General features: G+C 64.4%; 42 protein-coding genes, 2 other RNA genes, 2 pseudogenes and 1 riboswitch (2 of these 47 cut by a window edge). Of the genes and pseudogenes, 14 read left to right on the plus strand and 32 right to left on the minus strand.

Going from position 1 to position 57671, the window contains the following annotated elements:
- A protein-coding gene (locus tag ABQZ00_RS16075; protein WP_323538783.1) for a metal-dependent hydrolase crosses the window boundary here: on the minus strand, positions 1–427 show its beginning. 674 nt of this gene lie to the left of the window's left edge; 427 of the gene's 1101 nt are visible here — the first part of the coding sequence; the start codon lies at positions 425–427; its stop codon lies off the left edge, out of view.
- A 500-nt stretch (positions 428–927) separates the two neighbouring features.
- Between ABQZ00_RS16075 and ABQZ00_RS16080 the strand changes: the two genes are divergently transcribed.
- Positions 928–1413, plus strand: a complete 486-nt coding sequence (locus ABQZ00_RS16080) for an OsmC family protein (RefSeq protein WP_323538782.1) — start codon at positions 928–930, stop codon at positions 1411–1413.
- Between the two features lie 357 nt (positions 1414–1770).
- Positions 1771–2982 carry a methionine adenosyltransferase gene (gene metK / locus ABQZ00_RS16085; RefSeq protein WP_055851016.1) on the plus strand — a complete coding sequence of 404 codons (1212 nt, stop codon included), beginning with the start codon at positions 1771–1773 and terminating at the stop codon, positions 2980–2982.
- A gap of 792 nt (positions 2983–3774) precedes the next feature.
- Here the strand turns inward: metK and ABQZ00_RS16090 are convergent.
- The 8 genes from ABQZ00_RS16090 to ABQZ00_RS16125 form a co-directional block, all read right to left on the minus strand.
- Positions 3775–5313, minus strand: coding sequence for a histidine-type phosphatase (locus tag ABQZ00_RS16090; RefSeq protein WP_323538781.1), 1539 nt, complete (start codon positions 5311–5313; stop codon positions 3775–3777).
- Positions 5303–8077 (minus strand): TonB-dependent receptor, encoded by a 2775-nt coding sequence (locus ABQZ00_RS16095; RefSeq protein ID WP_323538780.1) that lies wholly within the window; start codon positions 8075–8077, stop codon positions 5303–5305. Before ABQZ00_RS16095 ends, ABQZ00_RS16090 begins: the two co-directional genes overlap by 11 nt.
- Positions 8078–8644: 567 nt before the next feature.
- The gene (locus ABQZ00_RS16100) at positions 8645–9841 is read right to left on the minus strand and encodes an OmpA family protein (protein WP_503064286.1); all 1197 of its coding nucleotides are present in this window, start codon (positions 9839–9841) and stop codon (positions 8645–8647) included.
- Positions 9842–10239: 398 nt separating this feature from the next.
- Positions 10240–12270, minus strand: a complete 2031-nt coding sequence (locus ABQZ00_RS16105; protein ID WP_323538778.1) for an esterase/lipase family protein — start codon at positions 12268–12270, stop codon at positions 10240–10242.
- Positions 12270–13307, minus strand: coding sequence for an Lnb N-terminal periplasmic domain-containing protein (locus tag ABQZ00_RS16110; RefSeq protein WP_323538777.1), 1038 nt, complete (start codon positions 13305–13307; stop codon positions 12270–12272). The genes ABQZ00_RS16105 and ABQZ00_RS16110 overlap by 1 nt, the downstream gene beginning before the upstream one ends.
- Positions 13304–13876 carry a TetR/AcrR family transcriptional regulator gene (locus ABQZ00_RS16115; protein WP_115512493.1) on the minus strand — a complete coding sequence of 191 codons (573 nt, stop codon included), beginning with the start codon at positions 13874–13876 and terminating at the stop codon, positions 13304–13306. Before ABQZ00_RS16115 ends, ABQZ00_RS16110 begins: the two co-directional genes overlap by 4 nt.
- Positions 13877–13969: 93 nt before the next feature.
- Positions 13970–16684 carry a phosphoenolpyruvate carboxylase gene (gene ppc, locus ABQZ00_RS16120; protein WP_323538776.1) on the minus strand — a complete coding sequence of 905 codons (2715 nt, stop codon included), beginning with the start codon at positions 16682–16684 and terminating at the stop codon, positions 13970–13972.
- 577 nt (positions 16685–17261) lie between these two features.
- The gene (locus tag ABQZ00_RS16125) at positions 17262–19820 is read right to left on the minus strand and encodes a S9 family peptidase (protein ID WP_503064287.1); all 2559 of its coding nucleotides are present in this window, start codon (positions 19818–19820) and stop codon (positions 17262–17264) included.
- A 180-nt stretch (positions 19821–20000) separates the two neighbouring features.
- Positions 20001–20115, plus strand: a riboswitch (S-adenosyl-L-homocysteine riboswitch).
- A 31-nt stretch (positions 20116–20146) separates the two neighbouring features.
- Between ABQZ00_RS16125 and ahcY the strand changes: the two genes are divergently transcribed.
- Complete coding sequence (ahcY, locus tag ABQZ00_RS16130) at positions 20147–21589, plus strand: adenosylhomocysteinase (protein ID WP_055850993.1); 1443 nt, start codon at positions 20147–20149, stop codon at positions 21587–21589.
- A 262-nt stretch (positions 21590–21851) separates the two neighbouring features.
- On the plus strand, positions 21852–22160 hold the full coding sequence (locus ABQZ00_RS16135) for a hypothetical protein (protein WP_323538775.1): 309 nt from the start codon (positions 21852–21854) through the stop codon (positions 22158–22160).
- 4 nt (positions 22161–22164) lie between these two features.
- Here the strand turns inward: ABQZ00_RS16135 and ABQZ00_RS16140 are convergent.
- From ABQZ00_RS16140 to ABQZ00_RS16155, 4 genes and pseudogenes are all read right to left on the minus strand, one after another.
- Positions 22165–22241, minus strand: a non-coding RNA gene (locus tag ABQZ00_RS16140) — sX9 sRNA.
- 667 nt (positions 22242–22908) lie between these two features.
- Complete coding sequence (locus ABQZ00_RS16145) at positions 22909–23799, minus strand: hypothetical protein (RefSeq protein WP_323538774.1); 891 nt, start codon at positions 23797–23799, stop codon at positions 22909–22911.
- A 300-nt stretch (positions 23800–24099) separates the two neighbouring features.
- Positions 24100–24901, minus strand: a pseudogene (locus ABQZ00_RS16150) (IS5 family transposase).
- Between the two features lie 152 nt (positions 24902–25053).
- A pseudogene (locus ABQZ00_RS16155) lies at positions 25054–25272 on the minus strand (DUF3228 family protein); the annotation flags it as partial.
- A gap of 446 nt (positions 25273–25718) precedes the next feature.
- On the opposite strand from ABQZ00_RS16155, the gene ABQZ00_RS16160 reads away from it, so the two are divergent.
- The 3 genes from ABQZ00_RS16160 to ABQZ00_RS16170 are packed head-to-tail and all read left to right on the plus strand — an operon-like array spanning position 25719 to position 28721.
- Positions 25719–27113: a cytochrome P450 gene (locus tag ABQZ00_RS16160; protein ID WP_323538773.1), complete on the plus strand. Its 1395-nt coding sequence runs from the start codon at positions 25719–25721 to the stop codon at positions 27111–27113.
- On the plus strand, positions 27106–28020 hold the full coding sequence (locus ABQZ00_RS16165) for a sulfotransferase domain-containing protein (RefSeq protein ID WP_323538772.1): 915 nt from the start codon (positions 27106–27108) through the stop codon (positions 28018–28020). The genes ABQZ00_RS16160 and ABQZ00_RS16165 overlap by 8 nt, the downstream gene beginning before the upstream one ends.
- Entirely contained in the window at positions 28017–28721 is a 705-nt protein-coding gene (locus ABQZ00_RS16170; protein ID WP_323538771.1) for a sulfotransferase family protein, read from the plus strand. Before ABQZ00_RS16165 ends, ABQZ00_RS16170 begins: the two co-directional genes overlap by 4 nt.
- Before the next feature lie 294 nt (positions 28722–29015).
- Here ABQZ00_RS16170 and ABQZ00_RS16175 read toward each other — a convergent pair whose 3' ends face one another.
- On the minus strand, positions 29016–29573 hold the full coding sequence (locus ABQZ00_RS16175) for a DUF3228 family protein (protein WP_323515517.1): 558 nt from the start codon (positions 29571–29573) through the stop codon (positions 29016–29018).
- Between the two features lie 58 nt (positions 29574–29631).
- Positions 29632–30177, minus strand: coding sequence for a DUF2058 domain-containing protein (locus ABQZ00_RS16180; protein ID WP_115528202.1), 546 nt, complete (start codon positions 30175–30177; stop codon positions 29632–29634).
- A 172-nt stretch (positions 30178–30349) separates the two neighbouring features.
- On the opposite strand from ABQZ00_RS16180, the gene ABQZ00_RS16185 reads away from it, so the two are divergent.
- Positions 30350–30988, plus strand: a complete 639-nt coding sequence (locus ABQZ00_RS16185; protein ID WP_323538770.1) for a hypothetical protein — start codon at positions 30350–30352, stop codon at positions 30986–30988.
- 592 nt (positions 30989–31580) lie between these two features.
- A complete protein-coding gene (locus ABQZ00_RS16190) occupies positions 31581–32951 on the plus strand; it encodes an alpha-amylase family protein (RefSeq protein ID WP_323538870.1) in 1371 nt (456 codons plus the stop codon).
- A gap of 58 nt (positions 32952–33009) precedes the next feature.
- Here the strand turns inward: ABQZ00_RS16190 and ABQZ00_RS16195 are convergent.
- Positions 33010–33085, minus strand: a non-coding RNA gene (locus ABQZ00_RS16195) — sX9 sRNA.
- 638 nt (positions 33086–33723) lie between these two features.
- Here ABQZ00_RS16195 and ABQZ00_RS16200 point away from each other — a divergent pair.
- Positions 33724–35394 carry a histidine phosphatase family protein gene (locus ABQZ00_RS16200; protein ID WP_323538769.1) on the plus strand — a complete coding sequence of 557 codons (1671 nt, stop codon included), beginning with the start codon at positions 33724–33726 and terminating at the stop codon, positions 35392–35394.
- Between the two features lie 145 nt (positions 35395–35539).
- Here ABQZ00_RS16200 and ABQZ00_RS16205 read toward each other — a convergent pair whose 3' ends face one another.
- Positions 35540–36475 (minus strand): Gfo/Idh/MocA family protein, encoded by a 936-nt coding sequence (locus ABQZ00_RS16205; protein WP_323538768.1) that lies wholly within the window; start codon positions 36473–36475, stop codon positions 35540–35542.
- 371 nt (positions 36476–36846) lie between these two features.
- On the opposite strand from ABQZ00_RS16205, the gene ABQZ00_RS16210 reads away from it, so the two are divergent.
- Entirely contained in the window at positions 36847–37245 is a 399-nt protein-coding gene (locus ABQZ00_RS16210) for a VOC family protein (protein WP_323538767.1), read from the plus strand.
- 91 nt (positions 37246–37336) lie between these two features.
- On the opposite strand, the gene ABQZ00_RS16215 is transcribed toward ABQZ00_RS16210, so the two are convergent.
- Both ABQZ00_RS16215 and ABQZ00_RS16220 read right to left on the minus strand, forming a co-directional pair.
- On the minus strand, positions 37337–38314 hold the full coding sequence (locus tag ABQZ00_RS16215) for an NAD(P)H-quinone oxidoreductase (RefSeq protein WP_323538766.1): 978 nt from the start codon (positions 38312–38314) through the stop codon (positions 37337–37339).
- A gap of 131 nt (positions 38315–38445) precedes the next feature.
- The gene (locus tag ABQZ00_RS16220) at positions 38446–38574 is read right to left on the minus strand and encodes a hypothetical protein (RefSeq protein WP_323538765.1); all 129 of its coding nucleotides are present in this window, start codon (positions 38572–38574) and stop codon (positions 38446–38448) included.
- Positions 38575–39174: 600 nt separating this feature from the next.
- Here ABQZ00_RS16220 and metF point away from each other — a divergent pair.
- Both metF and ABQZ00_RS16230 read left to right on the plus strand, forming a co-directional pair.
- Positions 39175–40002, plus strand: coding sequence for a methylenetetrahydrofolate reductase [NAD(P)H] (metF, locus tag ABQZ00_RS16225; RefSeq protein ID WP_055850966.1), 828 nt, complete (start codon positions 39175–39177; stop codon positions 40000–40002).
- Positions 40003–40148: 146 nt separating this feature from the next.
- A complete protein-coding gene (locus ABQZ00_RS16230) occupies positions 40149–40736 on the plus strand; it encodes a hypothetical protein (RefSeq protein ID WP_323538764.1) in 588 nt (195 codons plus the stop codon).
- A 377-nt stretch (positions 40737–41113) separates the two neighbouring features.
- On the opposite strand, the gene ABQZ00_RS16235 is transcribed toward ABQZ00_RS16230, so the two are convergent.
- The 5 genes from ABQZ00_RS16235 to ABQZ00_RS16255 all read right to left on the minus strand — a co-directional run bounded on the left by ABQZ00_RS16235 (position 41114) and on the right by ABQZ00_RS16255 (position 47517).
- Complete coding sequence (locus tag ABQZ00_RS16235; RefSeq protein ID WP_323538763.1) at positions 41114–41656, minus strand: P-loop nucleotide/nucleoside kinase family protein; 543 nt, start codon at positions 41654–41656, stop codon at positions 41114–41116.
- Positions 41644–42591, minus strand: coding sequence for a Nudix family hydrolase (locus tag ABQZ00_RS16240; RefSeq protein WP_323538762.1), 948 nt, complete (start codon positions 42589–42591; stop codon positions 41644–41646). Before ABQZ00_RS16240 ends, ABQZ00_RS16235 begins: the two co-directional genes overlap by 13 nt.
- Before the next feature lie 140 nt (positions 42592–42731).
- Positions 42732–43097, minus strand: coding sequence for a VOC family protein (locus tag ABQZ00_RS16245; protein ID WP_055850954.1), 366 nt, complete (start codon positions 43095–43097; stop codon positions 42732–42734).
- 570 nt (positions 43098–43667) lie between these two features.
- The gene (secA, locus tag ABQZ00_RS16250) at positions 43668–46406 is read right to left on the minus strand and encodes a preprotein translocase subunit SecA (protein ID WP_323538761.1); all 2739 of its coding nucleotides are present in this window, start codon (positions 46404–46406) and stop codon (positions 43668–43670) included.
- Positions 46407–46572: 166 nt separating this feature from the next.
- Positions 46573–47517, minus strand: coding sequence for a M23 family metallopeptidase (locus ABQZ00_RS16255; RefSeq protein WP_055850947.1), 945 nt, complete (start codon positions 47515–47517; stop codon positions 46573–46575).
- Between ABQZ00_RS16255 and ABQZ00_RS16260 the strand changes: the two genes are divergently transcribed.
- Positions 47518–47964: a DciA family protein gene (locus tag ABQZ00_RS16260; protein WP_082473545.1), complete on the plus strand. Its 447-nt coding sequence runs from the start codon at positions 47518–47520 to the stop codon at positions 47962–47964.
- Positions 47965–48288: 324 nt separating this feature from the next.
- Here ABQZ00_RS16260 and lpxC read toward each other — a convergent pair whose 3' ends face one another.
- The 8 genes from lpxC to ftsW form a co-directional block, all read right to left on the minus strand.
- The gene (gene lpxC / locus ABQZ00_RS16265) at positions 48289–49200 is read right to left on the minus strand and encodes a UDP-3-O-acyl-N-acetylglucosamine deacetylase (protein WP_055850944.1); all 912 of its coding nucleotides are present in this window, start codon (positions 49198–49200) and stop codon (positions 48289–48291) included.
- Positions 49201–49430: 230 nt separating this feature from the next.
- Positions 49431–50666, minus strand: coding sequence for a cell division protein FtsZ (gene ftsZ / locus ABQZ00_RS16270; RefSeq protein WP_055850941.1), 1236 nt, complete (start codon positions 50664–50666; stop codon positions 49431–49433).
- 291 nt (positions 50667–50957) lie between these two features.
- A complete protein-coding gene (gene ftsA / locus ABQZ00_RS16275; protein WP_003485272.1) occupies positions 50958–52193 on the minus strand; it encodes a cell division protein FtsA in 1236 nt (411 codons plus the stop codon).
- Entirely contained in the window at positions 52190–53047 is an 858-nt protein-coding gene (locus ABQZ00_RS16280) for a cell division protein FtsQ/DivIB (RefSeq protein WP_323538760.1), read from the minus strand. Before ABQZ00_RS16280 ends, ftsA begins: the two co-directional genes overlap by 4 nt.
- Before the next feature lie 106 nt (positions 53048–53153).
- Positions 53154–54110, minus strand: a complete 957-nt coding sequence (locus ABQZ00_RS16285) for a D-alanine--D-alanine ligase (RefSeq protein WP_323538759.1) — start codon at positions 54108–54110, stop codon at positions 53154–53156.
- The gene (murC, locus tag ABQZ00_RS16290) at positions 54107–55540 is read right to left on the minus strand and encodes a UDP-N-acetylmuramate--L-alanine ligase (protein WP_055850935.1); all 1434 of its coding nucleotides are present in this window, start codon (positions 55538–55540) and stop codon (positions 54107–54109) included. The genes ABQZ00_RS16285 and murC overlap by 4 nt, the downstream gene beginning before the upstream one ends.
- Positions 55537–56817, minus strand: coding sequence for an undecaprenyldiphospho-muramoylpentapeptide beta-N-acetylglucosaminyltransferase (gene murG / locus ABQZ00_RS16295; RefSeq protein ID WP_323538758.1), 1281 nt, complete (start codon positions 56815–56817; stop codon positions 55537–55539). Before murG ends, murC begins: the two co-directional genes overlap by 4 nt.
- A protein-coding gene (gene ftsW, locus ABQZ00_RS16300; protein ID WP_115527106.1) for a putative lipid II flippase FtsW crosses the window boundary here: on the minus strand, positions 56814–57671 show its 3' portion. The gene runs 522 nt beyond the window's last position; 858 of the gene's 1380 nt are visible here — the last part of the coding sequence; its start codon lies beyond the right edge, outside the window — the gene reads right to left on this strand; it ends in the stop codon at positions 56814–56816. The genes murG and ftsW overlap by 4 nt, the downstream gene beginning before the upstream one ends.

Here is a 57671-nt window from a genome sequence, read left to right on the forward strand (position 1 = left end):
GCCATAGCGTGTAGGCCGGGTCGATGATGAAGACGCTCGACCACATGGTCGGATGCGGCTGCAGCGGCCACCACAGCTGCGTGCCGTACACGGTGAAGGCGTCCAGCAGCGGATGGGTGATCAAGGCCAGCTGGATCGCCCAGAACCAGCGCGTGGGTGCGCTGGCCACGCGCCCGTTGCCGTAGCGCCGGAACAGCCACCAGATCAGCCAGCCGACCAGCGGCAGCACGAACAGCGAATGGCTCACGCTGCGATGCACGGTCATCAGGGTGACCGGGTCGTCGGTCAGCGTCAGCAGCGCCAGCGCATCGAGGTCGGGCAAGGTGCCCAGGGCCGCGCCGGCCAACAACGCGGCACGCCGCTGTCCGGGCGGCGCAATGGCAGCGGCGATTGCGCCACCAAGAACGATCTGGGTCAGGGAATCCATCGGCCGATGCTAGCAGGCCCGACATGCACGGATAGGCATCGACCCACGCGCTTTCGATCGGCACACACCTGCGCCTGCGCAGGCGTGTCTTGAAGAGACACACCGGGGCGACCGGCATCGCATCGCAGCAGCCGGCACGCTGCGCTGCTGCAGTGGATAGGCATACGCAAGCGCGGCCTGGACGAGCGGCAGCCGTTCGTAGGGAACGCTATGCGCCTATCGCGGCAGATGCGCAGGAAAGCCCTCGACCTGCTACATGGCGACCCCGCGTCATTGATCCTCTGCTAGCTGGAGCAGACAGAGAAAGAGATGTATCGGTGTAACGGCCAACGCGACAGCGGGACAGCGCGACAGCGCGACAGCAGCCTGCACAACAACGACCTGGCGCGGATGGTCCACCGTTGGGAAGTACCGCCCCCGGTAGAGACCGGAGCGGTCGAGTACCCTGGCTGTCAGGGTTGAAGGGCGCACCCTGTGCGACGCAGACAAGGAGTGCGGTAATGCCAGACAAACGGCACCAGTACAGCGTGAAGGTCACCTGGACCGGCAACCAGGGCAGCGGCACCTCGGGGTATCGCGCCTACAGTCGCGACCACCGTATCGAGGCCGAGGGCAAGGCCAGTGCGATCGACGGCTCGTCAGATCCGGGCTTTCGCGGCGACCCGGCACTCTGGAACCCCGAAGACCTGCTGGTCGCCTCGCTGTCGGCGTGCCACAAGCTCTGGTATCTGGGGTTGTGCGCCGATGCCGGCATCATCGTGCAGGCCTACGAGGACAACGCCGAAGGCGCGATGCTGGAGCAGGCCGATGGCGCCGGGCAGTTCACCTCGGTGGTGCTGCGCCCGCTGGTGACCCTGGCACCGGGCAGCGACCTCGCGCAAGCCAGGGCGCTGCACCACACCGCGCATGAAAAATGCTTCATCGCCCGCTCGATGAATTTCCCGGTCAGCCACGAGCCCCAGCTGCAATTGGCCGAATCGGCCTGAGCGGTGGGTTGCTCAAGGCTGTAGCGGTTGCTGTCGGGGATAGCTGCCCACCGCCGACCGCAGCGTTTGCAGCGCGACACCGGTGCCGGCCAGATGTTCGAGCAACTCGTGCAGTGACAGACGCCCCCATTGCACGCCGTGCTGTCGCAGGGACGGCACTGGCCGGTGGGGATCGGCATGCCTCGCTCGCGCATTGCCGCCTTTGCGTGATGTAGACACCTCACTGCCCGCTGCCGGGGCGTTTTGTCGGTTGTGCTTAACCCCACGGCATCGCGTTCAGGCGCACAATGCAACGGACACACGGGGCGTGTATCATCCGCAGCCATCTTTTCATCCGAATTAAGGGATATAAGCCTGATGTCCAGCTACCTGTTCACCTCCGAATCGGTCTCCGAAGGCCATCCGGACAAGATCGCCGACCAGATCTCCGATGCCGTGCTCGACGCCATCCTGGCCCAGGACAAGCGTGCCCGCGTGGCCTGCGAGACCATGGTCAAGACCGGTGTTGCGATCGTTGCCGGCGAAGTGACCACCAGCGCCTGGATCGACCTGGAAGCGCTGACCCGCAAGGTGATCCTGGACATCGGCTACAACAGCTCCGACGTCGGCTTCGACGGCGAGACCTGTGGCGTGCTCAACCTGATCGGCAAGCAGTCGCCGGACATCAACCAGGGCGTGGACCGCAAGAACCCCGAACAGCAGGGTGCCGGCGACCAGGGCCTGATGTTTGGCTATGCCACCAACGAAACCGACAGCTACATGCCGGCCGCGATCCACCTGGCGCACCGCCTGGTCGAGCAGCAGGCCAAGATCCGCAAGAAGAAGAACTCGGCGCTGTCCTGGCTGCGTCCGGATGCCAAGTCGCAGGTCACCCTGCGCTATGAAGACGGCGTTGCGACCGCGATCGACGCGGTGGTGCTGTCGACCCAGCACGACCCGGGCATCAAGCAGAAAGACCTGATCGAAGCGGTGCGCGAAGAGATCCTCAAGCCGGTGCTGCCGGCCAAGTGGCTGCACAAGGGCACCAAGTTCCACATCAACCCGACCGGCAAGTTCGTGATCGGCGGCCCGGTGGGCGATTGCGGCCTGACCGGTCGCAAGATCATCGTCGACACCTACGGCGGCTGGGCCCGTCACGGTGGCGGCGCGTTCTCGGGCAAGGATCCGTCCAAGGTCGACCGCTCGGCCGCCTATGCCGCACGCTATGTGGCCAAGAACGTCGTGGCCGCCGGCCTGGCCGACCGTTGCGAAGTGCAGGTCTCCTACGCCATCGGTGTGGCCGAGCCGACCTCGATCTCGGTCACCACGTTCGGCACCGGCAAGATCGCCGACGAGCAGATCGAAAAGCTGATCCGCAAGCATTTCGACCTGCGTCCGTTCGGCATCATCCAGATGCTCGACCTGATCCACCCGATGTACCAGCAGACCGCGTCTTACGGTCACTTCGGCCGCAAGCCGAAGGACTTCACCTACACCGACGCCACCGGCGCGCAGCACAGCGCGACCGCGTTCTCGTGGGAAAAGACCGACCGCGCAGACGCCCTGCGCGCCGATGCGAAGCTGAAGTAAGCCACGCGCTCTTTGGAGCGTGGGTGTGTCGCAATGGGCCGCTAACGCGGCCCATTGCGTTTTAAGGCCTAGCGCCAGCATTCGTCCATGCGGGGGCCTTCTCCCGGCGGGAGAGGGGATCAAAGACCTTCTCCCTGCGGGAGATCGGTTGGGGTTAGGGTGCGGAGCGAAGCCGCGCTGCATGGCACGTCCATTAGGCTGCGCGCGTACCCTCATCCGCCCCTGCGGGGCACCTTCTCCCGAGGGGAGAAGCGATCAAAGCCCCGCTCCCTGCGGGAGAGGGGTTGGGGTGAGGGTGCGGAGCGGAGCCGCGCTGCACGGCACGTCCATGAGGCTGCGCTCGTACCCTCATCCGCCCCTGCGGGGCACCTTCTCCCGAGGGGAGAAGGGATCGAAGCCCCTCTCCCTGCGGGAGAGGGGTTGGGGTGAGGGTGCGGAGCCAAGCTGCGCTGCACGGAAGGTTCATTAGGCTGCGCGCGTACCCTCATCCACCCCTGCGGGGCACCTTCTCCCGCCGGGAGAAGGGATCAAAACCCCTCTCCCTGCGGGAGAGGGGGTTGGGGTGAGGGTGCGGGGCGAAGCCGCGCTGCATGGCACTTCCATTAGGCTGCGCGCGTACCCTCATCCGCCCCTGCGGGGCACCTTCTCCCGCCGGGAGAAGGGATCAAAGCATCTCTCCCTGCGGGAGAGAGGTTGGGGTGAGGGTGCGGGGCGGAGCCGCGCTGCACGGCACGTCCATTCGGTTGCCTCAGGCAGGAAGACGCGCTTCAACCTGACATCGCACTACCGCACCTACGGATCCAGCTTCAGCTGCTGCTCCAGCGCCTGCGCAAACGCGGGCAATGGGCACGCCATGCGCTGTTCGGGCGCGCAGACATCCAGGGCCAGTTCCTGTTGCAGCGGCGGGTGTGCTAGGTCCAGCGGTGCCAGGGTGCGCAGTTGATCCAGCGATTGCGCCAGGTAGCGGGCACGCACCACGCGCGTTCCGTCAGGTTGCCGCCACAGGCCGAGCAGCAACGCACCGCCTGGTGGTGGATCGTCGGCGCCGTAGCCGGGCAGATGGAAGTGCACGCCGAGCAGACTGCTTAATGCGGCAATATGCGTGTCGCTGCCGACGAACACCGACAACCTGGGCGACTGCGCGTCGCCAAACCGTTGCAGCACCTCGCGTGCCAGCGGCGCGCCGGAACGCTGCGCCATGTAGTGCGGGCGCGCGTAGATATCGAACAACAGCGCATGCAGGCGCGAGACCTGCGCCAGGCGTTCTGGGGTGGTGCGACCCCAGCCGACCTGCGACAGCGGCAGACCGTCGGCGTACTGCAGCAACAGCACCTCGCCGGTGCCGGAGGTCAGGTCGATCGGCCCGCCCAAGGCCAGTCCACGCCCATTGGCCGATGGCGCCAGCGTGGACGGCATGTGCGCAAAGTCGCAGGGCGTGCGTGTGCAGCCCAGGATCTGCTGCATCGCCTGCAACTCGGCCGCATGGCCCTGCAGCACTGCGGCAGGGCCGCCGGTCTGCTGCTGGATCGATGCCACTGCCGCAGCCGCATCGAACGGCACCGCGCCTGCCTCGATCGGCCGGAACAACGGGTCGTTACTGCCCGCCTCGCGGTGCCCGGCGACGATGCCGCAGCCCGGCGCCAATGCGTCGGCCAGCAAGGCACCGCTGTCGATGGTGCGCTGATCGGTATTGGCCCAGACCGACACACTCCCCGCCGCCGGGCATCCCGTGTGCGGCAGCAGCGTCTGCTGCGTCAACCATTGACGCAGATACGCGCCGCTCAATCGCACCGCCTTGCGCCCGCGCGGAGTGAGCAGGCTGGCCGGGGTGGACCACTGCGGCCAGGGTTGGTCGGCGTACTGCGCGGCGGCCGCTTCACCCTGCAGCGGCGCACGCACGCCATGGCGGAACACCACCACCACGCGTTCCAACTGCTCGGTCTGCCCCGGCTGCCGATCCGCGACGGCAGCGGCACCGCGGGAGTCAGCGGGCAATCGATCACTCGCACGACCTGCCGATGTGCTGCGCGTCGGCGATGCACAGCCACCCAACACCGCTGCAAGCGTCAGCAGCAGGCAGACACCGGTGATCGCAAGCGCGCCACCACCACGCCGCCCCGGCGCTGCGCGTAGCGAAGGTGACGCGATCCCCATCGCGTCACGCCCACCCGCCCCACATCGCGCGGACCACAGCGGCTCCCCATCGCCAGCCAACGTCCCGCAATGCGATGCGCCCTGCTCCGCGCTGTCGACGCTTCCCGCAGCGGGCTTGTCGTGCTGCTGCACCTGCGCTGAGATGCCCCACCCTGCCCGATCAGACTCAGAACACATATTTGGCGGTCACCAAGCTGGTCATGCCCGAATCGACGATGTCGGAAATCGCCGTGGTGTCGTGCCCCACATGCGCCCAATAGCTGTGCTGTTTGGTGAGGTTGGCAACCGACAGGTCCACGCGCAGATGCTCGCTCGGCGCATAGCCCAGATGCAGGTCCACGCGGGTGATCGGCTTGATCCACAGGTTGTCCCAGCGCGCGCCCTGATTGAGATAGTCGTACACCGACACGTATTCGCCAGAGTAGTGGTAGCTCAGATTGATAGACCACGGTCCCTTTTCGTAGAACAGCTCCGCGTTGGCGAGCAGGTTCGGGGCGTTCTGGATGCGTTCGTGCGCAAAGCCTGCTACGCCCAGATCCACGCGCGTGCTGTGTCGGGTGACATTGGCGCCGATGCCGAAGCCATCCAGTGGTGCGGGCAGGCCCTGGAAGGTCTGCCGCACGGCAGCTTCCATGCCCAGCACGCGGCCGTCGCCGCCGTTTTGCGGACGTACGAAGCGCGTACTGGCAGTGCCGCTTTCGCCGGCATTGGCCGCATTGGAACCGCTCTCGTAGATGTAGTCGGTCAGGCGCTTGTAATAGCCGGCCAGCATCGCGTGACCGCCGGTGTCGTTCTGCCATTCGCCGGACAGATCCACGTTGAGCGACTTGATCGGTTTCAGATCCGGGTTGCCTTCGGTGATGATGGTCTGGCCGTCGCTGGAAATATTCGTGGAGCGGCCACCGCCCAGCTGCACGAACGCTGGACGGGTGTAACTGGTCCACACCGAGCCGCGATACACCGCGCTGTCGCCCGCGGGCCGGTAGTTCACGAACACGCTCGGCAAGACCACGTCGTAACGCGTGTGGTTGTTGGCGAATGCGCCGACCTGCTCGGCCCCGTTGACGGCCGCCGGCTGCGCCCAGAACGTATTGGTGATGGCGGTATGTTCGAAGCGCACACCCGGCAGGATTTCCCAATCGCCGGTACGCAGTGTCGCCATCGCATAGGCAGCACTGACTGCTTCGGTGGCGCGCATGGTGTTGCAGTTGAGGTTGTTGACCGCCAGCTGCCCGCAACTATCGAAGCTGGCCGGCGTCAGCGTGCGTGCGATCAGGTCGTTGAGCGCGGCGTTGCTCAAGCGCACCGTGGGCAGTGCGTATTGCCCCGGATACACCGCGTCGTAGCGCTGCGCGATCAACCCGGTGTCGCGCAACAAGGTGCCGTCGGTGTACTTGGCATTGGTCCAGTCGCGATCGGTGAAGCTGCGCGAGCTGTCGACATACTTCACGCCGAAGGCGATGCGGCTGAGCAGGCCGTCATCGAAATCGTAGCCCACATCGAACTTGCCGCCACCCTTGTCCTGGCCGCTGTACTGTTTGGAAAGTTGACCGGTGCGGCGCGCGAACAGGCTGCCCACATCGGACGCCTGCGCCTGCATCGCCGGGGTCAGTAACGGGATTGGGAAGCCGTCGCCGTCGTAACTGATGAAGCGGTTGGCGCCGTAGGCGAAGTTGGTCGAAGTGTATTGATCGTTGCGTGCGGAAATTTCCACGTGATCCGGGCGATCGTTGTTGCCGGTGCCGTAGAAGATGTTCGGCGCGAACGTCCAATGCCCCAGCTGTTTTTCCGCACCCAGCTGGATGGTGGCAAGGTCTGCTTCTTCCGGGTTGGTTTCGTACCAGTAGCGCACTGCCACGCGATTGATCTGCGGCTGATACACACCACTGGTGCCGATCTGGGTGAAGCTGACATTGGCCGGCACGAACTGGGTGTAACCGGTGTTCTGCTCGGTCTTGGCGAAGGCGTAGGTCATGCGCGCATACAGATGCAGGCTGGGGTCCACACGCCAATCGAAGGCGGCATTGCCACCGTAGCGGCGAGTGTCGCCCTGCGAGTATCCGATGTTGATGCCCGTGCTCTGCAGCACCTGTTGCGGGTCGCTCCCGGCGGCCAGATTGCCGCTGGCATCGGCACGCGCGAATTCCCAGGACCCATCGTTACGCGCCGCCGACGCGCCGGCCACTTCGCTGTTGACGAAATGACGCTCGTCGTAATACGCGCTGACCGCTACACCGAACTGCCCGGCATTGCCAAAACGTGCATGCCAATCGCCGGCTGCGCCGCTTCCCAGTCCGGAATCGCCGTAGTCGCGTGCGCGGCTTTCCATGCGTCCGCTCAAGGTCACGCTGCCGCCCTGGCGATCGGACGAGTCGAAAGCGCTGGGCGTGCGGTAGTCGATGGTGCCGCCAATCGCATCACCGTCCATGTCGGCGGTGGAGGTCTTGTTCAACACGATGGTCTGCAGCCCCGATGGCGGCAACAGACTCAATTGCACGCCACGGCTGTACGGCATGCCCTGTGCCACGTTGATGCCATTGATCAGGTTGACGTTGTATTCGGCATTGAGACCGCGCACCGACGAAAACATGCCTTCGCCACGCGCCGCGCCATCGATGCCGCCGAAATACGACTGCCCGGTGTTGATCACATTGACGCCCGGCATCAGGCCCAATGCTTCGGCCACGTTGTGTACCGCAGTGGTCTTGAGATCGTCGGCCGACAACACGTTGACGGTGTTGGTTGCAGCCATCTGCATGTCGGTCGCGTTGTAACGGGTGGCGGCGACGGTGACCTTGTCCAACGTGGCCATTTCGCCTTGCGCAGGGGTTGCGGCAGCCTGTGCGGATTGCGCGGCAGCATGGCCGCAAAAAATCGACAACGACACGCATAAGGCCTGCGACAAGCGCGAAGGACGCAGCAACGAACAACGAGCGATCATGATCAAATCCGATGGGTGCAGCAACGCCCCATGGACTCAAGCCACGGCGGCGCCACCACGATGTGTGAGAGAGCGACGTGGCCTTTGACAGCGGACCTGCGTCACACCTGCAAGCAGGCGCCGCGCATGGTGGTGACGGCATATTTCAAAACCATGACGTACGCTACAGACATGACAAATGCGCGCGGCAAGCGCGCAAGTCGGCATAGTCGCTGGCGTATGGAAGCGTGGATCGCTGCCGGCATGCGCATACGGTTACTGGCGCGGGCGCACAGGAGTCTTCGCAAAACGCGACATGACAACGCATGCTGCCGAGGCGGCATGAACTGTCAGCGATGCCTCTCGCAGCAAGGCGTCTGCCGTGTTTGCAGACAGCACTCTAAATGCGGTTGAAGGTGTCTGTAGGCACAAGCGATTACGTCACGTGCGGCGTCGCGGCCGACACCACGATGACGTTACGACCCCCCTGCGCGGCAGTGCGCGAAACCAGCATCGAGTGGCCGATGCCGGCGCCGGTGCAACGCGCACGCCCACCCGATACCGCTTACCTGATGCTGCAAGCCTCATTCACGAGCGCAAGAAGATCTCGACCCGCCGATTGAGCTGACGCCCCCCCGGATTGTCCTGCCCGTTGACGGTGTTGGGCGCCACCGGTTGCGATTCGCCATAGCCCTTTGCGCCGGCGCCCTGTGCGGCGCCGCGCGTGCGCAACGCGGCCAGTACCGCATTGGCCCGGCGCTCGGACAGCGACTGGTTGTAGGCGTCATCGCCCTTGGCATCGGTATGTCCGCGCACTTCCATCTCTTGGGTTGTCACCTTGCCGAGCGCGGCGGCCAGCGTGTCGAGCACGCGCGCGGCATCGGGGCGGATGTCGGACTTGTCGAAGTCGAACAGGATGCGGTCGTTCAAGGTGATCAGATAGCCGCACGCTGCACCGGGCGGGGCGAACTTTTGCAGAGGCGGGAAGCGGCCGGCCGGCGGTACTTTCGGCAGCGGAGGCATGCGCACTTCGCGCGGCGGGGTGCCGACCGTGCCGGTGCCATCGCCGCGGTTCTGCACCAGACCCTCCGGTCCGTTCCAGGTGCCGGAGCCATCGGCGTTGATGGTGACCAGGCCGCGCGGCCCATTCCAGGTGCCGCTACCATCGCCGTGATTATCGATCAGGCCGCTCTTGTCGCTGTTCCAGGTGCCTGCGCCCTTGCCATTCAAACTGATCAGGCCGGCCGGGCCGTTGTAGGTGCCGCCGCCGTTGGACTGCACGTCGATGAGGGCGTCGTCGCCACCCTGCCCGGACGCGTTGATGGTGCCGCTGCCATCGGCATTGACGTTGACCAGGCCGCCATCGAAGTTGGCGGTACCGCTGCCGTCGGCCTTGAGGTTGAACAGGCCGCCGTCGCCGTTGCGCAGCAGGTTGCCGTTGGCATCCATGCTGGTAATGCCGGCATCGTTGATCAAGGTGCCGCCATCGCCGCAGCGCGCAGGTGCGACGCTGACGCCTTCGATCGGGTCGAGGATGTCCTGCAGCGAGGCCTCCAGTGCGCGTTGCGCCGGGGTCACGCCGACGATCTCGGGGATGACGATGGTGGGGATGGCTGGAAATTCCGGCACGCTGTCATGCGCTGCTGCCGGCGCATCCGGGGGGCGCGCAGCCTCGCTCGCCGCAGGTGAGGCAGCAGCAGCACCGGCTGCATCCTTCGGGCCTTCGCCACGGCCGCAACCAACCAGCAACAGGGGCACCCACAGCACTGCCGACAGCTTGCGCATCGTCTCTGCCTTGTTCGAGTCTGTACGAGACGTGCCTGATAGCACGAGCGCGGTAAACAAGGTGCTAAGGCCAGTGCGGATGCGTGTCGAGGGCACTGGCAGCGCTATCGGCAACTGCCTGCGCACTATTGCTGCGCGACCGGAGACCGACCGTGCAGTGGCACGGCAAGCGACAAGCGACAAGCGACAAGCGACAAGCGACAAGCGACAAGCGACAACACAAGGATGTTGTCAGAGGGCTATCTGCTGGATGCAAGGCGGGCCGCAACCATCAGGCGTCCGTCGCGTACATCGCACGCGTCACCAGGTGCAGTAGACCTCGCGCGCACCTGCATTGCTGCTTCACTGCGTTTGTCGGCAACTGCCCGCAGCGTCCACCGATCGCGCGTGGCGCCCCCTTACAACATCGCAGGCGTCGCAGCGGGCACGGGCGCGGGCGACTGACCCTGCGCAGGTGCCTCGCCGGCTTCGGACTGCAGCTGCGCATGCAGGATGCGGCGAATCTCCAGAATCGCCTGCGGAGTTTCCTGCACGCTGTGCCAGGAGGTCACCACCAGTTCGGACGCAGCGCCGTCCAGATGCGCGCTGCGATACGGCACCAGTCCATCGTCGGACTCGGCCAGCGGCACCTGCGGTTTTTCGCGGCCGATAATGGTGTGGTACTGCACCTGTGGCGAGATCGGCAGATCCATCGTGGCGCGGACGAACGGGTCGGTATCGCGCAGGTTGTCGATACTGGTGGGCGGCAGCAGGCGGCCCTTGCGCTGGTATTGGCCGCCGTGCCCCTCACGCTCGCTGTTGGCCAGGTCCTGCAGCACATCGCCGAAGTGATCCAGCACGGCAATCGGCAGCCGCACCAGACGTCCGACGAAGCGCCCCAGTCCACCTTCGGCCAATGGCGTGCCGCGGTGCGGTGCGGCGATGAAGATGGCGCGGTCGATCTGCGGCATTGGCGAAAAATGCAGCAATGGCGACAATTTCGCGCGCACCCGTGCGCCGCGCTCGCCTTCCAGTCGATAGTCTTGCAGCAGCGAATTCCACAGCTGTTCGCCGGATGCAGACACCAGCAAACGCCCGATCACCCCGCCCATGCTGTGGCCGATCAACACCATGTCTTGCGAAGCGATCGCGGTGCCGGACGGATCGAAGTGGCGCAGGCTGCGCTCCACCAATGCCTGAATCTCCGCACGATTGACCGCAATCGGCGCGTTGGTCGGGTAATACACCTGCCAGATCTGATACTGCTGACGCAGGGTTTCATCGCCCATCACTTCATTGGCCACGTTGACCCATGCTTCCGGGCTGCTGGCCAGCCCGTGCAGCATCAGCAGTACGCGGCGGTTAGGGTCGTAGGGCTGCATCAGATACAGATGCGGGCGATCGATGCCGCGCGCGCTGCCCAGCATCGAGCGCAGCGATTGCGCGGCAAAGCCCGACTTGGCCAGCCACAGCCCATAGGCAGCGGTGAAGTTGGCCGCCAGCGGCACATGCTGACCATGCAGCACCACCTCGTTCTGGCGATACGGGTCGTACGGCACCACGGTCACCGCATCGGTCCGCAACACCGCATCCAGGGTGTCGCCATCGAAGCGCAACAGCAGCGTTGCCGGTGCGTACGGCATCTCGCTGAAGGTCGGCAGCGGGCGTTCGGGCGAGGTACTTGCGGGGACGGCTTGCTGCAAGGCGAGCCCGGCCGGGTCGCCGACCACCTGGGGGTCCACTTCGGCCACCAGTTCGGCACCGAAGCCATCCCGGCTGTAAGTGCTGCGTAATCCATTGAAGCGCAACGCCGAAGCCGCAAAGATCGCACGCGGCGTGTTGCCGCCACCGGGCAGCCGATACGCGGACATGTCGACGGCCACCTGCCAACGGCCCACCTGCGTCGGTGTGGGCACGGTGTCGCCAGCCTGCTGGGCGCGCGCAAACAAACGCTCGACCACCTGTTGCACGGCGTAGTTGTAGTAGTCGCGCACCTGCGTCTGGCGGTTTTCGAATGCGCGCGCGCTCGGCGCACGCGCGGTAAAGAACAGATAGGCGTAGGCATGCCGCGCGGCTTCCAGCCAAGCCTGCACCGCTGCGTCGCTCATCTGCGCCGGGTGGCGACCGCTCAGGTCGATCGCGTGCGCGGTCCACAATTCGGCTTGCGTGGCGAGGCGGCGCTCATCGCCGATACCCGCCACATTCGTGAGCTGCTGCACGCAAGGCAGCGGTTGCTTGCGGCACGTCTTGGGTTGCAGCCCGGCCACCTGCAAGGTCTCGCTGCCGGCCTGACTGAGCGCACCGGTGCTGAGCACATCGCCACGCGTTTGCGCGATGTAGTCGCCGCTGTTGCGCGCCTGCACTGTGACCATCGCGCAGCCGCTCAACCACATGCACGTCAGTACCGCCGCCAACCCCATGGCGGTGCGACGCAGACGCCTGTGCAGCATCACCGCGCTGCACTCGTCGACGCGCCAGGCGCTGGCGCCTGCGGCATGCCGGCGCGGATGCGTTTGGAAAAGTCCGCCGCGGTGTCGGCGGCGATGGCACGCGCGGTGAAATGTCCACGCTGCTTCAACGTCGCAAAGTCATAGCCCGGCATCAGCCCGTGATGGTCGTACGCATATTCATCGGCGTAGCCGGACAGCAGCAAGCGGTGATCCAGCGGCAAGGTGGGCTGCAGCTGGCGCACCAGGGCGAACACGATCGTGGTGCAATTGCTGGTCAGCGTGTTGTAGAAGGCCGGCTTGCGATTCAAATCGTTAGCCAGCCCCACGTAGCCCATGAACATGCGGCGCAGGCCGGCCTTGGGAATGGCCAGGCGATACAGATACATGTCTTCGCCACGCGCATTGGTGCGCACGCGCAGGATGTCGCGCTCGTCGGCGGCCACCAGGGTTTCTTCGAAGCTGCGAAAGAACCCGCCCACTGCAGAAAACGACTCGCCACGTTCCTTGCGGATTTCCAGCGAAAACACCACGTGCGAGCCGTCGTCGAACCCGAACGAGATCAACGTGTGCGCAATCGCCGGACCCATCCAGTACGACAACGCAAGGTCGGCGCTGACCAGGCGATCCAGATCGTACTGGCGGGTTTCCCAACGCGGGACGTAGTTGGTTTCGCTATGCCAATCGAAATTGCGCACGTTGTGCAGGGTGACGATGTTGCCGTGCACCTCCGGTTGCAGACGCTGGGCGACATCGTCGGCCCAGTCGCGGTCCTGGCTGGGCTGCATGAACCCCCACGACACCGCCAGCACCACGAACGCGGCACCGAAGATGCCCACCAGGGCCCAGTTTTCGCGGCCACGGCGCAAGCCCCACAACGCGGCCAGCGCCATCGCGCACCACGATGCCACCCAGCCGCCACGCACCAAGGCGTTGCCGGTGAGCGCGAAATAGATCGCCAGGCCGCCCCACAGCGCCGCCAGCACCAGCAGCGCGCGCAGCGCCCAGCGACCGATCACCGCGCGGGTGGCCGGTGTCATCGAGTGCCGCCTTCCGGCACGTGCATGCCCAGCGCGTGCATCAGCAGGTCTGCCGAGCGATGCGCCAGACGTTTGCGTTCCGCTTCGTCGTGACCGCGCAGGCAGCTGCCCAGCATGTCGATCACCAGCAGCAGTTGCTCGTCGTCGACATCGGCCCGGCACAGGCCGGCGTCGCGGGCGCGGTGCACGAACGGCAGGAAGATTGCCACCGCGCGCCGGTCGGCCGCTTCCACCGCCGGGTTTGCGCGCTCCATCGAGCGCCAGAAATCCACCAGCGGCGCAGACTGGGCGATGTGCTCGGCCACGTCGTGCAGCAGCACGGCCAACCCATCCGGTCGGTCGGCCAGATCGGCAGCCAGCCGCTCCAGGCCATCCAGCCCGCGCGCCATCAAGGCGGTCATCAGTGCCTCGCGGTCCGGGAAATTGCGGTAAAGGGTGGCGCGGCCAAGGCCGGCACGCTCCACCACCAGTTCCAACGGGGCATTGACGCCGTGTTCGCTGAACACTTCGTCGGCTGCATCGAGAATCTGCCGGCGGCGAAGCGCGGCATCAGGGCGGGGAGTCGTCATCCCGGCATTATCGGACAGATTTGTCCGTTAATGCCAGAGTCCGCTTGACGATTCCGCCCCTTCTCCGACCAACGGTCGGATCAGCCGGTCGGATCAGCCGGTGTTCTGCACGCCTTGCGAGACGCCGTTGACGCAGGCGACCAGCGCGCGCAGCAAGTCGTCGTCTTCGCCATCGGTGGCACGCCAGCGTTGCAGCAGGTCGACCTGCAACACGCTGATCGGGTCGATATAGGGGTTGCGCAGGCGGATCGACAACGCCAGCCGCGGGTCGTGCTGCAGCAACGATTGCTGTTGCAGCAGCGCCTTGACCCAGCGCTTGGTCAGCGCCAGTTCGTCGCGAATCTGCGGGAAAAACCGCGTGTGCAGGTCGCCCGACAAGCGCGAGAACAGTTCGGCGATATTGAGGTCGCCCTTGGACAGCACCATCGCGATGTCGTCCAGGAAGGTGCGGAAGAACGGCCAGTCCTGCGCCATCTCGCGCAAGCTGTCTTCATGCCCGGCATCCACCGCCGCCTGCAAGCCGCTGCCCACGCCGTACCAACCCGGAATCACCGCACGCGCCTGGCTCCAGGCAAACACCCACGGAATCGCGCGCAGATTTGACAGCGCCGCGTCCTGGCCCAAGCGACGCGATGGACGCGAGCCCAGCGTCATGCGTTCGATCACATCGATCGGCGTGGCCAGGCGGAAGTACTGCATGAAATCCGGCGCACCGACGAAGGCGCGATACGCCACAGTGCTGCGTTCGGCAACCAGATCCATCACCGGCCGCCAGTTGTCTTCGCGCGGCTCGGGTGCGCGCGGACGCAGGCTGGACAGCAACACCGCGCCGGTCATCTGCTCCAGCGAGCGCAATGCCAGCGCGCGAATGCCGTACTTGCGATGGATCACCTCGCCCTGCTCGGTGACGCGCAAACGACCATCGACGCTGCCGCGCGGCGCGGCATCCAGCGCACGGCTGGTCTTGCCGCCGCCACGGGCGATCGAGCCGCCGCGGCCATGGAAAAATGTGAGCCGCACGCCGAGCTCGGCGGCTGCTTCCAGCAGCTCGACCTGCGCGCGCTGCAGACCCCAGCGCGAGGCCGCGATGCCGCCGTCCTTGCCGCTGTCCGAATACCCCAGCATCACCATCTGGGTGTCGCCACGCGCGGCCAAATGCTGGCGATACACCGGGTCGGCCAGCAGGTCCTGCACGGTGCCGGTGCCGCCACGCAGATCGTCCACGGTTTCGAACAGCGGCACGATATCCAGCGGCACCGAACCGGCGTCATCGACCAGGCCACCACGCCGCGCCAGGGCGAGCACGGTGAGCACATCGGCGCGGTTATGCGCCATCGAGATGATGTAACTGCCCAGCGCATCGGCGCCGTGGCGCGTGCGTGCATCGGCGAGTGCGGCGAACACCGCATCCAGCCGCGCATTGCCTTCATCGTCCACTTGCGGCAATGCCTGTTCGCCGGACGCGTATGGGCCCAGCAGCGCGGCGCGTTGTGTGGCGTCCTGCGCGTCCCAGTCGTCCTGGCCCAAGGCATCGGCCACCGCGCGCGCATGCACGCTCGATTCCTGACGCACATCCAGCCGCGCCAGATGGAACCCGAAGCTGCGCACGCGCCACAACAGCCGGCGCACCGCAAACCACCCGGCGTGCAGACCCTTGTTGGCCTGCAGGCTGTCCAGGATCAGTTGCAGATCGTGTTCCAGCTCCGATGGTGCGCTGTAGGCGCCATCGGCATCGTCCAGCGTGGCCTGCAGACGCGCGCGCATCAGGTCGTTGAGCAGCCGGTACGGCATGTCGCCGTGGCGCGGGCGCGAGCGTGCGGCAGCATCCGGCAGCAGGGCGCGGTAACGCTCCAGTTGCGCGTTCAACGCCGGACTCACCGCCACCAGCGTGGTCGACTGGCTGAGCAGGCTGGCCAGTTGCCAGAGTTCTTTCTGATAGCGGTCCAGCACCGCGCGGCGCTGCGCATCCAGCGTGCCGGCGATGGTGGTGGCATCCACATTGGGATTGCCGTCCATATCGCCGCCCACCCAGGTGCCGAAGCGCAGCAGGCGCGGCAGGGTCGGCACGCTGCCGTAGGTTTCTTCGATGGCGTGTTCGAGGGTTTCGTACATCACCGGGATGACGCGATAGAGCACCTGGGTGAGATAGAACCCAACGTGCTCGCGTTCGTCGTCCACGGTGGGACGCACCGGCGAGGAGTCGGCGGTCTGCCACGAAGCGGTCAGAGCCATCCGGAAGCGCGCCGCATCGCTGGCGCGCTCGTTGGGCGTGCGCATGCCGTCGAGGTTGTCGACCAGGCTGGCGACCATCAGCTGTTCTTTTTCCAGAAGCGCGCGGCGTACCGCTTCGGTGGGATGCGCGGTGAAGACCGGCTCCACGTCGATGCGCGGGAGCCATTCGCTGAGTTCTTCCAGCGTCACGCCCTGCGCTTTGAGCCGGCGCAGGGCATCGTGCAGGCCATCGGGCTGCGGCGTATCGATGCCGCTACGCTGGTACTCGCGGCGGCGGCGGATGCGATGCACGCGCTCGGCGATGTTGACCACCTGAAAATACGTACTGAAAGCACGCACCAGCGACTCGGCATCGCGCGGCTCACGCCCGGTCAGCTGCTCGCTCAGCGTGGAGGGCGGCGCATCGCTCTCGCGCCGCGCAATGGCGGTGGTACGGACGTGTTCGATTTCATCGAGGAATTCCGCAGACACCTGCTCGGCGAGCAGATCGCCAACCAGTGCACCCAGGCGACGCACATCGTCGCGCAAGGGAAGATCGGGGGTAGCGAACACAAGACTGCTGCGGTACTCGTTCATCGGAAACGCACACCCTCATCAAAGCGCAAAGTCGTCGAAGACTAACCCAAAAGGATTAGAGGGTTGCGACAACCGGGACGGTTTCAGCACGAACCATCGCACCCAAGCACGACGACTTCCGTAGCAGCGCACCCGGCCGCGACGAGGCGTGACCGACGCACTCTCCGATCACGCACGCCAACGCACGCGTGCAGCGCACTTCCGCAATGCGCCACACGCATCCTGCGACCACATAGGCACCGCCCTCGTAGGAGCGCACCCGGGCGCGACGAGGCGTGATCGACTCACTCTCCGATCACGCACGCCAACGCAAGCCTGCAGCGCACCTCCGCACTCCACGTCACACGCTTCCTCCGACCACATAGGCAACCCCACTCGTAGGAGCGCACCAGGGCGCGACGAGGCTTGACCGACGCACTCTACGATCGCGCACGCCAACGCACGCGTGCAGCGCCCCTCCGCACTGCGCGCCACGCGCATCGTGCGAACACATAGGCAACCGCCCTAGTAGGAGCGCACCAGGGCGCGACGAGGCTTGATCGGTAACACCTCATCGCCCGCGGCTCCGCACCCTCGATCAACGCGTGCGCGGAGCGCCCTTCTCCTTCACCGGCTCGCCCAGATTGCTCTGCAGCCACTGCTCGCTCTCGGCCAACATCTGCAGGATCGATTGCCGCGCGCGATACGCATGCGATTCGTTGGGCAGCATCACCAGCTTCGCGGTGCCGCCCAGGCCCTTGATCGCGGCGAACATGCGCTCGCTCTGGATCGGGAAGGTGCCGGTGTTGTTGTCGTCCTGGCCGTGGATCAGCAGCAGCGGGTCCTTGATCTTGTCGGCGTAGTTGAACGGCGACATCGCCTGATACACCGATTGCGCCTGCCAGTAGTTGCGTTCTTCGGCCTGAAAACCGAATGGCGTGAGCGTGCGGTTGTACGCGCCGCTGCGTGCGATACCGGCCTTGAACAGGCGCGTGTGCGCGAGCAGATTCGCGGTCATGAAGGCGCCATACGAATGCCCGCCGATGGCGATGTGCTCGCGGTCGGTAACCCCGCGTCGCACCACTTCATCCACCGCCGCCTGCGCATCGGCGATCAGCTGCGGCACATAGGTGTCGTTGGGTTCGGCATCGCCTTCACCGACGATCGGCATGGTCGGATTGTTGAGCACCACATAGCCGATCGCCAGAAATGCCTGCGGGCCCCAGTAGCTGATCGCATTGAAACGGTACGGCGAGTCGGTGACCTGGCTGGCGGTGTCGGCGCTTTTGAACTCGCCCGGGTAGGCCCACATCAGCAGCGGCCGCGGGCCGTCGCGTTTGGGGTCGTAACCGGGCGGCAGCAACAGCGTGGCGGTGAGGTCCACGCCATCGGCACGCTTGTAGCGGATCTGCTCCTTCTGCACGCCACGCAACTGCGGCAATGGATGCGCGAACTGCGTCAACGCACGGGGTGCAGGCGCCGCATCGCCCAGTGTCTGCACGACGTAGTTGGCAGGTTCTTCAGGCGATTCGCGGCTGAGCAGCAGCTGCGTGCCTTGCGCATCCAGCAGCGCCAGGGGCGCGGAATAGGTGGGCGCCTGCGAATGGAACAACCGCGTGGCGCGCTTGCTCTGCAGATCGAAGCGATCCACAAATGGGCGGTCGCCTTCCGGCGAGGCGCCCTTGCCGAGCAGAAACAGGCTATTGCCATCGGCGCTGGTCTGCAGCAGCGGATGGCCCTTGCCGTCGGCCACCGTCGCCGGGGTTCCCGGGTCGTTGTAGCGGTCCTGCGAGGAGCGGTCCCACAGCAGTTCGGGCGCTTGCTTGGGCTGATCGGGAGCGATGCGCCATTGTTTGATGCGGCGGGTCTTCCACCAGCTTTCGCTCAGGATCGCCAGATCGCCACGGCCCCACTGGATGCCTTCGAATCGGCTTCCCAGTTGCGCCAGCGTCACCGGCGCACGCGTGAACGGCGCGGCCTGCATCCGCACCGCATCGCGGATCTTGCTCTCGCGTGCCGGGTCGCCGCCGTCCTGTGCCTCGGCCCACACCAGCGTGGCCGGCGCATCGGCGCGCCAGGCGATATCGCGCACGCCGGTGGGCACCGCGTCGTTGCCGGTCGGCAGGCCTTCCACCAGTGGCAACTGGGCGATCTGGCGCACCAGCTTGCCCTGCAGATCCAACACCTCGATACGTCGGGCGAAGTTGTCCACCGGCACCAGGTACGAGAACGGCCGCTCGCTGCGTTCGCTCAGGATGTAACGGCCGTCCGGCGATACCGAGAGGTTGAGGTAGATACCGGGCGCGGCAATCGGGCGCACCTGCCCGCTCACCGTGACGATGATCGGCTGACCGGTGGCGTAGTACTCGAACACGCGCGCATCGGCCTCGTTGCGCAGCAGGTCCTGATAGGTCGGCAGCGAGCGCACTCCGGCCGCGGCGCTGGTCTGCTGGATCGCCGGGCCGTCCGGTGTCGCATCGCGCGCGGGCGGTGCACCCTGCCCGTCCACTTGCCGTTGCAGCAGCAACCCGCTGCCATCGGGCAACCAGCGCAGCTCGTCGTTGACGCTGGTGTTCAAGCCGGCCACCAGGCGCCGCGCCTGCCCGGCGGCCACGTCCACCAGCCACAGCTCGTTGGCGCCGCTGGCGGCATCTTCGCGACGGAACGCCAGATAGCGCTGATCCGGCGACCAGCTCTGGTCCGCCAGCGACAACGGCGACGGCAGTCCGGCAATCTGGCGCTCGCTCCCGTCCGCCACCGCCAGCAGCCACAGCTTGCTGGCGAAGGAGAAGCGGCTGGCCGCATGGGTCTTGGGGTGGATGCGCACGCCCGCCAGCTTGAGCTCGGGCTGGGCCACTTCGGCGATATCCGGCAGTGCCGGCAATTGCAGCATCGCGGCCAGGTCGCGTTTGGGCGACAACTGCAGAAGCGGCGCGCGCGGCGCATCCACTACCGCTTGCAAGGCCTTGGAGGGCAGCCGATAACCGCTGCTTGCCGCTGCCGCTGGCGGTGATGCCGGCACGCCGGCCGCCGAGGCCAGCAGCGGCGCACCCAGGACCGTCAGCAACAGCGCACGCACCAGTGCCCGGCCGGTCACCACACCATCGAGCGGATGGCCGCCGGGCCTGGCGAGCGGCGACGCATCGAGCGCCGGCATGCCGCGCCCTTCATCACCGTGCCGGTACCCGTGGTGCGCTTTCCGTTTGGCCTGCATGTCCGTTCCCCGCTCTGGATCGACCCCGGACCATAGCAGCCGTCCGTCGGCCGCTCCCCCTGCCGTTGGTTGGGGTGTGCGGCAATTCATGCCGGACGGGGGTGCTGCCGATATAATCAGACCCTCGTCGAGGGGCGCTGCGACCGCTATGGCAGATCGATCTGCCAACTGCACCAACCGTGCAGATACATACGGCCAGGCTCGACAGGGATTTCTCGTTCAACGGCGCCCGGAATTGCAGACATTCGTCTGCCTACCGGAGCAATTGCATGAACGCTGTCGCAAAAACCGCTGCAAACGACGACTTCAAGGTCGCCGACCTCTCCCTGGCCGATTGGGGCCGCAAGGAGCTGGACATCGCCGAGCACGAGATGCCGGGCCTGATGTCGATCCGCCGCAAGCACGCCACCAGCAAGCCGCTGAAGGACGTGCGCATCACCGGCTCGCTGCACATGACCATCCAGACCGCGGTGCTGATCGAAACGCTCAAGGACATCGGCGCCAACGTGCGCTGGGCCTCGTGCAACATTTTCTCGACACAGGATCACGCTGCCGCCGCCATTGCGGTGAGCGGCACGCCGGTGTTCGCCTGGAAGGGCGAGACGCTGGAAGAGTATTGGGACTGCACCCTGGATGCGCTGACCTTCACCCTGCCCGACGGCACCCAGACCGGCCCGGAGCTGGTGGTGGACGACGGCGGCGACGTCACCCTGCTGATCCACAAGGGCTATGAGCTCGAAAACGGCAGCACCTGGGTTGACGAGCCGGCGTCTTCGCACGAAGAAGGCGTGATCAAGGCGCTGCTCAAGCGCGTGGCCGTCGAGCGCCCGGGTTACTGGGCCCGCGTGGTAAAGGACTGGAAGGGCGTCTCCGAAGAGACCACCACCGGCGTGCACCGCCTGTACCAGATCGCCGAAGCCGGCAAGCTGCTGATCCCGGCCATCAACGTCAACGACTCGGTCACCAAGAGCAAGTTCGACAATCTCTACGGCTGCCGCGAGTCGCTGGCCGATGGCCTGAAGCGCGCGATGGACGTGATGCTGGCCGGCAAGGTCGCTGTGGTCTGCGGCTACGGTGACGTGGGCAAGGGCAGCGCCGCGTCGCTGCGTAACTATGGCGCCCGCGTCATCGTGACCGAGATCGACCCAATCTGCGCCCTGCAGGCGTCGATGGAAGGTTACGAGGTCAACACCATCGAATCCACCCTGGGCCGCGGCGACATCTATGTCACCACCACCGGCAACAAGGACATCATCACCGTCGAGCACCTGCAGGCGATGAAGGACCAGGCCATCGTGTGCAACATCGGCCACTTCGACAACGAGATCCAGGTCGATGCGCTGAATGCACTCAAGGGCGTGGAGAAGATCAACATCAAGCCGCAGGTCGACAAGTACGTGTTCGGCAACGGCAACGCGATCTTCCTGCTGGCCGATGGCCGCCTGGTGAACCTGGGCTGCGCCACCGGCCACCCGAGCTTCGTGATGTCCAACTCGTTCGCCAACCAGACCCTGGCGCAGATCGACCTGTGGGAAAAGCGCGACACCTACGAGAAGAAGGTCTACATCCTGCCCAAGCACCTGGACGAGGAAGTGGCCCGCCTGCACCTGGAAAAGATCGGCGTCAAGCTGACCACCCTGACCAAGGACCAGGCCGATTATCTCGGCGTGGACGTGGCCGGCCCGTACAAGCCGGATCATTACCGCTACTGAGTGATCGGGCGAGTGATCGCCCTTGCAACGATTTGAAACAGACGGGCGCCGCGAGGCGCCCGTTTTTTTATGAGATCAGCAGACCAAACGCGCAATGAATTGTGCCGCCACTGGCGCTGCCTCATGCGCTGAGGGAATATCGGTCACAAGGTATCTGTCGGACGATAGCGCGACTTTGCGGCCGAATCTACGGACGCACGAGGAGCCGAATACACCCAGCACCTTGCCCGGACCCTTAGCGAGCTGTAAGCGAAGGTTGCACATGATGGTTCATGTCGGCGTGGTACTGGATCACCAGATCGTCGTGTGTACGGCCGGCGCCGCGTATCAGCAGTTGCTGATGCTTGGCACCGCAACGAATGACGGAATTGTGCTGGACTTCTGTGGACCACACCAGCAGGCCACGAAATTAAGCGTGCTGCAGTCGCTGCGACTTCCGTTTGCCGATGCACACGTAGGATGGCCACCCGCCGCGGTCTTCGAGCAGCTCAGAGAGCAAGGGTTGGTGCATAGCTGCGTCGTCACCGCAATCTGGACGGCGTCTGACATGGCTGTGCTTGGCGCTGACTAAAAGGGGCCAACAAAACGTGGTGAGCAGTAGTGAGGTGGGTGCGGACGGCGCACTCAGAACCGGAATGTACGAGTGGCACATGCTGATGCCGAGCACCGGCCGCGCCCACCTGACGGTGGGCGCAGTAGTTTTGCTAGCTGCTCTGATATTGCATCAGAGCAAAAAGTACGCCTTCAGTCGCTGATTTTGCGTTTCTGGGTAACCGATCAACGTGGCGTCGGACAGGCGACCTACCGGCATGTAACCTCTGAAATCTCGAGAAGATGGCCGCGCCGGGGCAACTATTATTGAAAAACGTGGGAATACCTAAGAATTGACTTCCAAACTAACGTACTACTCAAAATTGGGGAGGCGTCGTTTTATAGTAACGCATCATCTCTGCAAAAAAATAAGCGGCTAGCAACACGAAGATGCAAAATAAAGCCTCTGGGGTTAAGCCAGAGGCTTTTCTTTATTAGCAGAAGTAGCTCAGAAATCACCGCGTCATTTCACTATCTTTCGCGCTCCGCCATTATGCAAGATATTATACAACCATCTCCATGCCGAGAAGACTGTAAATAGGCACACGAGTCCTGAAACAATGCTCATGACCACCATCCATGGTCTCAAAGTCGTTGTTACCGGCGCGAAATCCGCATGCTGCGGAGCTATGAAACCAGAGAATATACAAACCAAAAAAGATACTGCGAAAAGTAGCGCAATACTCCCCCTAGGACGACTGGCGCTATGCATACCTTTGCCTCTTATTTTAATCATACTTGTAGTTGCAGGTGGACTCAGGCTGTCCATTTACGGTGCCAACAACGCAGACTACTCCGGTCACCTTGCGTACAGGCGCTCCCTGCTCCATGTTGACACCAATAATAAATAATTGATTCACGAATGCAGCAACATCTGCAGTGCTAGACCCAGCAAAGTTATAGACAGTAGCTACGCCCGGGTTCCTCCCCATTTGGTCTTTATTTTGAGGTATGAAGTTTCCCGCATTATCTCTATAAGATCCTGGAATAGGTTTAAAGGTTTGACTAGCTCTGTCCCAAGCATAACGCGCGACCCCTCCATCGGCGTAACGAACGATAATCGGTATTTGAACGTCGCGCGCGAGCACCGGATTCACTCCGTTTACAACTAGCTGAAGATAACCATAGAACGGATGCCCTAAAAGCCAGTTGTGAATAACAACTTGTCTACCGGGATTGTACATATCGTCATACGGGGTGGTAGGAAAACCCGGAGCAGCAATTACTTCTGGTTCTGCTGCTGCCGTTCGCATTGCAGACATATAAGTCGATAAGCCCGACTCGACGGGCAAGGTCGAACTTAATATAACTGGCAAACATTCTGGACGAGGCCGGGGACTTGGTGCACAAGCAGCACCACCCTCCCAAGTTCTCTGCATCCGCCATCTCAAAGTTATGTCGTTACTTGCATTGACAACATAAATATCGGTTATAGATGGAAGAGGACGTGTCTGAGCGTAACGACGAGCAGCAATTTGCATCGCCGTAGTACCGCAACCCTCGCATGTTACGGCCGCCTCATTGGATTGAGCTGACGCATCGGAAGCATACAAAAAAGAACACGCAACTATAGCGGGAAGAAATATCGCACTTAACTTAACAGTCCAATTGCTTAACATTTGTCACTCCGTGATTTTGTTAGGGCTTGATGTAGACCTCCCCGTGCTGCCTACACGCACCTTTTACCATGCTATGGTCCGGTCCGCTACAAATTCATCAGACAAGTGTTAGTAATCGGTCCATTTAGCCATGCTTCCTACCTAGCTGGGCCGGCTGCACGCCTTGACAGCAAGTGACACAAAACCGCGGGTGACGCACCTTGAGAGCAGTTGCTGGAATGGATAGAAATTATTTATAACCATTGTTAATGGAGCTTAGTTTTTACTGACAAAATGTAGCTGCAAACAGGCTAAGAGCCGCTAGCAAAACCGAGGAAGAAGCCGTAAGCAGATGATGGAGCATGCAAGCGAGAGCAACGCCAGGTGGAGATCGATGCGGCGTTCGAAGCGGATGCACAGCTTACCCATGCCTGCGAACCAGGCATGGGTGCGTTCGACGACCAATCGATGGTGGCCCAACCGGTCGTTGCGCTCGACACCCTTGCGTGCAATCCGCGCACTGATGCAGCGCTGTTTGAGGAAGGTGCGACATCGTTGGATGTCCTAGGCCTTGTTGGCATGCGGTTTGCCGGACCAGCGGCGCGGGCGCCCTGGTTTTCCGGAAATTTGAGGCAAGGCGTCGATCAAGTCCTCAAACACCACCGAGCCGTGCCGATTGGCGCCGGTGACGCACAACGCCAAGGGCACCCGTCCCGATCAACGATCAGATGCCGTTTGCTGCCGAGTATGCCGCGATTGGTCGGGTTCAGGCATGTGTAGCCCCCCGGGGGGGGCCACGCTGGCCGGGTCCAGACGTGCTCGGTCAGATCCAGCCGCTCGGCGCGACATCGCTCGGCTAGCAACACCTGATGAAGACGATGCCACACACCAGCGGCTTTCCAAGCGCGCAACCGGCACCAGCAGGTCATGCCGCTGCCATAGCCGAGTTAGATATGGGTAGGTCTTCCCACGCAATGCCTGTACGCAAGACATAGACGATGCCGTTGAGGGCTTGCTTATCACCGATACGCGGCCGTCCACCTTTGTGCGAACGCTTCACTTGCTGAATCAGTGGCTCGATGCGCTTCCACGGCACAATGGGGATCTCTTTGCAACGCGTCATGCCCGTAATGTCGCCATCGGCGAGACAAGATTCAAGAAATTTTGTTAGCCGCTTTCATTTAGTACGTGTAAAACTAAATTGCAAACATCGTGTACGAGCGACGCATTCCGCCATTGATGCCGGACTGCTAACCGAGTTGACCGTCGCGCCTGCTACGGCCGCCAGTTCGCGTTAGCGTCCCAAAATGCCACGCTGCGCCGATACGCGTCGCGGTCCAGCGGCACGCCCGAGCCGCCCTCTTCCACGCCTAGCGCATTGCGCAACATGGTGATCGGCGTCATCGGGATTTCGTCCGGCTCGGCGGTGTAAAGACAACCGACCACGCCCCAGTCCGCATCGATAGGTGCGCCTTTCTTGGCCAGCTGATCGCGGCGATCCCATCCCGCGCGTGACAGGCGTCAAGAATCGGCACATGACGCATCCGCAGTTGAGCACGCTTTAGTCTTTCGCTTTAGTCTTTCGCTTGCGTGGCCCGCCCCGGGCGGGGATGTTTTTCTCGTGGCTGCCTCGCCGATGCAGCGGCGATCACCGCAACAGGCTCTCCTCTTCAATCAGGAATATCGCCATGAAAGTATTTTTTAGATCGCTCTCGCGTTGGGTCCAGAGCTTCGGCGCCCGCAAGCTGGGCTACATCTACACCTATTGATCCGTCCGCCACCGTCGCGTGGCATCCGCGTGAGAGGAGGCGATCCGCCTCCTCGCGCGCCCCTCGCGTCGAGACCTTGGAGCGCAGCATGCACGCGTTCGCCGGCTGCCATCGCGACCGACATGCGGCAATCGGCATGATGCAGTGGCGTGTGCCCGCATGGTGCTGCGCGTGACCGAGGCAGGACGGCTTCCGCCCGGGCCTCGGGGACACTGGGCGTTCGGCAATCGACAGGCATTCACCGCGGATCCGCTGGGCTTCCTGCAAGCCAGTGCACACACTTACGGCGATGTGGTGCGGATCGCCGAGCGCACCTATCTCCTCGCAGCACCGGCGACCATCGCCCAGGTCCTCGGCGACGATGGGGCTCTTTATGCCAAGACCGATCCGGACCCGCGCGCGCGTCGCGCCGCATTTCCCGCGTCGGTCATGAACAGCGACGGTACCGAGTGGCGACACAAGCGACGCACGCTGCAACCCGCCTTCCGCGCCAGCTTGGTGCGCGCCTACGCCATACAGGCGTCCGCTGCGACGCAGGCCTTGCTGCGAACGCATGACGACACCGACCCTGCGCAGGATCTGCGCCCGACCATGACCGCGCTGTGCGCGCAGCTCGGCGCCGGCTTCTTGCTCGGCGATGCGACGCAGGCTCCGGCGCTGCTGCGGATGCTGCCGATGGTCGATGCGATCCTGCAACAGACGCGGACGCCGTCCGCAGCGCCGGCCTGGTGGCCGAGCGTCGGCAAGCGCCGGCTGACTGCCGCACGCGGAGCGCTGGACCTGGCACTGACGCAGATTCTCGATACGTCGCGTCCTGCCGGCACCGACTCGATGCTCGAACTGCTCCGCCGCGACGATCCGCATGGCCGCAGCGACTGGCGGCGCGACGAGGCTGCGGCGATGCTGATGTCTGCGCTGGAACCGATGGCGGCCGGGCTGACCTGGACCTTGTTGCTGCTGGCACAGCATCCATCGCTCGCGCAGGCAGTCGCAGAGGAAGCCGACGCGGCCACCGACCTCGACGCCGCATCCGATGACGCCTGCGGCGATGCCCTCATCGAGCGCCTGCCGCTGGCCCGCGCCTGCGTGAAGGAAGCCATGCGCCTGTATCCGCCGGCATGGATGACCGCGCGCATCGCGCAGCGCGAGACCACCCTGGACGGCTTCGCGGTCCCGCGCGGCACCCAGCTGATCGTCAGTCAATGGGTGGTGCAGCGCGATCCGCGTCACTTTGCCGAACCGGAGCGCTTCGTGCCTGCACGCTGGTTGCAGACGGCCGCACATGCACCAGCGCGCTACACCTACTTCCCGTTCGGCGGCGGCCCGCGCAGTTGCATCGGCAGCATGCTGGCGCAGGTGCAGATGACCGTTGTCGTCGCCAGCCTGTTGCGTCTGCGCACGCTGCACCTGGCGGCGGATGCGCGGCCCACGCCGTTTCCGGCGCTGGTGCTGCGCCCGCTCGACGTCCGCATCGCCCTGCGGCCGCGTACGGCCAGTGTGGCCCTTACCTCGCACGCTGCCATAGCCGCGTCCCTCTCCTACCCTCCAGAACCTCCGCATGGCTGACTCCACCGCATTCGCCAAGACCCGCGAATATCCCAACCGCTTTTTCGATTCCGCAGCGTGGAACGAGCTGGCGTTCCGGCACGGCGACATCATCATCGCCAGTTATGCCAAGGCCGGCACCACCTGGCTGCAACAGATCGTCGCCCAACTGATCTTCGAAGGTGCCGCAGACGTCGATGTTTCGCGTCTCTCACCGTGGCTGGACAGCGTGCATCCGAACCGCGCCAGCAAACTCGCGCTGCTGCAGGCGCAGACCCATCGGCGTTTTATCAAGACCCACCTGCCGGCCGATGCGCTGGTGATCAGTGCGCGCGCCAAATACCTGTATATCGGCCGCGACGGCCGCGACATCGCGCTGAGCCTGTACGACCACCAGTGCGCGGTGAGCCAGGACGCGCAAGCGCGCCTGGACGCTGGCGCGGGAGAGCCCGGCAAGCTGCGCGTGGTGCCGCCGCCGAGCCTGCCGGTGGACGAGTACGTGGCGCACTGGCTGGCGCACGACGGCGCACCGTTCTGGCCATTCTGGGAGGGCGTGCGCAGCTGGTGGCAGCAGCGCACACAGCCGAACGTGCTGCTGGTGCACTACGCCGACCTCCTGCACGACCTGCCGGGACAGATACGCCGCATCGCAGCGTTCCTGGAGATTCCTGTGCGCGACGCGGCCTGGAAGGCGATCCTGCACCACTGCCGCTTCGACTACATGCGCCAGCACGCGGCACGCTACGTGCCGCAGGGTGCCGGATTGTGGCGCGAAGGCGGCAAGGCTTTCTTCAACCAGGGCCGTGCGGGGCGCTGGCGCTCCCTGTTGCCGGCGTCTGTCGTCGCCGCCTACGCGACACGCGCACAGGCGGAACTGTGCAGCGAAGCCGCACAGTGGCTGGCGCACGCCACGGAGCCGGCCACGTGAGCCTGCGCATCATCGGCGCAGGCCTCGGCCGCACCGGCACCTTGTCGCTGAAGCTGGCGCTGGAGCATCTGGGATTGGGCCGCTGCTACCACGCCATGGAACTGGCCGCGCAGCTGCGCCAGGCCTTGCCGTTGTGGGAGCACGCAATCGACGGGCAACCGGACTGGGACGCGATTTTCGCCGGCTATACAGCAACCACCGACTATCCGGGCTGCTGCTTCTGGCCACAACTGGTCGCACACTTCCCGCACGCCAAGGTGATCCTGACCGTACGCGACCCAGACGCGTGGTTCGATTCGGTGCATGCCACGATCTTTTCCGGCGACGGCAGCGTGCCGTCGCTGTTCGGCAACCAGGGCCAGCGGCTGAGCCGGTTCCTGCGCCGCGAGCTGGGCGAGCGGATCGGCGAGCGCGCCTTCATGACCGACTATTTCCGCCGCTGGAACCAGACCGTGATCGAGCGCGTGCCGGCGCAGCGCCTGCTGGTGCTCGATGCCGACACGGAAACGGGATGGGAACGGTTGTGCGCCTTCCTGGAAGTGGCCGTGCCCGCATCGCCCTATCCGCGCGTGCACGCGCGTGGCGCGGGCAACGCACCCGCACGCCCCCTGCCCACCGAGCCGGCGCTGATCGAAACGCGCATGCGCGCCTATCTTGACCGCCTCGCCGAAGAGGCGTTCGCGGCGCCACCCGGCCAATGAGTAGCGCCGTGCGGGCCATGAAGCATCGAGGAACGCATCCCGATCGGATTGAACACTCGGGCAGCGTCGGATCTCACGCAAAGCGCACAGACGACAGCCGAGATGCTCCGTGCTCGCTGCGCTCGACGATCTGCAGCCGCGTCGAGAAGGACGCAATGGGGATGTGCAGCGGCTTGCTGCATCGATTTCGATCCGCTCGACAGCGGTATGCCAAAGGCAAGGTTCTGCGGGGGCGGGTCACGCCCAGCACCGATGCCACCGAAATGATCCCGACCGGCGCCGCCTCGGGCGACCTTAGGGCCGCCAGTTCGCGTTGGCCTCCCAAAATGCCACGCTGCGCCGGTACGCGTCGCGGTCCAGCGGCACGCCCGAGCCGCCCTCTTCCACGCCTAGCGCATTGCGCAACATGGTGATCGGCGTCATCGGGATTTCGTCCGGCTCAGCGGTGTAAAGACAGCCGACCACGCCCCAGTCCGCATCGATGGGTGCGCCTTCCTTGGCCAGCTGATCGCGGCTGTACAGGATCGGCAGCATGTACTGCGCGACCGGCGGCTCGACGCCTTCGAACCAGCGAACCAACACCGGCAATTCCTGCGTGTTGCGCGCTTCGTAACCGGAGCGCAGCAGGTGACGGTTTTCTGCGCTGATCGGTACCGTCAGGCAGCGGGTGCTGGTCCAGTTGTGGTGCACATGCAGCTGGCAGAACGCCGCGTAACCTTCGATCACGCGCAGCGGTGGCGCATCGTTGAGATGCTGAATGAACTGCTCGGCGGTACAGTCCTGGATCGCATTGCGACGGCCATCGCGCGGAAACAAACGGGGGCGGGCAAACGGCGTGAGAACGATCGACATGGCAACGGGGTCGGGGGCAAAGAACGCCAGGGTAACGCGCAGTACTGCGCGCGACCACTTACCAGATCAGATCGTCAGGCACCTTGAACTGGCTGTAGTAATCATCGTCGCTATCGCTCGATGGCGGTGCGGGGTTGCGGGCGTGGTCCAGCACCACAGTGCCTGGATCGCGGCTGTAGACCTTGTCGGCAGCCACGCGCGGAATCAGCTCGACACCGTCGCCATGTCGCACGATCACCAATGCGCCACTGGCCAATTGGCTGCGCAACGCAGGATTGACCAGCACGCTGCGGATGACGCTGCCATCGTTGAAGCGGTAGTCGATCTCGCCTTCGCGCTTGACCTTGCTGGTCTCCACGATCTGGCGCACTTGCGCCAGCACTTCCTGCTTGCGCAGCTGCGCGTTGCGTTCTTCGGCCAGCGCACGATCGCGCTCGGCACGCTCGGCCTGCAACCGCGCCGCATCCACCTTGTCGGTATCGGCAGGCGTGACCGCCCCGCCCTTGGCGTGCCGTTGCTTGACCTGCTCACGCGCAACCTTGTCCACCTGGGCTTTTTTGACCAGGCCAGCCTTGAGCAGCTGTTCTTGCAGTGGATTACGCATGGGCGACATCGGCAGTGGACTAGCCGCTAGTTTAACGCGGCCGGCGCCAGGCACCTGCGTCGCCAGTCCGGGCCAGCGTGTGCCACCCGGAGCCGCTAGGCAGCCGGGCAGGTGCGAAAACAGCCGATCAGCGTTTATCATGCGCCACTTCCATATAGTTCAAGGACGAATGATGATCATCTGGGGATCGGGCGGCGACGCCATCGCACTCGGAGCCGCCGACGGCGCGCATTGCGACCAATGCGCGCAACAGCGCAGTTTTCGCAATGTCCTGCATTACCGCTACGCGCACCTCTGGTACATCTTCAGCTGGGTCACCAAGAAGCAGTACCTGCGTGTGTGCGACGGCTGCAACCACAGCACTGCGCTGGACACCAAAACCTTCGAAGCAGCTAAGGGCAAGCCACCGATTCCTGCCTATCGCCGGTTTGGCGGGCTGGTCCTGCTCGGGCTGATTGCGATCCTGGTGGTGTTTGGCGCCTACAGCGCCTCGCAGACATCGAAGCAGGACAACGCACTGCTGGCGCAGCCTGCGGCAGGCGACTTGTACACCGTGGACCTGCAGACGGTGGCGCCTGGCGCCTACGATGGACACGCCTACGGTGTGGTGCGGGTGCAAAGCGTCAGTGGCGAAACCATCACCTTGGCACTGCCGCAAAAGGGCTTCAACAAGTGGAAAGGTGCCGAGCGCGATGCGGGCGGCAGCACTGCGAAGCAACCGACCTATTACACCGACGAACACATCGAGCTACCGCTGACCAAGCTGCAGGAATTGCATACGCGCGATGAGCTCCGCCACGTCTATCGTTAAGCACGCCTAGCCAGCCGGTGCGGCCTACGCTGCACCGGCTGCACTGCACTGCACTGCACGGCAACGCATGCTGCCCGCGATGTCTTGCCGCCCCGTTTTGCCGTATCGCTCGCTCGAGGCAGCGCCCACCGTGTTGCAACGTCGAGCGCACTCACGTCGTCCAGCAGCACACGCACAGACAGCGCATTGCCTGCTGCGCGTCACGCCTGCAGTGGCCGTCGTCGATAGCGGCGCACACCAGACCAAACGCGTTAGCCGCTGAAAACACACTGGCCCGATGCCCAGTGTTCCAGCAGTAGGGGATCGCGCGCATTTGTGCGACCGACCGCCCTGTTGCCACCGAACTCCACACGCAGTTTCGCGGTTGGCGGCATTGAATACGTATGCACAGCACCGATGTTGCGGCGCGATGCGCGCTTAGCATCACCGCGCGCTGCACGCCGTGCGCGCGCTTTCCGGAACAGGGGCCGGAGGCCTTGATGTGGGCATCGCAGACTGCGCGCGTGCTCGCTCTTACCGACTGGAGAACCATCCGATGCGCAACACGCTAGCTCATGCTCCACCCTCGCTCATGCAGCGTTGCGGCCGCCTGCTGCTGACAGCGCTGGTCTTGCTGCTGACCACCGCCAATGTGCAGGCCGATGTCATCCTGCATGCCTTCAACTGGCCCTACGCCACTGTGGAAGCACGCGCCAAAGAGATCGCCGATGCCGGCTATCGCAAGGTGCTGGTGGCTCCCGCCTATCGTTCGCAAGGCAGTGCATGGTGGGCGCGTTATCAACCGCAGGACCTGCGCGTGATCGACGGCCCGCTGGGCGACACCGCTGCGTTCTCACGCATGGTGCAGGCGCTGGCCAACAATGGCGTTGAAACCTATGCCGACGTGGTGCTCAACCATATGGCCAACGAAGCGGCGACGCGCTCGGACCTCAACTACCCCGGCAGCGCGGTGTTGTCGCAGTACGCAGCCAACCCGGGACGTTACGATTCGCTGCGCCTGTTCGGCACGTTGCAGTCGAACTTTCTGAGCGCCAGCGACTTTGGCCCGGCGCAGTGCATCACCAACTACAACGACGCCTTCCAGGTGCGCAATTACCGCATCTGCGGCGGCGGCAGCGACCCGGGCTTGCCGGATCTGGTCGGTAACGACTGGGTGGTGCAACAGCAGCGCGCCTATCTGCAGGCACTCAAGGGCCTGGGCGTGACCGGCTTCCGCGTGGATGCGGCCAAGCACATGACCTTCGATCATCTCAATCGCGTCTTCGATGCCGGCATCCGCTCCGGTGTCTATGTGTTCGGCGAAGTGATCACCGGCGGCGGCAGCGGCAATGGCGATTACGATCAGTTTCTGGCGCCATATCTGCAATCCACGCCGCATGCGGCCTACGACTTTCCGTTGTTCAACGCAGTGCGCAATGCGTTTGCGGTCGGTGCCAGCATGCAGCAGCTGGTGGACCCGGCGAGCGGAGGGCAGGCATTGCCGGGCAATCGCGCAGTGACTTTCGCCATCACTCACGACATCCCCAACAACGCTGGCTTCCGTTACGCCATTCTCGACCCGGTCGACGAAACCCTGGCCTATGCGTATCTCATCGGCCGAAACGGCGGCATGCCGATGGTCTACACCGACAACAACGAGAGCGGCGACAACCGTTGGGTCAACGCCTACCAGCGCGACGACCTGCGCCGCATGATCGGCTTCCACAATGGCGTGCAGGGCACCGACATGCAGGTGTTGTCGTCCAGTTCCTGCCACATCCTGTTCCGTCGCGGCAGCATGGGCATCGTCGGCATCAACAAATGCGGCAACCCGGTCACCACCACCGTCGGCATGAACAACAGCGTGTTGTACTGGAATGCAGACTACGTGGACGCGCTGGGGTCGGGCAACGTGGTGCGCATTACCAGCGGCTCCTACACGTTTACCCTGCCGGCGCGTGGCACACGGATGTGGCGGCGCTGATCCCCACCGCAGCCATGTGCCCACCGGTGTTGCCTGCATGTGCAGGTGATGGAAGAACGGCTGACAGCACGTAGCGAGCAGTCGTCAGGTGGGCGTGGATGGCGCGGAGGAACCGGCGTGTACGCGCGGTACATGCCGCACCGAACAACGTCCGCGTCCGCCTGGCGGTGAGCACGGTCGTTGTGTCAGCTGCTCGAAATCGCACCTGCACACCTGGCAGTAACCAGATCTCGCAAGCAGGCTACCGAGAAGACAACTGCGTGATCGTCAACCTGTTCACCGCATCAGCCAACGCCTGTGCCGCATTTCGCGTACACAGGCGTTGTGCGTCTGCGGGCAACATGATCGCTTCGTATCGCGCAACGACACTGCGCGCATGCCGTCGCACTCGATGACACGCGCACACCAAGCAAACGGGTGCGATCGACACATTCTTGGTCAGCAGATGAATCGATCGATAAAAACAGCGTTCGCGTCGCAACGAAACGCTCGGCTCGCCGGACCTACTGGCAATCGGATGCATGCTGCCCCACCTGCTCACATGGCGTGCAACCGGTTGACCGCGAGCCGATGGCCTTGCCGCATGAGCAATGATCGACACAACGTCGCAAGCAACCGTCATATGGGCTGACGGCGCGAGGCACCGACGGATACGCGGCCTATGCCGCATCCATCAGCGGTCGCCTGGCAGCTATGCAGGCGCCGCGTCGGCAACTCGTGTTGCAACGCTACCGGACTCACCGATCAGTGGTGCATTACCGGAGCCCAGCCCATGCCTTTGTACTTCGTCCGTCATGGCGAGTCGCTCGCAAACGAACAGAACTATTTTGCAGGCGCGCAGAACTCGCCACTCACCCCGCTGGGCCGTCGTCAGGCGCGCCAGGCAGCCGATTACGTTCGTCAACGCGGGCTGCACTTCGACCAAGTCCACGTGTCCACGCTCGAACGCGCGCAGGTAACCGCGGCCATCATCCTGGAAGGCGTCACCGGGACCCCGCAGGTGATCTCCAGCGCTGCATTGGTGGAGCGCGATTTCGGCATCTTCGCCGGCAAGAACAAAACGCTGATCAAGAAGTCGATCGGCCACCGCCTCTACGATGCCTGCTTCCACGATGCCGACGGCGCGCCGCCCGATGGCGAACACTGGATGGACATGTATGCCCGCTGCAAGCATTACTACGACACCGTGCTTGCGCCATTGGACCGGCAAGGCAAGCAGGTGCTGGTGGTGGCACACAAATACATCGTCGAGGTGTTTGCGCTGATCGCCTCCGGCCTGCCACCTGCCGACTATATCGATTTCCGGCTGCCCAATTCCCGGCCGCTGTCGTGGGACGAGCTCAAGCAGATGACTGCGCGCAGCTCCTCGCGCATGAACTATCTGGGCGAGCAAACCGAAATCCATCTCCTGCAATGGATGTTGCTCGCCGCGCTAGGCGGCTTCGCGCTGTCGTGCGCAGGCGTCCATGTGCCGCATATTGCCAGCACCACAGCCATCGTCGTCTTGCTGGCAGCCAATGCGTTCTTCCTGTCGGTACGCATCGAGGCCGGCGCCTTACGGCTGACCCAGGGGCCGGAAAACATTGCGCTGTGCGTGATCAGCGTGGCACGCGCGCTCTGCGCCATGCTGTTGCTCACACAGTTCCAGAACGAATGGATCCATGTGATTGGTTTGTTGTTGATCGTGCCGCCGGCGTTGTCGGTGCCGACCTTCTCGCTGGCACGCGGCGGCGATTACTTTTTTGCAGCACGCTACACGCTGGTGTTGTCGGTGCTGCTGCCGCTGCTCTTGCTGGTGTTGGTTGTGGATCACCGTGAGCTGCTGGGCAACGCGCATGCGCTGGAGCAGTTCTTCGTGGTGCTGCTGCTTGCCTTGGCACTGCCCTCGCTGGCCGCACAGGGATGGCGGCGGGCGCGGCCGATCGCAGCCGGCAAGCTCGCGACCAACTGGGGCTGGGTAGGCGCATTGACGATGGTACCGATGGCCTTGCTGGTCGGGCTACGCACCGAAGGAACCGCACTCGTACACGCATTGATGGATGGCGGTTGGCACGCCTGGGGCGCATTGCTGCTGCCGTTTACGCTATTGCTGGCGTGCCGCGTGGGCAGCGCCTTGTACTTACGCGCGCACCAGCGCGTGACCGGCAAGCGGATCGACGCCGGCATTGCGGCAGACATTCACCTGCTGCAGACCTCGCCCAATATCTTCCTGTGGCTCAGTCTCTTGTTGCCTGGCACGTTTACGCATGCGCCCACGCTGGTCGCGGGCACCTTGCTGGGTTTCTTCGCGTTTGCGTTGCTCGATGAGACGTGGGTGGTCAGGCGCTTCCGCGCGCAGATCACCCCAGCGCTGCGCAAGCCGGCGAGTACACCCCTCTCGGTGGCGGATGTCCGCAATACCGAAAACGTCGGGCAAGACGACGTGGCACTGGAAAGCCGTTGATCGGCACCGGCAGCAGCGACGCTGCCCCTGCGCATGTGGCGCGATGGCATTGCAGTCATCGTGCAAATACGCGATCAAGGCGAAACAACACCGACCAGTGGTCGGTGTTGTTCTTCAGCAAGGTCACCGCGATAGCGCGACCGACTTACCAGGCAAACGGCGCGGTGACCGTGCGTGCCCCGAGCAAAAACGCATCGGCCACATGCACGAACGGAGCGACATCCACCTCCGATTCGCCGGCACGCACCAACTGCACAAACCGTCGATACAGGCCGTCGTATTCGCTGGACGCGGGCACGGTCTGCGCCTGCCCGTCGATGTGCAGTTTGGCACCACCTTCGCTGAGCATCAGCACACCCTGGGTGGTTTCCACTTCGATATCCCAGCGTTGGTGGCCGGTCTGCAGGAAGTCGAACTCCGCCGTCACGGGCACGCCAACGGTATCGACAAACGCAAGCCTGGCGTACAGCGGCGCCTGACGGTTTTGCGGCGTATGCAGCTCGGCCTCGCGCAATGCGAAGCTACGCGGCAACAGGTGGGTGACGATGGACAACGCATTGATGCCGGGATCGAACACGCCCATACCGCCGGGTTCGAGGATCCAGTCCTGCCCGGGATGCCAGTGGCGGATGTCTTCCTTCCAGGTGATGTGCGCGCGCACGATCTGCTTATCGGCCAACCACGCGCGTGCAGGCTCCACGCCAGCCGCGCAACGCGAATGCCAACTGGTGAACAGGCTTCGCTGCGCGTGCTGCGCCACCTTGCGCAGGTCGTCGATCTCGGCAAGCGTGGCGGCCGGCGGCTTTTCCAGAAACACATGCCGGCCAGCGCTCAACGCCGCCTGCGCCAAGGCATGCCGCCCGACCGGTGGTGTGCATAAGGCGACGGCTTCAAGCTCCGGATGCGCGGCGAACGCTTCATCCAGGGTGTGATACGCCGGGACGCCATCGACCGTGCCATGCCGGCTCACCGTGGCCACCAACTGCACGTCCGGGCGCGCGGCGATGGTCGGCACGTGCTGGTCGCGGGCGATCTTGCCGATCCCGACAAGGGCAATGCGCAATGCGTCTGGATGCTTCATCGAAACCTTCGTGCTGATAGGGGAGTCGTGCTGGTTGCTTTGCACTGCCTGCTGCGACGGCATCGGGCCGACGCAACCTGTGGTGCGACCTCCGGCCACACGTGTGCGACGGCGCAGTGTACGGTCAGGCCATGGCCCGCTGCGAGACATCGCTCCTGCTTGTTTTGCTATACCTGCATGGGTGCCATGCGGCGGCTTCGTCAGCATTCTGCGGCGCGGCGCCTGGCTGACAGATGCGATGCAGGCCACTGCATCGATTTCTGCAAGCGCCTTGACGGGCTGCAATCACTGCAGGCGATTGACCCAAGGCATCCGCACAGACCAGGATCGCCAGCCGGCACACGCGCGCCACTCATCACAGGACTGCATCGATGCTGCATCACGTATCCATTGGCGTTGGCAACATCGAAACCTCAGCCGCGTTTTACGACGCCGTGCTCGGCGCACTGGGCTATGTGCGGGTGTGGTCGGACCTGGAACCCGGCACGCTCGATCAGGCGGTCGGCTATGGCCGCCCCGGCGGCGAGGATTGTCTGGCGTTGAAACAGCAACAGGCAACGCACTGCGCGCCGGGCAGCGGATTCCATCTTGCATTCGCAGCCAGCACCGCCGCTGCGGTAGACGCCTTTCATCTGGCCGCACTTGAGCACGGCGGTCGCAGCAACGGCGTGCCCGGTTTGCGACCCGACTACGGCGATGCGTATTACGCCGCGTTCGCCATCGACCCCGATGGCCACCACATCGAAGCGGTGGTCGATCGCAGCGCATAAGCGCCTGCCAGCGGTATCGGCTCGCATCGTCGTATTGCTGCGTTTCGGTCGTCCGTTGTCTGCGGAAGTCGCAGCGACGACCGAGTGCGGACTACATCTCCAGCACCACTTTGCCCAGATGGCTGCCTTGCTCCAGATAGCGATGCGCCGCAGCCGCCTCACCGAGCGGGAAGCGCTTGTCGATCAGCACGCGGATCTTGCCTTGTTCGATCCACGGCCACACCACGCGCTCGACCTCCGCGGCAAGGCGCGCCTTTTCGTCGGCATTGCGCGGACGCAGGGTCGAGCCGGTGAGGATGGCCTGCTTGCGCATCAGCTGCGGAATCGGCACTTCGATGGTCGAACCGGCCTGCGAGGCGATGTAGACGATGCGCCCGCGCGGGTTGAGCGCTTCCAGCGTATCGGCAAAGACCGCAGCGCCCACCATGTCGAGCGCCACGTCCACACCGCCATGCGCCTTGGCCACGGTCACAAACGATTCGCTGGTGGAATCGATCGCCACATCGGCGCCCAGCTCGCGCGCCTGCGCCGCCTTGCCGGCCGAGCGCGCAGTGGCCAACACGTGCGCACCGGCGGCCTTGGCCATCTGGATGGCGGTGACGCCAATCCCTGAAGTCGCACCATGCAGCAACAGCCATTCGCCGGCCGCCAAGCGGCCATGCTCGAACAGGTTGGTATAGGCAGTGAAGATGGTTTCCGGCAACGCGGCCGCCTGCACCAGATCCATGCCCGCAGGAATCGGCAGCACATGCCGCGCATCTACCGCCACATGTTGGGCATAGCCACCGCCGCCCAGCAGCGCGCACACGCGGTCGCCGACCTTCCAGCGACCGGCCGGCTCCACGATCTCGCCGGCCACTTCCAGACCCAGCGTTTCCGGCGCGCCCGGCGGCGGCGGATAGTGCCCGGCACGCTGCAGCAGATCGGGGCGATTGATGCCCGCCGCATGCACGCGGATCAACACCTGCCCCGGCGCCGGACGCGGGCGCGCCTGCTCGCTGGCATACAGCGCGTCGGCGTCGCCCTTGCCATCGCGGATGGCGATGGCGGTCATCGTGGTGTCGGACATGAAGGCGCTCCGTTAAAGGGGCACCCAGTGTAGGCAGGCAGATGTCAATGCATGGCGTAGAGCGTGCGACGCCGCTGCACACCAGGCCTGCATCGCGCGCGCCTGCGTGCAGCAGACGCGCGTGGCAATGCTCACTCCTGGTCGGGAGCGACGCCCTGGTCGATGTACTGGCGGATCGCTTCGAACACCTTGGACGTGTCGTCGTCCTGGCCCGACGGCAGACGCGCGGCAAAGTCGCTCAGCAACTTGCTGCCATCCACGCCAGGCTGTTAGAGCGTGTTATGCACTTTGAGATGAGATGCGTTGGCTGTCAGCGGTGCGGTGCGGAGCGGGTGCTGCGTGGCGCCGGCTTGGCTGGCGCCAAGGCAAGCCGCGCGGCGCCCGCTCCGTGCCGCTGACGGCCAACCCTCCGGGAAGCGCCCTGTGGCGCGCCGATACCGCATTGCGCGCCTTGCCCAGGCGGCCAAGCCTGGGCCGCAGCGCACGCCTTGTCTCGACGCGCCACAGGACGCTTCGCACTCACCTCAAAGTACATAACACGCTCTAGGCCAAGGCGAGCGCCAGATCGCCGACGCTGCGCGCCAACGCCACCCAGATGCGGCCCAGCGATTCGGCGATAACGTCCATTTCCTGCTCTTGCATGTCGCGCTCCGATCAAGTGGCGTGGGGTACCTGAGCTTACCGCGCGCGCCGCGCCGCGCCGCGCGACAAGTGCACGCAAGCAGACCCGACCATGCCACCGCTGCGTTGCGCAACTGCACGCTGGAGTTGCCGCCAGGCAATCGGGACACTCGCAACCAAATATGCATTCATCGCGATGAAGCGATATTATTCGAGCACGATCCGCCGGACCCGCCGCGATGACGCATCTCAGTTTCGAATTTTACCCGCCCAAGACCGACGACCAGCGCGCGCAGCTGGACCGCACCGCGACCAAGTTGAAGGGTTATGCGCCCGAGTATGTGTCGTGCACCTTCGGCGCCGGCGGCTCCACGCTCAGCTACACCTCCGAGACGGTGCGCCACCTCAAGCAGAAACATGGCTTCGAATCGGCGCCGCATCTGTCCTGCGTGGGCGGTAACCGCCAGGAGATTCGCGAACTGCTCAAGCTGTATCGCGCCATCGGCTGTACCCGCATCGTCGCGCTGCGCGGCGACCTGCCCTCGGGCATGGGGCATCCGGGCGACCTGCGCTATGCCTCGGACCTGATCGCCTTTATCCGCGCCGAGCACGGCGATGCCTTCCGGATCGAAGTCGGCGCGTATCCGGAAACCCATCCGCAAGCGGTCGATGCGTTGAGCGATCTGCGCTACTTCAAGGCCAAGGTCGATGCCGGCGCCGATGCCGCGATCACCCAGTATTTCTACAACGCCGATGCCTACTTCCATTTTCGCGACGCGGTGCAGCGTATGGGCGTGGAGGTGCCGATCGTTCCCGGCATCATGCCGATCTCCAATTTTTCGCAGCTGCGGCGTTTTTCCGAGCAATGCGGTGCCGAGATCCCGCGCTGGATCGGCAAGAAGATGCAGTCCTACGGCGACGACGCCGATGCGGTGCGCGCCTTCGGTGCCGAAGTGGTGGCCAGTTTGTGCGAGCGCCTGATTGCCGGCGGCGCACCGGCGCTGCACTTCTACACGCTCAACCTGGCCAAGCCCACCACGCAAGTACTGCAACTGCTGGGGCGCTGAGCGCAGCCACGCGCTCGGCCCACTTGCAGCAATTCACCGGTACAAACGATTCAACTCCGGCGGGTGCGGCCAGCTACGTCACGCGAGCCGGCGCGTGCTCTTTCGCGCTTCTCGCCAGCTCACGCGCGCCCGGCTACGCTGCGCGGATGCCTCGCCTCCTGCCAGTGATGTTGCTGCTGCTTTGCCTGCCTGCCACCAATCGCGTGCAGGCACAGGAGATCCGCCGCTGCGTCACGCCGGACGGGCAAACCATGTTCACCGACCGCCGTTGCGAAGACGTGGGCGCTGCAATGCGCGCGCCACCGACCCCGCGCACACAGGGCAATACCGGGCTGCACCGCTATGGCTGCCCACGCCGGTTGAGCGAGCTGGTGTCGCTCCTGCAAAGCGCCGTGGACAGCCGTGACGTCAATCGACTGTCCAGCCTTTACCTGTGGAGCGGGCAATCCGACGCGGCGGCCAACCAAGTGCTGAGCCGGCTGGAAGCCATCGTGCAACGCCCGCTGCTGGACATCGCACCGATGTATCCGCAGACCGATACACCGACCTGGGAGGCAGACACCGCCGCAACAGCCCCGTCGCTGGATGGCAGCGCGATCGATGCGCCATTGCCCACGCCCACACGCCCGCGCCCATGGGGCCTGCGCCTGGAACAGAACCTCGCCAGCGGCACGCCTGCGCGCAGCGTGTTGCGCTTGCGGCGGCAGTACAACTGCTTCTGGGTGACGTTTTAAGTCCGCTTGCAATAAAGACTGCACGCAGCGCAGCGCGGTCGCCGCCGATGCCCGGAATCTGCATGCAACACCTGGGTTTATGAGCACGCCGCCTGAGCCGCGCGACGACGACTCGTTCCGTCTTGTCAGCCGGCCTCACGATGGCAGCGAGATTGCATATCGCATCCTTGGGCGATGGCGGCGATGACCACCGCTGTTCCGAACAACCCGCCGACCTAAAGGCAGCCAGCACGCAGGGACTAAGCGCGGCTGACACAAGGTAGCGAGCAGTTGTCAGGTGGGTGCGGAGGAACCGGAGTGTACGAATGGGTAGAGGCCGCACCGAGCACCGGCCGCGCGCGCCTGGTGGCTGCACAGTCGTTTGGTAGCTGCTTGCGCTAAGCGCTTGAAGGCTGCGCGGCAAGCCGGTGCATGACCTCTGCGACCGCCTGCTGCGGGCTCAGCATGGCACTGTCGATCACCCAATGCGGCTCGGTCCATGCCACATAGTCGTGCGCCAGGACAGAAGACCACTCCGGCACGCGTAGTCCGGGGATCTCGCTACGCCGCGATTCAACGCGCTGCCGGTGCACCGCGCGATCGCTGCAGACCACTTCGATCTCCAGCAAGTGGCTCTGCGTACGCAGCGCCACCGCGCGCCAGGATGCACGGGTGACCGGCAACGGATTCACGCAGTCGGCGACCACCACATGGCCTTGGCGTAGATTGGCCTGCGCAAGTGCGTAAGCGATCAGGTAGCCGGCCGGCCCGACCTCGGTGGCGAGTTCACCGCTCTCGCGCAGTGCCTGCTCGATCGTATCGATGCGCAGATAAAACGCGGGCCACTGCGTCAGCAACGCCTGTGCAATAGCGCTCTTGCCCACGCCCGGCAATCCACCGAACACCACCAGCGTCGGTCGCCGTTCGCTTACTGCGGCCACAGCGAGCGAATGGCCGCAATACCTTGCGCGCCATGCGAGCGTGCTTCGCGCAGGTCAGCCGCCTGCATGCCGCCGAGCGCGTAGATCGGCAGCGATACCTGCTCGCGTAGGGTTTCGAATCCGTCCCATCCCAGCGGTGTCGCACCCGGGTGCGATGCGGTGGTCTGCACCGGCCCAAGCACCGCAAAATCGCAGCCCAGCCGCTGCGCATGACGCAAATCTTCCAGTCCATGGCACGAGGCAGCAACCAGTTGTTCTGTGGGCAGCGGGCGCTCCCGCAAACCGGCCAACTGCTCCGATCCCAGATGCACGCCGATACCAAGTTCCGCAGCCAGCGCGATATCGCGATTGAGCAGCAACTGCGCGCGCGCGCGGCCGCGCAGGCTCATCACCTGCTGCAACAACGCCTGCCAACGCGCAGGCGCAACCTGCCGCCCACGCAACTGGATGCGGGTCACGCCGTCCTGCAGCGCGCGTTCCAGACCTTCTAGCCAGCGCGCGTCGTCCTCGGGCTCGGGCGTGATCAAATAGCGGTCGGGCTGACGCAGTACGCCCACTACCGGCACGTCGGCCGGCGGCATCGAATAGCGAGCCAGCTTGTCGGCCGCCACCCAGGTCATCGCCTGGCCTTCGCGGCCGCGCGGGCTGCCTTTCCAGGAAGCGATGTGGCGCACTTCCAGGCGCAGGCGCTTGTCCGGATACAGCTGCGGCACATCCATGACCCACTCGCCGACCTGGGCCTCGATGCCGAGCTCTTCATTGAGCTCGCGCACCAGCGCCTGCTCGGAGGTTTCGCCGGGCTCGCGCTTGCCGCCGGGGAATTCCCACAGGCCGGGCATGTCGCGGGTTTCGGTACGCCGCGTCAGCAGGATGCGGCCGCGCGGGTCGGTGATCACGCCAGCGACGACGTGAATGGATCTTAGGGAATCGGGCATGCAATAAGAGTGCCGCGAGTGAGCGGTTCAACGCAATCACTCGGACCGCAGCCGAATGGGAATGCGAGGCTAGAGATACGCCAAGGCAAACCTGGCGCACGCTTCGACCACTCCGAATCTCAAATCACAAATCCCCGGCCCTACAACGGATGCCCGATGCGCCAGAGCACCCCGCTGGGATCGTGCAAGGTGAAGTCGCGCGCACCCCATGGCCGGTCTTCCGGCGCACTGCAGCTCACCCCGAACTGCTCGTCCAGACCGGTGTCGTGCACGTGCTGCCACCAGCCATCCGCGTCGTCCACCCACAGGTGCAGCATCAGGTTCTCGGCCAGCTCACGCAGATAAAAATCCTGCAGCAAAAACGCGCAATGGGTGCCATGCCGGAAACAGGTCACGTTGCCCACCTCGTCCTCCTGGACGAAGCCCAGTGCGCGATAAAAGCGCTGCGACAACGCGTAGTCGCGCGCAGGCACGAACACCTTCAGTTGCTGGCTGGACAACGACATGACCGCACTCCACGCAGGACGTGGGCCTGAGCATACGCCCGCAGTCGCGCAGGCGGAAAAGCATGTCTACGGCAGGAACAATGAGCACCGCAAGAGATGCGGGAGCGTAGAGCGGACCTCGCCGTGCTGACACTCACCGGGAGAGCGCTTGCCAAGTACGCTCGCCGTCCACACTCTGGTTTCTCGAAAACGCCGTCGACTTTCCACGAGCAACGCCCGACAGGAGGCGCCAAAAGCGCGGGGATCGGAAACCAGGCCATGCACCCGCATCCGGCTTCACGTATCCGGCTTCCCAGGAAACCCACGAATACGCGTCGTCAGCAGAGCTCGCTTGGTAAAGGGCGCATGCCGAAGGCGCAAGCATCAAACGCGAAGACGTATCCCCTGCGTATGCCATTCCGTCACCGGACTTTCGAGACCCCCCAAGAATCCCTCTCGTAGGTAGAGCCCCCTTGGTAAGGGGGCGCGCCGAAGGCGCGGGGATCGGAAGCAATACCGTGAGCCCGCTATCCGCGTTGCGGATAGCGGGTGCGCAGCCCGCTTCGCGGGCTGCGCCACGGTCAGCTCAGCTCAGCTGAGCTGACCGTGGCAGTGCTTGTACTTCTTGCCGCTACCGCACGGGCATGGATCGTTGCGGCCCACCTTGGGTTCGTCGCGGGTGACCTGCGACACCGGTACCGGCGCACTGCCACCCTGCATCTGCTCCACTTCCTCGTCGGCGCCATAACCGCCTACGTCCTGGTGCTGGAACTGCGAGGCCATCAGGCGTGCTTGTGCCTGAAGACGTTCCTGCTCTTCCAGCTCGGCCACTTCTTCTTCGCTGCGGATGCGCACACGCGCCAGCAGGTTGACCACTTCGCGCTTGACGTTCTCCAGCATCTCGGAGAACAGCTCGAAGGCTTCCTTCTTGTATTCCTGCTTGGGCTGCTTCTGCGCGTAACCACGCAGATAGATGCCCTGGCGCAGGTAATCCATCTTGGCCAGATGCTCCTTCCAGCCCTGGTCGAGCACCGTCAGCATCACGTGCTTTTCCAGCGCGCGCATGGTGTCGTTGCCCACCGCCGCTTCCTTCTCGGCGAAGTGCGCATCCACCGCAGTCTGCACCTTGACGGCAATCTGCTCGGCGTCCAGTTCTTCCTGCGTGCTTGCCATTTCGCGCAACGCCATCGGCATGCCCAGCTCCGATTCCAGCGTGGCTTCCAGGCCCTGCAGGTCCCACTGTTCGTCCACCGAATTGGGCGGCACAAAGCGGGCGACCAGGTCATAGATCACATCGCCGCGGATGCCATCAACGTTGTCCTTCACCGACTCGGCGTCCAGCAACTCATCGCGCTGCGAATAGATCACCTTGCGCTGATCGTTGTTGACGTCGTCGAAGTCCAGCAGGTTCTTGCGGATGTCGAAGTTGTGCGCTTCGACCTTGCGCTGGGCTTTTTCGATCTGCCGGCTGACCAGGCGATCTTCGATGACGTCGTCTTCTTTCATGCCCATCATGCGCATCGCCTTCTGGACCCAGTCCGAGGCGAAGATGCGCATCAGGTTGTCTTCCAGCGACAGATAGAAACGCGACGACCCCGGGTCGCCCTGACGACCGGCACGGCCGCGCAACTGGTTGTCGATACGCCGCGATTCGTGGCGCTCGGTACCAATGATGTGCAAGCCGCCGGCCGCCTTGACCGCGTCATGGCGACGCTGCCAATCGGTCTTGATCTTGAAGCGCGCCTCTTCGGTCGCATCCTCGCCCAGCGCGTGATACTCCGACTCAAGCGAGCCACCCAGCACGATGTCGGTACCGCGACCGGCCATGTTGGTGGCGATGGTCACCGCACCCGGCTGACCGGCGTTGGCCACGATGGTGGCTTCGCGCTCGTGCTGCTTGGCATTGAGCACTTCGTGCTCCACGCCCGCCTTGCGCAGATGCTCGGACAGCATCTCCGAGGTCTCGATCGAGGTGGTTCCCACCAGCACCGGCTGACCGCGCTTGGCGCAGTCTTCGATGTCGGCCAGCACCGCATTGAACTTGCCCTTGCGGTTGAGGAACACCTGGTCCGGATGGTCCTTGCGCACGGTCGGGCGATTGGTCGGAATCACCACCACTTCCAGGCCGTAGATGCTCTGGAATTCATACGCTTCGGTGTCGGCCGTACCGGTCATGCCGGACAGCTTCTTGTACATGCGGAACAGGTTCTGGAAGGTGATGCTGGCCAGCGTCTGGTTCTCGCGCTGTACCGGTACGCCTTCCTTCGCTTCGACCGCCTGATGCAGGCCGTCGGACCAGCGACGCCCGGACAGGGTGCGGCCGGTGAATTCGTCCACGATCACCACTTCGCCATCGCGCACGATGTAATCCACATCGCGCTGATAGATCGCATGCGCACGCAGCGCCGCGTTGAGGTGATGCACCACGCTCAGGTTCTGCGCGGCGTACAGGCCGTCTTCGGCGTTTTCCAGGATACCGGCCTGCATCAGCAGTTCTTCGGCGTGGCCCATGCCCGCCTCCGACAGATGCACCTGCTTGCCCTTCTCGTCGATCCAGTAATCGCCCTCGCCTTCTTCGCTTTCCTGCTTGGTCAGCTGCGGCACGATGCGGTTGACGCGGATGTACAGCTCCGGCGATTCGTCGGCCGGGCCGGAAATGATCAGCGGGGTGCGCGCTTCGTCGATCAGGATCGAGTCGACTTCGTCGACGATCGCGTAATGCAGATTGCGCTGATAGCGGTCGGCGCGCGACAGCGCCATGTTGTCGCGCAGGTAGTCGAAGCCGAACTCGTTGTTGGTGCCGTAGGTGATGTCGCTGCCGTAGGCCTCGCGCTTGTCGCTATGCGGCATGCCCGGATACACCACGCCCACGCTCAGGCCCAGCCAGTTGTACAACTTGCCCATCTGCGCAGCATCGCGGCGCGCCAGGTAGTCGTTGACGGTGACCACGTGCACGCCCTCGCTCTGCAGCGCGTTGAGGTACACCGGCAGGGTGGCGACTAGGGTCTTGCCTTCGCCGGTGCGCATCTCGGCGATCTTGCCCAGGTGCAACACCATGCCGCCGATCAGCTGCACGTCGTAATGGCGCATGCCGAGTACGCGGCGGCTGGCCTCGCGGCAGACCGCAAACGCCTCGGGAAGGATCTTGTCCAGGGACTCGCCGGCGGCAAGCCGCTGCTTGAACTCCGGGGTCTTTGCTTGCAGCTCGGCGTCGGAGAGCTTCTCGATCGTCGGCTCCAGCGCATTGATCTGGGTGACGAGGCGGGTGAGCTGGCGCAGCTGGCGTTCGTTACGACTGCCAAAGACACGGGTAAGCAGACTGTTGATCATTGAAGAAACCGGTTGAAAAGGAACGGTTTGACCGACGCCGGTCCCCAAGACCCGACCGCCGTAAACGAAACAGGGCGCACTGCGCCCTGTCATGGCAACACCCTATTGTAGCTTGGGGCGAGCCTTCACGAATCAAGCACCTCCATCGGAGCGTGCCATGCCTTCGTCAACCGCGCCCTCGGCGCCCTACTGGTGTATTGGTGTCGCCCAGGAACTTGCGCGGATTGACCACACGGCCATCGGCCCACACCTCGAAATGCACGTGCGCGCCGGTCGAACGACCGCTGGAACCGGCCCTGGCCACCTGCTGGCCGGCGCGGACCAGATCGCCCACCTTCACCACCAGCCGCGAGTTGTGCGCATAGCGGGTGACGTAGCCATTGCCGTGATCCACTTCGACCACGTTGCCGTAACCGCCCCGCACACCGGCGTAGCTGACCACGCCGTCGGCGACCGACATTACCGGGTCGCCCACGTTGGCGTGGAAGTCCACGCCCTTGTGGAAGGCCGAACCGCCGTCGAACGGATCGGCGCGGCCGCCAAAGCCCGAGGTGATATAGGTGTTGCGGATCGGCATCCGCGAGGGCACCGAATTCTGCTCGAGCTGATGATCGAACATCAGCGACGCCAGTACGTTCAGTTGTTGGCCGGAGGCCGAGAACTGCTGTTCGACTTGCCCTAGCGTCTCCTTGAGCGATTCGACCGGCATGTCGCTGACCGGCTCATCGCCGCCACCGACGCCGACCGGTTCGTCGAAGTCGAACTCGCCGTCCTTCAACTTGCCCATTTCAGTCAGCCGCTCGCCCAACGCGTTGAGGCGGGTGGCCTGCGCCTGCAGCTCGCCCATGCGTGCGGCAAGTGCATTGACCTGTGCCTGCGAGGCGCGCTGCGCCTGGGCCAGCTCGGCCTGCTGCTGCGCGACCTTGGCCTGCAGCGCGGAATTGGTCACCATGCCGGTAGCGGTGCTTGCACCGACGCCGATCAGCATGCCCAGGCCAAGTACGGCACCGAGCACCACCATCGGTCGATCCGACGCAAAGCCCTGGAACTGTCGAGCCACACGCTGGGCCCGGGTTTCGCGAGATTTGATTACAACTTTTTTTAACGCCATATGAGTGTCATGTCCAAGCCCAAGTCCAACGCACGTAACCCTTCCGCTCCGCAGCAAGCCATCGAGGCCGCGCTGGGTGAAAAGGCTGGCGACCCCTTGCGCCGAGCCTTGTGGCTCGATGCGCTGGACCGGCAGTTGCGCCCCCTGTTACCGCCCCATCTGGCCACCCGTTGCCGGTTGGCCAATGTCCGAGGCGAACAGCTCGTTTTTCTGGTTGATTCGCCGATCTGGCATGCCAAGGTGCGGCTTGCCGAGACCCAACTCCTTGATGCCGCCCGATCCATCGGGTTGAAGGCCACCGCAGTGACCGTCAAGACGGCAAGCACTCCGCTGCATTCCCCAACACAGCAGAACCGCGACCGTCCACGGCCGGTGTCCGAAGCCACGCACAAGGGTCTGCGCGAGGCATTGGCATCCTTGCAGGACGTCGTGCCGACCAAGCGGTGACGTCCCTGCCGCCGTTTCGGGGCGGCCAGCAGTGCGTGAAAAGATTGCGAAGATCACGCACGACCCGACGCATCCTAGCGGTCATGGCGCCCGCAGGAGTTAGAGAAGTCTTAAAAAAGAGTTAAGAACGGGACCTAAATCCGACCCGGTTCACGCTTTCGGTGCCGATTGCGGCATTCCCTGACACATAGCCGCGGGGTAGACACAGTCGGAGAACGGTCGTCGCCAGGGTGCGGCGGCGTTTAGCCGACCTCATGCAGCGGCCCATCGCCATCAGGCAGAGGCCGCGCGAACCGGAAGGCTGCGCGGCGGGTCTTGCCTGCTTCAGGCGTAGACGGGGCTGGCGTAGGTCACCGGCGGCTGCTCGGTTCCTTCGGGGAAGCTGACCCATTCCCAGGCGGCCTGATCCGCCAGCAGCGCGCGTACCAGCTTGTTGTTGAGCGCGTGACCGGATTTGAAGCCTTCGTAGGCGCCCAGGATGGCGCCGCCGGCCAGATAGAGGTCGCCGATGGCATCCAGGATCTTGTGGCGCACAAATTCGTTGGTGTAACGCAGGCCATCCTCGTTGAGCACGCGGAACTCGTCCAGCACGATGGCGTTGTCCATCGAACCGCCCAGGCCCAGATTGCGCTCGCGCATGTACTCGAGATCGCGCATGAAGCCGAAGGTGCGGGCGCGCGAGATCTCCTTGACGTACGCCGAGGTGGAAAACTCGATTTCCTGGCGCGACTGCTTGGCCGGGATCATCGGGTGATTGAATTCGATGGTGAAACCCAGCTTGTAGCCGTCGTACGGCTCGAAGCGCGCGACCTTGTCGCCCTCGCGCACTTCCACCGGCTGTTTGATGCGGATGAAGCGCTTGGCCTTGTTCTGCTCGACGATGCCTGCCGACTGCAGCAGGAACACGAACGGGCCGGACGAACCGTCCATGATCGGCAACTCGGCCGAGGACAGCTCGACGATGACGTTGTCCACACCCAGGCCGGCCAGTGCCGACATCAGGTGTTCGACGGTCTGGATCTTGGCGCCGTTGCAGGTCAGACCGGTGCACAGTGTGGTCTCGGTGACCAACTCCGCGTCGGCAGGGACCTCGACGACCGGCTCCAGGTCCACACGCCGGAACACCACGCCGTGATCGACCGGGGCCGGTCGCAGCGTCATGTACACCTTGTCGCCGCTATGCAAGCCGACGCCGGTGGCGCGAATGGTGTTTTTGAGAGTGCGTTGCTGGGTCATATGCGAAGTCTGGGGGAACGATGCAGACAGACGCTGAACCGACCGTCTTATCTGATGAACATTATCCGAATTTTAACAAGTTGCGCGTGACGAAACGTGTCATGTCCCGGTCTTGCCATTGTAAAAGCTGCCGGATCGTGACCGATCCGGCAGAAAAGGACATGGCATTACACCCCCGACAGCGTCGGGTGGGACGGGCTACGCCGCCGTAGCAACGTAGCCGACGCCCATCAGTCGGCCTGGCGGCGCAGGAACGCCGGGATATCCAGGTAATCGTTGGGCAGGTCTGCAGCCGGCGGCGCAGCATTGCCGGCGCTGTGGCTGCTGCCGACCGAGTCGCTGCTCGGACGACGCAGGCCCAGGCCCATGCTGCCGCCGACGGCCTTGGACACCGCGTCGCCGCTGGTGGTGTCGAAGTCGCCAAATTCCGGCTGGCCGGTGGTGGCATTGCGCACCAGCTTGATCGGCGCGCGCTGGTCCGGACGCTGGGTCTGGCGGGAAACCGCACGGTTCAAGCCAGTGGCGACCACGGTGACGCGCACTTCGTCCTGCATGTCCGGGTCGAGCACGGTGCCGACGACCACGGTCGCATCTTCCGACGCGAACGCTTCGATGGTGCGGCCGATCTCGTCGAACTCGGCCATGGTGAAGTCCGGGCCGGCGGTGATGTTGACCAGGATGCCGTTGGCACCCGCCAGGTTCACATCGTCCAGCAGCGGGTTCTGGATGGCGGCTTCGGCAGCGGCCTGCGCGCGATCGTCGCCGCGTGCCGAACCGGTGCCCATCATGGCCAGACCCATTTCCGACATCACGGTGCGCACGTCGGCAAAGTCGACGTTGATCAGACCCGGACGCACGATCAGATCGGCGATGCCCTGCACGGCGCCCTGCAGCACGTCGTTGGCAGCGCGGAAGGCCTGGATCATGGTGGCGTTGCGGCCAAGCACGGTGATCAGCTTTTCATTGGGAATGGTGATCAGCGAGTCGCAATGCTGGCTCAGTTCCTCGATGCCCTTCAACGCCACCTGCATGCGGCGACGGCCTTCGAACGGGAACGGCTTGGTGACCACGGCCACGGTCAGGATGCCCATTTCCTTGGCCAGCTGCGCAACCACGGGGGCCGCGCCGGTACCGGTGCCGCCGCCCATGCCGGCGGTGATGAACACCATGTCCGCACCCTGCAGCGCGTCCATGATGCGTTCGCGATCTTCCAGCGCCGCCTGACGGCCGACTTCCGGATTGGCGCCTGCGCCCAGGCCCTTGGTCACGTTGGTGCCGAGCTGCAGCTGCAACTTGGCGCCGCAGTTCTTGATCGCCTGCGAGTCGGTGTTGGCGGTGATGAATTCCACGCCATCGACATTGGTGTTGACCATGTGCGCAACCGCGTTACCGCCGCCACCACCCACGCCAACGACCTTGATTACCGCGTTGGGAGCCATCTTTTCGATCAGTTCAAAATGTGCCATGTCAGTGTCCTTTTTAGATGCCGTGAATGGGGAATCGGGAATGGGGAATCGGATTGCTCCGTTCGCCAGCCCAACACCCGCATGTCGGCGAATGTTGTTGTTTGAATGCCGGGAAATGGGGAATTGGGAATGGGGAATCGCAACAGCGAATCACCTCCACGCCAACCACTGCTTCCTCGGTGTCACCACAAAAAAACTACGCCCTGCCCGCTCTCACCGCTCTCCACTCAAACCTGCCGCAACCGCTTTGCTTTTGCTTCAACCAATTCTCGAATCCCGATTCCCGATTCTTCAGAATTCGCCGCGATACCAGTTCTTCAATTTCTTGAACAAGCTTCCCGCGCGCCCGGTCGGGATCGACGGGCGGCGCGGGTGTTCAATCTGGCTGCCCATTAGCAACAGGCCCACGCCGGAGGCGTGCACCGGGTTGCCGACAACTTCGCCCAGGCCGGTCACGTGCTGCGGAATGCCCACGCGCACCGGCATCTGCAACATCTCTTCGGCCAGTTCGACCACGCCTTCCATCTTCGACGCGCCACCGGTGAGCACCATGCCGGCGCGCACCATTTCTTCGAAGCCGGAGCGGCGCAGTTCGGCCTGCACCATTTCAAAAATTTCTTCGTAACGGCCCTGCACAGCCTGCGCGAGCGCGTGACGCGGCATGCGGCGCGGCGGGCGGTCGCCCACCGACGGCACCTGGATGCTTTCTTCGGCGGTGGCCAGCTGCGCCAGGGCGCAGGCGTAGCGCACCTTGATCTGCTCGGCTTCCGGCGTAGGCGTACGCAGCATGTGCGCGATGTCGTTGGTGACGTGGTCACCAGCGATCGGCAGCGACGCGGTGTGGCAGATCGCGCCCTGCACGTACACCGCCAAGTCGGTGGTGCCGGCGCCGATATCCACCAGCACCACGCCCAACTCGCGCTCGTCGGCGGTCAGCACGGCAACCGACGAGGCCAGCGAGGACAGCACCAGATCGTCCACCTGCAGGCCGCATTTCTGCACGCACTTTGTGATGTTGGCGGCGGCCGATTGCGCGCACACGACCAGGTGCGCATGCACCTCCAGGCGCACGCCAGTCATGCCGACCGGGTTGCGGATACCTTCCTGCGAATCGTCCAGCACGTATTCGCGCGGGATCGCATGCAGGATGCGTTGGTCGGCAGGAATGGCCACGGCCTTGGCGGCGTCGAGCACGCGCTCCAGGTCGCTCCAGGTCACTTCGCCGTCGCGGATCGGCACGATGCCGGGCGAGTTCTTGCACTGCACGTGGTTGCCGGAGATCGATGCGTACACCGAGCGGATTTCGCAGCCGGCCATCAGCTCGGCTTCTTCGACCGCGCGCTGGATCGACTGCACGGTGGATTCGATATCCACCACCACGCCGCGCTTGAGACCGCGCGACTCATGCGAACCGATGCCGATCACTTCGATCGGATTGCCGGGCGAGTACTCGCCGACCAGCGCGACGACCTTGGAGGTGCCGATGTCCAGTCCAACGATGAGGGATTTGTCGCCTTTGCGATTCATGTATGCAGACTGCGTTGAAGAGTGAATGACGGAAGCGCAGAGGCCAGACGATCGATCAGGCGATGCGGAAAGCGCGCGGCGATGGGAGGTACCTCGGCCGGCGGCGCGCCGGGTGTCGCCGGCGCAGTGGTCTTGGATTTTTTGGCGTCGTGCGGGGTCTCGCCCGGCGCGCGTTCGACCGTAAAGCCGTTGGTGTAGCGCAGGTCGGCGCGCGCGATCGGGCGCTGCGGATCGGCCAGCTGCGGCAGCACGCGTGCGAATCGCTGCAGGCGCGCACGCGCATCGTCGCGGCCGATCACGATCTGCAGCCCATTACTCAAACCCAGCGACCAGCTGCCGCGCGCGTCCATCTCCAGACGCTCCACGTCCAGCCCGGTCGGCGCGAACAATGCGCGCGACTCGTTGTACAGCGCCACCACATCCTGGGTCTTGCTGTCCGGGCCGCCGAGTTGCGGCAACTTGAAATCCTTCAACAACGGCGGGGTGCGGAATAACCGGCCCTGTTCGGACAGCATGCGGTCGGTACCCCAGCGCGCGAACGGCTTGTGCTCGGTCACATGCACTTCCAGCACGTCCGGCCAACGCTTGCGCACCTGCGCGCTTTCCACCCACGGCAAGCGCGCGATGGCGTCTTGCGCCTGTTGCAGCTTCACCGCAAAAAAGCCCGAGCGTGCATACGGCAATACCACCGCGCGCAATTCTTCGGCCGGCACTCGCTTGAAATCGCCGGACACCCGCAACTTCGCCAACGGCCAGCGCTCGGCACCCACCCATCCATTGAGCACGGCCACCACCGGCAACGCGACCAGCGCCACCGCGATCAACCAGGCCAGGATGCGCAGGGTGGCGTTCATGGGCACGCTCCGCGTGTGGGAATGGGGAATCGGGAATAGGGAATCGCAACGGCAACAACGCGGCCGCTGTTACCGATTCCCGATTTCCGATTCCCCATTCCCGGCGTCATAGCGTCTGCTCCAGCACGCGCCAGACCAGTTCTTCGAAATCGATGCCGAGCTGACGCGCGGCTTTGGGGACTAGCGAGTGGCTGGTCATGCCCGGAGCGGTGTTCACTTCGAGCAGATACAGCCGGCCGCTGCTGCGATCGCGCATGACATCGACGCGGCCCCAACCGCGTGCGCCAGCAGCGCGGAACGCGTCCAGTGCCAGCTGACCGATCTGGGTTTCGGCATCGCCATCCAGACCCGGGCACAGGTACTGGGTATCGTCGGCCACGTACTTGGCGTTGTAGTCGTACCACTGGCCCTTCGGCACGATGCGGATCGACGGCAGCGCGGTCTCGCCGAGCACGGCCACGGTGAGTTCGTCGCCTTCGATCAGTTGTTCCATCAACAACGCGCCGTCGTAGCGCGCAGCCAGCAGCACCGCTTCTTCGAGTTGGGCCTGATCGAACACGCGGCTGATGCCGACGCTGGAGCCTTCGTTAGCGGGCTTGACGATCACCGGCAAGCCGATCTGTCGTGCAGCGGCGTGGATCTGGTCTGCGCTGGCGCCGGCGGCCAGACGCGCGTAACGCGGCGTCGGCAAATCCAGCGACAACCACACCTGCTTGGTGCGGATCTTGTCCATGCTCAACGCCGAGCCGAGCACGTTGGAGCCGGTGTACGGAATGCCGAAGGCTTCCATCAAGCCTTGCACGATGCCGTCTTCGCCGCCGCCGTTATGGCCATGCAATACGTTGAACACGCGGTCGAAGCGCTGCGCGACCAGTGCTTGCGCCAATGCGGGAATGCCGTCGACCGGCTGCGCATCGACACCGCGCGCGCGCAGCGCGTCCAGCACGTTGCTGCCGGAATTCAGCGACACTTCGCGCTCGGACGAGGTACCGCCGAGCAGCACGGCGACACGCCCGAACGCTGCCGGATCGTTGCTGCGTGCAGCGGCGATCACCGCGCTCATGCCTGCTCTCCGACAAAACCGTGATTGATGATGTGCTGCGCCACATAGCCGATGTCGCCGGCACCCATCATCAACAGCAGATCGCCGTCCTGCAGCACGTCCGGCAACACTTCGGCCAGGCCGGCAATCTGACCAACCACGACCGGCTCGCTACGGCCGCGCGCACGGATGGCACGCGCCAGGGCACGCGAGTCTGCACCGGGAATCGGCGCTTCGCCGGCCGGATAGACTTCACTCAACACCAATGCATCGACGGTGCTGAGCACGGCGGCGAATGCGTCGAACTGATCGCGGGTACGGCTGTAACGGTGCGGCTGGAATGCGACGACCAGGCGCTTGTCCGGCCAGCCACCGCGGGCGGCGGCGAACACCGCTTCCAGCTCGCGCGGGTGGTGGCCGTAATCGTCGACCACCCGCACGCGTGCACCGGTGCTGGTGGTGACTTCGCCCAGATCGTTGAAACGCCGGCCGATGCCCGCAAAATTTTCCAGCGCACGCGCAATGGTCTGCGGCTCCACGCCGAGCTGCCAACCGATCGCGGCAGCGGCCAGTGCATTGAGCACGTTGTGACGGCCCGGCAAGGCCAGCGTCACCGGCGTGGTGGTGCCTTCGGGCAGACGCAGGGTGAAGCGCATGCGCGGGCCGTCCTGCACCACATCTTCGGCGCGTACGTCGGCGTTTTCGCTCATGCCGTAGCTCATCACGTGGCGCGGCGTTTTGCCGGCCAGTGCGGCCACTTCCGGGTCGTCGATACACAGCAGGGCCAGGCCATAGAACGGCAGGCGCTGCAGGAATTCTGCGAATGCCGCCTGGATGCGCGAGAAATCGTTGCCGTAGTTTTCCAGGTGATCCGAGTCGATGTTGGTAATCACCGCCATCAACGGATTCAGGCGCAGGAAGCTGCCATCGCTTTCATCGGCTTCGGCCACCAGCCACTGGCCGCCACCGAGCTTGGCATTGGCGCCGGCCGCCAACAGTTGCCCGCCGATGACGAAGGTCGGGTCCAGGCCACCTTCGCTCAGCACGGCCGCAGCCAGGCTGGTGGTGGTGGTCTTGCCGTGCGTGCCGGCGACTGCGATGCCGCGACGGAAGCGCATCAATTCGGCCAGCATCGCCGCGCGCGGCATGATCGGAATGCGCTGGCTGCGCGCTTCCATCAGCTCGGGGTTGTCTTCGCGGATCGCGCTGGACACCACCACGCAGTCGGTACCGAGCACGTTGGCGGCCGAGTGGCCGCGCATCACGCGCGCACCGAGCTTGGCCAGGCGGCGGGTGGCCGCATTGTCAGCGTTGTCCGAGCCGGACACTTCATAGCCCAGCGTCAGCATGACCTCGGCAATGCCGCTCATGCCGGTGCCGCCGATGCCGACGAAGTGCACGCGCGGAAATGCGCGGACCAGATCGCCACTGTCCTGCAGACGGCGGATCACTGGGCACCTCCTGAGGAAATGCGAATCGGGAATCGGGAATCGGGAATCGTGTGAAGCGAAGCACCAACGGCGACGGACGCCTGGTCGGTGCGCTTGTCTGCGTGCATTGAGGTGTATTCCTGCGGTTGATCTGAGCTCTTCCTATCCCCCAATCCCGACTCACCACTCCCGGCCTCTTGCAGAATGATGTCGGCAATGCGCTCGGCGGCATCCGGTTTGGCCAGGGTGCGGGCGGCTTGCGCCATCGACAGGCGGCGCGCGGGGTCGGTGAGCAGGGTCTGCAAGACCTGCTGCAGGCGCACGGGCAAGGTGTCGTCCTGCTTGAGCAGCACGGCGGCGTCGGCGCCGACCAGATATTCGGCATTGCGGGTCTGGTGATCGTCGACAGCGGCGGCAAAGGGCACCAGCACGCTGCCGACACCGGCGGCGCACAGCTCGGCCAGGGTAGAGGCGCCGGCGCGGCACACCACCAGATCGGCCCAAGCGTAGGCGGCGGCCATGTCGGCAATGAACGGTTCGACGCTCGCCTGTACCGCAGCCTGCGCATAGGAAGCCTCGGCTTCGGCGCGCAGCTTTTCGCCGCACTGATGGCGCACTTCGACATCCGGATGCCCGAGCGCGGCCAGTGCCGACGGCACGGCTTGATTCAATGCGCGTGCGCCCTGGCTGCCGCCGAGCACCAACACGCGTACGGGGCCACCCCGCCCGATCAAGCGCGTGGACGGCGCAGGAAGCGCGGCGATTTCTGCGCGCACCGGATTACCCACCGCTTCTTCGCCAGCAAAGCTGCCGGGGAAACCGGTCAGTACGCGGCGCGCAAAACGCGACAACACCTTGTTGGTCATGCCGGGCGCGCGATTTTGTTCGTGCACGAGCAATGGCACGCCGAGCAGACGTGCAGCCAAGCCACCCGGGCCAGCCGCAAAGCCGCCGAAGCTGACCACCGCGCGCGGCTGTCGCTTGCGCAACACGAAGCCGGCAGCGCGCACTGCACGCATCACCCGCACCGGTGCGCCAAGCAACTTGATCACGCCCTTGCCGCGCAGGCCACTGATGGCCAGCGTGTCAATCTGAATATCGTGCTGCGGCACCAGCCGCGTTTCCATTGCGCCGTCGGCGCCCAGCCAGGTCACTGGCACGCCACGCGCACGCAGCACCTTGGCCACTGCCAGACCCGGGAAAATATGCCCGCCGGTGCCGCCAGCCAAAATCATGACAGGTCGACCGCCCGCAGATGGTTGTGCGGGATGTTGCGAGGGATTCGCATCAACGCTCATGCAATCCTCCCGAAGGTCGGTTCCACACGCGGCTGCATGCGGCTGGTGCCACGCAGGATGGCCGATGCCGGCGCCACCGAGGGTGCTGCAGCTGACGTCGCTGCCACCGGTGCAGGCGCCGCCGCAGTCTCGCGCTGCGGCTTGCGTCCCGCTGCATAGGCAGGCGGCACCGACTCGACCACCGGCTCGGCCGGCTCAGCCGATGGCGCGCCCGCACCCTGCGGCGACAACTTGCTGCGCAGGCGCTCGGCGCGATCCATTTCATAGGACACGCGCAGCAGCAAGCCCATCGCCACGCACGTCATCAGCACCGACGAACCGCCGGAGGAAATCAACGGCAGGGTCAGGCCCTTGGTTGGCAAAATGCCCAGATTCACACCCACCGACACGAAGCTCTGCAGGCTGATCCACAGACCGATACCGAAGGCGATGTAGCCGGAGAAATGGCGCTTCATCTCCACGCAGCGCATGCCCAGCCAGAACGCTCGGCCGACCAGCAGTGCGTACAGCGAGATCACACCGCAGACGCCGACAAAACCCAGCTCTTCGGCAATCACCGAAAAGATGAAGTCGGTATGCGCTTCGGGCAGATAGTTGAGCTTCTGCACCGAGGCACCCAGCCCTGCGCCGGTCCACTGGCCGCGGCCGACCGCCATCAACGCGTTCGACAACTGATAGCCGGAGCCCAGCTGATCGGCCCACGGATCCAGGAACGAGGTGATGCGACGCAGGCGGTACGGCTCCAGAATCGCGATGAAGGCGAACACCGGCAGGCCGAACACGATGGGCATCGACATGCGCGGCAGGTTCACCCCGCCCAGCACCAGCATGCCGGCGGTGATCGCCAGCAGCAG

The sequence above is a fragment of the Xanthomonas sp. WHRI 10204 genome, assembly GCF_040202875.1.
In the GTDB taxonomy this organism is placed as follows: Bacteria; Pseudomonadota; Gammaproteobacteria; order Xanthomonadales; family Xanthomonadaceae; genus Xanthomonas.

Coding starts and splice junctions, on each gene's coding strand:
- ABQZ00_RS16110 (WP_323538777.1), bottom strand. CDS start 13,307: ATGACACCGGCCACCCGCGCGGTGATCGGTCGCTGGGCGCTGCGCGCG.
- ABQZ00_RS16205 (WP_323538768.1), bottom strand. CDS start 36,475: ATGAAGCATCCAGACGCATTGCGCATTGCCCTTGTCGGGATCGGCAAG.
- ABQZ00_RS16210 (WP_323538767.1), top strand. CDS start 36,847: ATGCTGCATCACGTATCCATTGGCGTTGGCAACATCGAAACCTCAGCC.
- murG (WP_323538758.1), bottom strand. CDS start 56,817: ATGAGCGTTGATGCGAATCCCTCGCAACATCCCGCACAACCATCTGCG.
- ftsA (WP_003485272.1), bottom strand. CDS start 52,193: ATGAATCGCAAAGGCGACAAATCCCTCATCGTTGGACTGGACATCGGC.
- ABQZ00_RS16255 (WP_055850947.1), bottom strand. CDS start 47,517: ATGGCGTTAAAAAAAGTTGTAATCAAATCTCGCGAAACCCGGGCCCAG.
- ABQZ00_RS16185 (WP_323538770.1), top strand. CDS start 30,350: ATGATCATCTGGGGATCGGGCGGCGACGCCATCGCACTCGGAGCCGCC.
- ABQZ00_RS16285 (WP_323538759.1), bottom strand. CDS start 54,110: ATGAGCGCGGTGATCGCCGCTGCACGCAGCAACGATCCGGCAGCGTTC.
- ABQZ00_RS16260 (WP_082473545.1), top strand. CDS start 47,518: ATGAGTGTCATGTCCAAGCCCAAGTCCAACGCACGTAACCCTTCCGCT.
- ABQZ00_RS16135 (WP_323538775.1), top strand. CDS start 21,852: ATGATGGTTCATGTCGGCGTGGTACTGGATCACCAGATCGTCGTGTGT.
- metK (WP_055851016.1), top strand. CDS start 1,771: ATGTCCAGCTACCTGTTCACCTCCGAATCGGTCTCCGAAGGCCATCCG.
- ABQZ00_RS16165 (WP_323538772.1), top strand. CDS start 27,106: ATGGCTGACTCCACCGCATTCGCCAAGACCCGCGAATATCCCAACCGC.
- ABQZ00_RS16105 (WP_323538778.1), bottom strand. CDS start 12,270: ATGCTGCACAGGCGTCTGCGTCGCACCGCCATGGGGTTGGCGGCGGTA.
- ftsZ (WP_055850941.1), bottom strand. CDS start 50,666: ATGGCACATTTTGAACTGATCGAAAAGATGGCTCCCAACGCGGTAATC.
- ABQZ00_RS16100 (WP_503064286.1), bottom strand. CDS start 9,841: ATGCGCAAGCTGTCGGCAGTGCTGTGGGTGCCCCTGTTGCTGGTTGGT.
- ppc (WP_323538776.1), bottom strand. CDS start 16,684: ATGAACGAGTACCGCAGCAGTCTTGTGTTCGCTACCCCCGATCTTCCC.
- ABQZ00_RS16080 (WP_323538782.1), top strand. CDS start 928: ATGCCAGACAAACGGCACCAGTACAGCGTGAAGGTCACCTGGACCGGC.
- ABQZ00_RS16095 (WP_323538780.1), bottom strand. CDS start 8,077: ATGATCGCTCGTTGTTCGTTGCTGCGTCCTTCGCGCTTGTCGCAGGCC.
- ABQZ00_RS16180 (WP_115528202.1), bottom strand. CDS start 30,177: ATGCGTAATCCACTGCAAGAACAGCTGCTCAAGGCTGGCCTGGTCAAA.
- lpxC (WP_055850944.1), bottom strand. CDS start 49,200: ATGACCCAGCAACGCACTCTCAAAAACACCATTCGCGCCACCGGCGTC.
- ABQZ00_RS16090 (WP_323538781.1), bottom strand. CDS start 5,313: ATGTGTTCTGAGTCTGATCGGGCAGGGTGGGGCATCTCAGCGCAGGTG.
- ahcY (WP_055850993.1), top strand. CDS start 20,147: ATGAACGCTGTCGCAAAAACCGCTGCAAACGACGACTTCAAGGTCGCC.
- ABQZ00_RS16145 (WP_323538774.1), bottom strand. CDS start 23,799: ATGTTAAGCAATTGGACTGTTAAGTTAAGTGCGATATTTCTTCCCGCT.
- ABQZ00_RS16245 (WP_055850954.1), bottom strand. CDS start 43,097: ATGTCGTTGTCCAGCCAGCAACTGAAGGTGTTCGTGCCTGCGCGCGAC.
- ABQZ00_RS16115 (WP_115512493.1), bottom strand. CDS start 13,876: ATGACGACTCCCCGCCCTGATGCCGCGCTTCGCCGCCGGCAGATTCTC.
- secA (WP_323538761.1), bottom strand. CDS start 46,406: ATGATCAACAGTCTGCTTACCCGTGTCTTTGGCAGTCGTAACGAACGC.
- ABQZ00_RS16175 (WP_323515517.1), bottom strand. CDS start 29,573: ATGTCGATCGTTCTCACGCCGTTTGCCCGCCCCCGTTTGTTTCCGCGC.
- ABQZ00_RS16230 (WP_323538764.1), top strand. CDS start 40,149: ATGCCTCGCCTCCTGCCAGTGATGTTGCTGCTGCTTTGCCTGCCTGCC.
- ABQZ00_RS16215 (WP_323538766.1), bottom strand. CDS start 38,314: ATGTCCGACACCACGATGACCGCCATCGCCATCCGCGATGGCAAGGGC.
- ABQZ00_RS16280 (WP_323538760.1), bottom strand. CDS start 53,047: ATGAACGCCACCCTGCGCATCCTGGCCTGGTTGATCGCGGTGGCGCTG.
- ABQZ00_RS16240 (WP_323538762.1), bottom strand. CDS start 42,591: ATGCCCGATTCCCTAAGATCCATTCACGTCGTCGCTGGCGTGATCACC.
- metF (WP_055850966.1), top strand. CDS start 39,175: ATGACGCATCTCAGTTTCGAATTTTACCCGCCCAAGACCGACGACCAG.
- ABQZ00_RS16125 (WP_503064287.1), bottom strand. CDS start 19,820: ATGCCGGCGCTCGATGCGTCGCCGCTCGCCAGGCCCGGCGGCCATCCG.
- ABQZ00_RS16200 (WP_323538769.1), top strand. CDS start 33,724: ATGCCTTTGTACTTCGTCCGTCATGGCGAGTCGCTCGCAAACGAACAG.